The sequence below is a fragment of the Janthinobacterium sp. genome (assembly GCF_009923995.1).
Lineage (GTDB): Bacteria > Pseudomonadota > Gammaproteobacteria > Burkholderiales > Burkholderiaceae_D > Janthinobacterium.
In genome coordinates, this window is sequence record NZ_RFSK01000036.1 from 1 (window position 1) to 55882 (window position 55882).

Consider the following 55882-nt stretch of genomic DNA (forward strand, 5'->3'; position numbering starts at 1 on the left):
AGTGCCGGGGCTGCTGGCGCGCGGGACCATGCTGGTGCCGACTTTGGCGCCGGGCTGCGGGCCGTTTCCGGATCGGCAAGCGCGGTGGATCGGCGAGCCGGGTGATGGCCGCGCCGCCGCCTGCCTTTACGCCGCACTGATGGCCGATGCGGCGCTGGGGCTGATCGGGGCGCAGGCTGTGCTGCTGGTCGAGGGGCGGTTTGCGGGCGCCGAAGTGTTCGTGCGCGCTCTGGCGGCGCTGCGGCCAGACTGCCGCGTGATGGTGGCGGATGGTCCGTGCGATGCGGCGTTCGGCGCGCTGCGGCTGATTGATCCGGGGCTGGTGCCCGCCGCGCGGTTGCGGCAGGTGGAGCCTCTGGCCGGCGACCTTCACGCCTATCGCGCGCGCTGGCTTGGGGAGATCGCCTTGTGATCATTGCCAATATCGCTGATTTTCGCGAAGCCGCGCGGCGGCGGTTGCCGCATTTCCTGTTCGAGTACGTCGACGGCGGGTCTTATGCCGAGGAGACGCTGCGGCGGAATATCTCCGATCTGGCGGGCATCGCGCTGCGCCAGCGGGTGCTGGCCGATGTGGCGGACATTGATCTTTCGGCGGAGCTGTTAGGGCAGAAGCTGGCGATGCCGGTGGCGCTGGCGCCGATCGGCCTTGCCGGGATGAACGCGCGGCGGGGCGAGGTTCAGGCCTTGCGCGCGGCGGAGACGGCGGGCGTGCCCGCGTCGGAGACGAGGGCGATGCGCTCGCCGGCGTGCAGGCGGGCGATCAGGGTTTCCGCCACTTCCCGCTCATTATGTTGATGCGCCGCAATCAATGGCTTGTTCAGGCCAAAGCGCGTCAGCAGGTGCGCCGTGTTGCGCGTATCTTCACAGGCGACGGCGTCGGCAAGGCTCAGCAGATGCAGCGCGCGCAGGCTGATATCGGTCACATTCCCGATCGGCGTGGCCACTATATACAATGTTGCGATAGGATAGACCTGGTGCGCCGCCTCTGTCATGATGGGCAGGCTGGCGATGGAACGGATTTCTTGTACGGTCATTTTGGAGGTTAAATGCTTGCTAATAGTGTGAAGTTACTGCTTGTTTGTGCCGCGACCGGCATGCTGAGCGCTTGCAGCACGCCTTGCGACGCGCCCGGGCAATTGTGCGCGCCTATTGAATCTAACACAAGGCCGCTACCGCCTCCGAAGCCACTGCCGCCCCCCGTGCCGCCGAAACCGCCCGCACCGGAACCCGTCACCTTTGCCGTGGCCGTGCCCGATATTACCGCGTATGACGAAAATGGCGCGCCGCTGGCGCCCGTCAAGGGCAAGCCGGCCACCGGCACGGCACAGGACATGCCGGCCGCCACGGCACCGGCGCCCGCCGATGGCAATGTGCACCACATCGGCCTGCTGCTGCCGCTGCGTTCGACGACCCTGGGTCCCGCCGCCGAACTGCTGCGCGCCGGCTTCATGGCCGCGTACGAACGCGACCGCAGCGGCTTTGAAGTGACGGTGATCGACACGGGTGACGGCAGCAGCGACGTGCTGAACAAGTTTGCGCAAGCGCAAGAGGAACAGGACATCATCGTGGGACCGTTGTCGCGCTCGGCCGTCACGGCCGTGGCGAACAGCGATCTGGTGCGTAAACCAACGATCGCCCTGAACCACCCGGACAACCGCGGCGAAGCGCGCCTGCCGGAAAAAATGCTCGTCATGGGCCTGTCGATCGAGGCGGAAGCGCGCCAGGTCGCCGCCTGGGCCGCCAGCGAACAGCCGGGCGCCAGCGCCCTGATCCTGTCGGCGGGCGCACCGTCGCAGCGCCGCACCAGCGCCGCCTTCAAGCAGGAATGGCTGCGCCAGGGCGGCAAGGTCGAGACGATGGACTTGACGGCCACGAATGGCTACCTGAGCGATGCCGAGCTGGTGCAGCTGCGCGCGCGCCTGGCCGCCACCCCGCCCGGCCTGCTGTTTGCCGCGCTCGACGCCGACCAGGCGCGCCAGCTGCGCGTGGCCATCGGCAGCGATCTGCCCCTGTACGGCACTTCGTCCCTGAATCCCGGCGCCGGACGCGGTGCCAGCGGCCCCGAACTGGACGGCGCGCGCCTGCTGGACTTGCCATGGCAGGTGCAGCGCGACCATCCGCAGGTGATGGTGTATCCGCAGCCGCCGCAGCCGGCCGACGCCCGCCTGACGGCCGACATGGAACGCCTGTACGCGCTGGGCATCGATGCCTTCCGCGTGGCGCGTGAAGTGGCGCTGCGGCCGAACGCGCCCTTCACCCTCGATGGCGTGACGGGCCGCCTGGCCGTGCGCTTCGAGGATGGCCAAAGCATCTTCGAACGCACGGAACAGGCCGCTACCTACCAGCAGGGCGCGCTGGGCACCTGGCCGCCGGCCGCGCCCACGCCCGCCGTCCTGCCGCAGGTGCAATAAGGACCGCCATGCCCTCCCCGCCTGCGCAGACGAAACAGCAACGGGGACGGCAGGGGGAGGACGATGCGCTCGCGTATCTGCTGCGGCAAGGCCTGGTACTGCTGGCGCGCAACTATCTGTGCAAGGGCGGCGAACTGGACCTGATCATGCGCGACGGTGCCAGCATCGTCTTCGTGGAAGTGCGGCTGCGCTCGGGCACGGCCTACGGCGGCGCCCTGGCCAGCATCACGCCGGCCAAGCAGCGGCGCATGGTGGTGGCCGCGCAAACCTGGCTGCTGGGCCAGAAGCGCCTGCCGGCCTGCCGCTTCGATGCCCTGTGCATCGACGGCGGCCACATCAGCTGGCTGAAAAACATTCTGGATATGTAAGCATTTTTAACAGTGCTTGTTCGCCATGCCGCGCGCCTGCACTATAATCGGCAGACTATGAATAATCAACGCATCCTCTCGCACTTCCACGAAAGTGCCGAACTCAAGATCCAGGCCGCTACCGTACTGGCGCAACCCATTGCGCAGGCGATCGACCTGATGTTTTATGCATTGTCCAACGGCAACAAGATCCTCGCCTGCGGCAACGGCGGTTCCGCCGCCGACTGCCAGCATTTCGCGGCCGAGCTGGTCGGGCGCTTCGAACGCGAGCGCTTTCCGCTGCCGGCCCTGGCGCTGACGACGGATACGTCCATCCTGACGGCCGTGGCGAACGACTACAGCTACCGCGAGATCTTCTCGAAGCAGGTGCAGGCCTTCGGCCAGGCGGGCGACATCCTGCTGGCCATTTCCACGTCGGGCAATTCGGCCAACGTGATGGCCGCCGTGGAAGCGGCGCTGGAGCGCGAAATGCGCGTCGTGGCGCTGACGGGCAAGGATGGCGGCGCCATCGGCAAGATGCTGACGGACGCCGACGTGCACATCTGCGTGCCGGCCGAGCGCACGGCGCGCATCCAGGAAGTCCACCTGACCACCATACATTGCATCTGCGACGGCATCGACGTCGCCCTATTCGGAGGAGACGTGAATGACTAAATTCGGTACTGGCCCAGGCTGGAAACGCGTACAACGCCCGCTGGCCACCGCACTGCTGTGCGGCGCCATGCTCACCTCGCTCACCGGCTGCATCGAACTGATGGTCGGCGGCGCGGTGATGGGCGGCGTCGCCGCGGCAGACCGCCGCACCCTGGGCGCCCAGACCGAAGACAAGTCAATCGCCCTGAAAGGCGAATCACGCATCCCCTCCATCGTGGGCGACATCGGCCACGTGAACGTCACCAGCTTCAACCGCCGCGTCCTGCTGACGGGCGAAGTGCGCGACGAGGCCATGAAAAATGCCGTCGAGCGCGAAGTGCGCAATATCGAAGGCGTGGAATCGGTGGCGAATGAACTGATCATCGCCGGCCCCGCCAGCTACACCTCGCGCTCGAACGACGCGCTGATCACGGCCAAGGTCAAGGCCAGCCTGGTGGACATGAAAACCATCTCGGCCGCCTCGTTCAAGGTGGTCACGGAAAACGGCACCGTCTTCCTGATGGGCCGCGTCACCCAGCGCGAAGGCACGGTCGCCTCCGACGTGGCGCGCGGCGTGAGCGGCGTGCAGAAAGTGGTCAAGCTGTTCGACTACATCTCGGAAGCGGAACTGAAGCAGCTGCAGCCGGACCCGCCGCAGCAGCGCACGACAAGCACCGTCAGCGACACGGTCCAGCAGTAAGCACCGCCGCCATCGGGCCTACGGCAGGCCGACGATGCGGCGGCTATAATAGTCACATCGTGGCCGCATCGCCCCGCTTTTCAAGTGAAAACCATGTCAACTTCGCCATCCGCCAGCAAATCCTGGGTCAAGCCCGCCCTCATCGCCGTCTTCGTGGCGGGCGTGGCAGCGGCCGGTTACCTGTCGCTGAATGACAAGCAGAGCGCACCGGATGTGACCTTCCACGGCATCCATGGCGAGAAAATCAGCTCGGCGAGCCTGCGCGGCAAGGTGGTGATGGTCAATTTCTGGGCCACCTCGTGCACCACCTGTGTGGCGGAAATGCCGGAAATGGTCGATACCTACAACAAGTACAAGGGACAGGGCCTGGAATTCGTCGCCGTGGCCATGAAGTACGACCCGGCCAACTACGTGCTGAACTTTGCCGAAACGCGCCAGCTGCCCTTCAAGGTAGCGCTCGACGTGACGGGCGAAGCGGCCAAGGCCTACGGCGACGTGGCCCTCACGCCCACCACCTTCGTGCTCGACAAGCAGGGCAAGATCCTCAAGCGCTACGTGGGCAAGCCGGAGTTCGCCGAACTGCACAAATTGCTGGAAACGGCCATCGCCGGCTGATCCAGCGCAAGCCCGCCTGGCGGCACGGCACAAAACCCTGTTGCCAAGTGTTGCCAAACCGTTATAACCTTCCCTTGCGTGATCCCATTCACCTTGTGAAGGCCAGCCGTGTCCCTAGCCGCCCAACCGCCCGACCCGCAACAACTCAAGACCTGGCTGCTTGCCGCCGCCAACAAGGACGCCAAGGCGTTCCGCCAGCTATATAACTGCACTTCATCGAAACTGTTTGGCTTCGCGCTGCGTATATTGCATAAGCAAGAGCTCGCTGAAGAAGCCTTGCAGGAGGGTTTCGTCGCCATCTGGAACAACGCCGCCGCTTACCAGAGCCATCTGGCAGCGCCGATGACCTGGATGGCCACCATCGTGCGCAACAAGGCGTTCGATGTGCTGCGGCGCAGCGACGATACCGTGGAAATCGATGCCGACCAGTTTGATAGCGAAGTCATGAATGCACTCAGAGACCCCCAGGCCACGCCCATCGAATCGCTGCAGCTGAGCGGCGATGCCAAGGCGCTGGCGTTTTGCATGTCGGCCCTGGAAGGGCTGCACCGGCAGGTGGTCGCCCTGGCGTTTTATCATGACCTGTCGCACAGTGAAGTGGCAGAGCAGATGTCGCTGCCGATCGGCACCGTGAAGACCTGGATACGCCGCAGCCTGGAACGGCTGCGCACGTGCCTGGCAAAACGGGAGGCATCATGAATATCCGCGGCAATGAGGTGCTGCGCCAGAAACTGGCGTCCGAATACGTGCTCGGCACCCTGAAAGGGGGCGCGCGGCGGCGTTTCGAAGGCTGGCTGCACAACGACGCCGATTTGCGCAATATCACGGCCGAATGGCGCCAGCGCCTGGAACCGATGGCCGAATTCGCCACGCCCGTGGCACCGCCCAAGCGCGTGTGGCAGCAGATCGAGCAGCGCCTGCACCTGACGCCGCACGGCGGCTGGTCGCTGTTCCGCGATTCGCTGTCGTTCTGGCGTGGTCTGGGCATGGCCTCGAGCGCCATCGCCGCGCTGCTGGTGATCGTCGTGGCCACGCGCGTGCTCGACGCTCCGCAGATCAGCTATGTGGCCAGCCTGACGGACGAGAAAGCGCAAACGGCCCTGCTGCTGACGGCCGACAGCCGCCACGGCGCCCTCGACGTGCGCATGGTGGGCAACGCGCCCGTGCCGAGCGATAAGGACCTGGAACTGTGGGCCGTGCCGAAGAGCGGCAATCCCCGCTCCCTGGGCTTGCTGGCCGACAAGGGCAGCGTGAAACTGGCCCTGTCGCAGCGCGCCATCGGCAGCGACGTGGCCCTCTTGGCCGTCACCCTAGAGCCGAAAGGCGGTTCGCCGAATCCGAACGGACCGACGGGACCGATTCTCTACAAGGGTAACTGGGTGAAAATATAGTCTTACTTAGGATACAAAATCATCTGCGTGCAGCGGAACAGGGCGATCGTCTTGCCCGTTTCCTTGCTTTTCACCACGGCATCCCACACTTGCGTGTTGCGGCCCTTGTGCTCGACCTTGGCCGTGCAGGTGATGGTGCCGTCGCGGGCCGTGCCCAGGTGGTTCGACTTCAGTTCGATGGTGGTGAAGTTCTCCGCGCCCTCGGGCAGGTTGGCGATGCAGCCGTAGCCGGAAGCCGTGTCGGCCAGGGTCACGACGCTGCCCGCGTGCAGATAGCCGTTCGGCGCCAGCAGGTGCGGCAGCACGGGCAGTTCCGCCGTCAGCTGGCCGTCGCCCACTTGCGTGATGACGATGCCCAGGTGGCCGGGCAGGCGGCCGACGCCACGTTCATTCAACAGTGCTACGGTGATTTCGGGATGGCTCATGCGGCTCCTTGTGCGGGTGACTCCGGACAGCGGATCTGCCGGAAAATACTATGATGATAGCAACTTTCCCCGCCTCGGTTTGGCGCCCGCCTATTTTCGGCCACGCCGGCGTTTCCACCACACGAGGGTCCCCGTCAGCAGGAACAGCAAGGGCATCAGGCCGAAGGCGGTCATGAAGCTGCGTCCGGCCACGCCGAAGGCCTGGCCCGAGTGCAGGGGAAATTGCCAGCCCAGGAAGCGCTCGCCATACGGCGCCGTCAGCGGGTCGCGGATGCGCAGGGCCTGGCCGCTGCGCGCGTCCAGGGTGAGGCGCGTGGCGCCGTCGCCGTGGGCGATTTCGTCCGGCTGGCGCACGCGGATGTCATACGGCTGCTCCGGTTTCGCCGGCAGCACGATGCGCGACACGCGCGCCTGCGGATACAGCCGCTGCGCGGCGGCCATGGCCTGGCCCGCATCGAGCACGGCGCCATCCTGCTGCACATTTTTCAATTTCGCCGTGTCCGGCACCGTCGACACGAGGTCCACCAGCGGCACGATCAATTGCGGCAGATTGAAATAGATGCCGGAAAAGGCGATCACGGCCAGCACGGGCGCGGCAAAGAAGCCGGCCGCCTTGTGCAAGGTGTAATGGAAACGGGGCCAGGAGCCGCCATGCGACACCGTCAGGGCGCGCCGGATGGCCGCCCACTGCAGGCGCGGCCACCACAGGTAGATGCCGGTGAGCGCCATCAGGAGCAGGGCCACGCCGGAAATGCCCGTGACCGTCTTGCCCACGTCGCCCGACAGCAGATAGCGGTGCAAATGAAACATGCCCGACATCAACAGCGGGCGCGTGAGGCCGAAGCGGCCCCAGTCGCGCTCGCCCTTCACCTGCAGGGTGTAGGGGTCGACCATCACCTGGCGCACGATGGCCTGGCGCCATGGGGAAGGCTTGCCCGCCTGGCGGTACGAAGCCACGTAGACGTCGCGCGCATCGGCGGGCGGATTGAGCTGTGCCGGCTTGCCGTAGGCGGGGTCGGCAGTCAGCTGGTCCACCACGGCCTGCAGCGTGCGCGGCGTCACCTGGAACACCTGGCCAGGCGCGGGCGCGCTGGCCTGCAACAAATCCGGATTGAGCCAGGCGTCGAGTTCCGGCATCCAGGCGATGGCCGAGCCCGTCAAGCCCAGCAGGACGAACAGGGCGCCGAACCACAGCCCCGCATACAGATGCAGCTTGGCTAACAACCATTTGATCGGGCGCTTGGACATGAAGGGGGACTCTGGGAATTTTGGGCTGCGGAACGATAGCATGAAAGAGAGGGAGTGAAAATCATTATCAACTGGCCTCCTGCCTGGCCTGGATAGCGCAAATGAATTGCAACAAGCGCTGACACCATGGCGATTTTCTTGCTACTATTCGCCCATGTCTTCCCGCCAGCCCACCCGCAAGCCTTACGGCAAGCCTGCCCACCACCCGGTGTCCGCCCTCGCGCGCACGCCGTGGCAGCTGTGCGTGGCGCTGTTCAGTGCGCTGGCCCTCGTGTTCCTGCTGTCGACGGCCGCTTCGCACCTGCACAAGACGACCCTCGACGCGGAAGAGTGCGCACTGTGCGCCACCGTCATCGACAAGGTGGCCGACATCGCCGTGCCGCCGGCCATCGCCGAGCCACCGGCCCAGTTACTGCCATACCGCCTGCTGACCGCCGCGCCGGCGGCCCTGGCACCCGTCGCCATTCTCGTCTTGCCGCCCGTGCGCGGCCCGCCTGCCGCCTCGCTGTAGTTCCCACGCTGTTTTTCCTTTTTCGGGCTGTCCCTGGTCGCGCCGTCATGCGCGCCGGGCCGCCTGGCGTTGACTATTCTTGAGGTTTACCATGCAACACACTCCCCGTCTGAGCGCGCTGTCGCTCGCCCTTGCCAGCCTGTTTACCGTGTCCGCCCATGCCGCCGACCCTGCCGATGCCAGCCCCGCTGCCGCCGGCACCGACGCCGCGCCGCAGGAAATGCAAAGGGTGGAAGTCACTTCCGCCCACCTGCGAAGCGCGCGCATCGAGCTGTCGCCGAAAGTCGGCACCACCATCTACAGCATCGACAGCCACATGGTCGACATGCTGGGGCAGGGCGACAACACGCCATTCAATGAAGTGCTGCTGCGCCTGCCGGGCGTGTCGCAGGATTCGAAGGGCTCCGGCGCCCTGCACGTGCGCGACGATCATGCCAACGTGCAATACCGCATCAATGGCGTGCAGTTGCCGGAGAGCATCAGCGGCTTTGGCCAGTCCATCGACACGCGCTTGATCGACAAGACGGATTTCATGACGGGCGCCTTGCCGGCCCAGTTCGGCCTGCGCACGGCCGGCATCGTCGACATCGAAACAAAAGAGGGCGGCATGACGCCGGGCGGACGCATCGGCATCCTTGTCGGCAGCCACGACCACGTGGAGCCGAGTGCCGAATTTTTCGGCAGCGTCGGCAAGTTCAATTACTACCTGTCCGGCAGCTACCTGGGCAATGCGCTGGGCGTGGAAAACCCGCAGGACACGCGCAGCGCCCTGCACGACAAGACGCGCCAGAACAAATCGTTCGGCAGCCTGTCGTATTTCCTCGATGACAATACGCGCCTGGGCGCCATGTTCGGCACGTACAACGGCCGCTTCCAGATCCCGAACAACCCGGACCAGGCGCCCGCCTTCTCGCTGGCCGGCCACAGCGATGCGCAGGCGGGCACGTCCAGCCTGCCTTCGTCGCAGCTCGATGAAAACCAGCGCGAAGTGAACCGCTTCCTCGTGCTGTCGCTGCAGAAGAGCCTGGGCGACGTCAATTACCAGGTGTCCGCCTTCCACCAGTATTCGGAACTGCACTTCACGCCCGATCCCATCGGCGACCTGATCTACAACGGCGTCGCTTCCGACTCGCGCCGCTCGAACAGCGCGTCCGGCGCCCAGTTCGACATCAGCTACAAGCTGCACCAGGACCACACGGTGCGCGCCGGCCTGGCCTACACGCGCCAGAAGACAACGAGCGACAACACGGTGGCCGTCTTCCCCGCGCTGGACGGCACGCAAACCGCCACCACGCCGGTCAGCATCCTGGACAACAGCGGCAAGACGGGCACCCTGGCCAGTTTCTACCTGCAGGATGAATGGCACATCAGCAAGCCCCTGACCCTGAACTATGGCGCCCGCTTCGACAAGGTCTCCGCCTATACGAACGAGCAGCAATGGAGCCCGCGCGTCAACCTGGCATACCAAATCGCACCGGGCACGGCCCTGCACGCGGGCTATTCGCGCTACTTCACACCGCCGCCGCAGGAACTGGCCGCGCAAGGCAGCATCGACCTGTACGCGAACACGACGAATGCGCCGGAAATCGGCCAGTCCGACAACGTCAAGTCCGAGCGCACGCACTACTATGACGTGGGCATCAGCCACCAGGTCACACCGAAGCTGACCGTGACGGCGGATGCATATTACAAAAAAATCAACAACCTGCTGGACGAAGGCCAGTTCGGTCAGGCGTTGATCCTCACGCCGTTCAACTACGCGGACGGCTACGCCAAGGGCCTGGAACTGTCCGCCATCTACAGCGAGAAGAACTGGGGCCTGTTCCTCAACGCCAGCACGCAGAAGGCGCAGGGGCGCAACATCAATTCGGGCCAGGCCCTGTTTGGCGCCGATGAGTTGAACTACATCAGCAAGAACTATGTCTACCTCGATCATGACCAGAAATACACGCTGTCCGGTGGCGGCCACTACCACTTTGGCGATTCGCAAGTGAGCACTGACTTCCTGTACGGCAGCGGCCTGCGCATGACCCCTGAGGGCGGCGCACCGAATTCCGGCCATCTGCCCGGCTATTTCACCGTCAACGCGGCGCTCACGCACACATGGAAGAACACGCCGGTGGGCAAGGTGGAGGGTCGCCTGGCCTTGATCAACCTGTTCGACAAGTCTTACCTGCTGCGCGACGGTTCCGGCGTGGGCGTGGGCGCGCCGCAATACGGCGCCCGCCGCAGCATCTATGCCGGCCTGTCCACCAGTTTTTAACACCTGACAGTACCTACTGCGCGGCGTGGGGCGCGGCCTCCGATGCTCACTGTGCTAAAGCACAGCTGCGCTTCTCGGCCACGCCGCACATCCGCTCGCTACGGTTCTGTCCAGGTGTTGTAAGTCGCGCGAGGACAGCGGCAGGGAGCAACGCCTGCCGCTGTCGGTTGCCGTCATGTATCAGGTATCGCCCCAGGCGATGGGCGCCTGGCCATGCGCCTGCAGGTAGGCATTCGCCTGGCTGAACGGCTTGCTGCCAAAGAAACCTTTGCTGGCAGACAAGGGAGAAGGGTGGGGCGCCGCCAGCACCAGATGCTTGCCGGGGTCGATCAGGGGGCGCTTGGCTTGCGCGTAGCCGCCCCACAGGATGAACACCAGATGCTCGCGCTCGGCCGACAGGTGGCGGATCGCGCTGTCCGTCAGCTTTTCCCAGCCCTTGGCCGCGTGCGAACCGGCCGCCCCGGCGCGCACCGTCAGCACGCTGTTGAGCAAGAATACCCCTTGCCGTGCCCAGTCGGACAAATCCGTGCGTGCACGCTCGATGCCCGCATCCGTGGCGAGCTCCTTGAAGATGTTCTGCAGGCTGGGCTGCGGCGGATGACCGTCCGGCACGGAAAAGCACAAGCCCATGGCCGCGCCGGGCGTGTGATACGGGTCCTGCCCCAGGATCACCACCTTGACCTGCCCGAACGGCGTCAGGTCGAAGGCGCGGAAAATGTACTTTCCGGGAGGACAGCACGGCCCCGCCGCATATTCCCCCTTCACGAAGGCGGCCAGGCGTTCCCAGTAGGGCTGGGCGAATTCCCCCTCCAGCCGCGCCTTCCACGATGCGTCGATGCGTACGTCCATGCGCCACCTCATAGCGTATTTATCAATCATGCCTTTTCAGCATGCCAGTATAGGATGCTCAGGCGATGAGGCGCATACGATACGCACAGGCAAAAAAAAACCGCCCGGCTAGAGCGGACGGTTTTTGATATGGCGCAAGGTGCTTAGAAATTCAGCGCCGATTCCACGCCGGCGCTGTGCGCCTGTTCATCCGCGTGGTACGAGCTGCGCACCATGGCGCCCACGGCGGCGTGGGTGAAGCCCATTTTATACGCTTCCTCTTCGAACATTTTGAAGACGTCCGGGTGCACGTAGCGGCGCACGGGCAAGTGGCTGTTCGACGGCGCCAGGTACTGGCCGATGGTCAGCATGTCGATGTCGTGCTCGCGCATGTCGCGCATGACTTGCAGGATTTCCTCGTCCGTCTCGCCCAGGCCCACCATGATGCCGGACTTGGTCTTCACGTCCGGGTACATGGCCTTGAAGTCCTTCAGCAGTTTCAGCGAGTGCATGTAGTCGGAGCCGGGACGGGCTTCCTTGTACAGGCGCGGCGCCGTTTCCAGGTTGTGGTTCATGACGTCAGGCAAGCCATCCTTGAACAGGTTCAGGGCTTTTTCCAGGCGGCCGCGGAAGTCGGGCACCAGCACTTCGATGCGTGTGTTCGGCGACAGGGCGCGCGTTTGCTGGATGCACTCGACGAAATGGCCGGCGCCGCCGTCGCGCAAGTCATCGCGGTCGACGGAGGTGATGACGACGTAGTTCAGGCGCAGCTTGGCGATGGTTTTCGACAGGTTGGACGGCTCGTCCTTGTCCAGCGGGTCGGGACGGCCATGGCCCACGTCGCAGAACGGGCAGCGGCGCGTGCACTTGTCACCCATGATCATGAAGGTGGCCGTGCCCTTGCCGAAGCATTCGCCGATGTTCGGGCAGCTGGCTTCCTCGCACACGGTGACGAGCTTGTTTTCGCGCAGGATATCCTTGATTTCATAGAAACGCGTGGATGCCGAGGCGGCCTTGACGCGGATCCAGTCCGGCTTTTTCAGGCGCTCGATCTGTTCGATCGGGACGATCTTGATCGGGATGCGCGACGTCTTGCTGGCGCCTTTTTGCTTTTCGCTCGGGTTGTACGCGGGAGCGGCGGTCGCGGCGGGGGCGGTGCTGGAAATGGTCTCAGAAGTCATGGCTGCAAGCCCTTGACGGGCGTAGTTTGGTTTGTTTGCTCAGGCATCCGCTGCCTGAGGCGCGCCTGCGGCGCTGTTTACCTCGGTTACATCGAGTAATACGGTCAATTCATGGGCCAGGGCCCGCTGCACCTCGGCCAGCGGCGCCGAAACGCCCATGCTGCGCATGTCCACCGTCTTCAGGCCGGAATAACCGCAGGGATTAATCCAGGAAAACGGCGCCAGGTCCATCGCCACGTTGAGCGATACGCCATGGTAGGTGCAGCCATTGCCGCGCACTTTCAGTCCCAGCGCGGCGATCTTCGCACCCTTGTCTGGCCCGCCGGCAATATAAATGCCGGGCGCGCCATCGATGCGCTCGCCTGCGAGATTATACGCCGCCAGCACGTTGATGATGGCTTGCTCGATTTTATGCACGAACTGGCGCGCATACAGCTTGCCGCCCGGCTTGTTGCGGCGCAAGTCCATCAGCAGGTAAATCACCACCTGGCCGGGGCCGTGGAAGGTGACTTCGCCGCCGCGGTCCGTCTGCACCACGGGGATCGCGTCGGCGCCGGCCAGCAGATGGCCGCGGTCGGCCGCCAGGCCCAGGGTAAACACGGGCGGATGCTCGACGATCCACAGTTCGTCGCGCGTGTCCGTCGTGCGCGCGTCGGTAAACGCCCGCATGGCGGCAAAGGTCGGCTCGTAATCGACGCGGCCCAGCTCGCGGATCAGCGCCGCTTCGGTTCGGGTGGTGGTCATGACAGATTCTGTAATCAGCTGCCGGCGCCCTGCGGACGCTGCGGCGAAGCCGTGATTATAAGCCAGGCCGCCAATTCATTCAGCCGCGAGTGCCGCGTCGTTGCCGGGAGGCAGCAGCAAGCTGCCCAATTTTTGTGCAGCGTGGCGCACCTGGGCCAGGCTCAGGGCCGTATAGCCCAGCAGCACGGCCGGCGCCAACTTTGCGCTGTTGCAAAAGTCGCCCAGCGGCTGCAGCGCCAGCCCGTCCTGCGCCGCGCGCGCGCAAAACGCCCGCTCGTCGCTGTCCGGCGCCAGCCACAGTACGCAATGGAAGCCCGCCTGCTGGCCGGAAATCGTGTAACGCCCGGGCGCCGTCTGTTCCAGGCAGGCCAGCAGCAGGTCGCGCCGCTCCTTGTAGGCCAGGCGCGCCTGGCGCAAATGGCGCACGAAGGCGCCTTCCTCCATCCAGGCGGCCAGCGCCAACTGCTCCGTCACGCCCACGGAACGCCCCGTCAGCTGCAAGGTGCGCAGCAGCAATGGCCGCAAGCCGGGCGGCAAGACCATGAAGCCCACGCGCAGGCCGGCGAACAGGGTCTTGTTGAAGCTGCCGCAGTAAATCACGCGCTGGTACTGGTCCAGCGCCTTCAGGGCCGCCAGCGGCGCGCTCTGGTAATTGAATTCGCTGTCGTAATCGTCTTCCACCACCCAGGCGCCGTTGTCATTCGCCCATTCCAGCAGGGCCAGGCGGCGCGTGACGGACATGGTCACGCCCAGCGGCGACTGGTGCGCCGGCGTCACGTAGGCCAGGCTGGCGTCGGGGTGCAGGCGCAGGACGGCGCTGTCGATGCCCTCGGCGTCGACGGGGATGTCCACGGGCACGGCGCCGGCCAGGGCGAACAGGGCGCGCGCGGCCGGGTAGCCGGGGTCTTCCAGGCACACCTTGTCGCCATCGCGCACGATGCTGCGCGCCAGCAAGTCGAGCGCATGGCGGATGCCGGTGGTGACGACGATGTCCTGCGGGTCGCAGCGGATGCCCCGGTACTTGCCCAGGTAATCGGCGATCTGCTGGCGCAGCGGGGGCTGGCCGGCCGGGTCGGCGCTGCACAGCTGCTCAGGCGTGGCGGCGGCCAGCGCCCGCGCGGCGCATTTCGACCAGGCGGCCAGGGAAAACAGGCTCGCGTCGGCGCGCCGGGCAACGAACGGCAGGCCATCGCGCACGCCCGTGTCGGGGACCAGGGCAGAGGCGGGCGCCGGCATGGCGGACAGGGCGGCAGGGCCATCCTCGCCAAAGCCGGCCATCAGGAAGCGTTCCGGCACGACGGCGCACACGCGCGTGCCGGAGCCGGGCACGCGCGTCACGTACGCTTCCGCATGCAGGCGGTCGAAGACGGTTTCGATGGTGCCGCGCGACAACTCCCACCGTTCCGCCAGGGTGCGGCTGGACGGCAGGCGGCTGCCCGCCGGCAGCACCTTCGTCAGGATGGCCGAGCGCAGCGCCTCATAGGCGCCGTCCTGCTTGCTGACGCCGGCCTTGTCGAGCCAGCTGGTCGGGCGGGGCAAGTCCAGCGCTAGCGGTGATTTTCCTCGCGGCATGATGATGATCGTCCAAGTGGTCCAATGAAATTTCTGATGACTGGCACTTCGCATTACACCACAACCATTTTACTCTCACCGTTCTGGTGCGCCAATCGGGCGCCCCCTTGCCGTTGGCGTGAAAAACATGATTAAAAATACATCCCTCCCCCTGTGGGCCTGGAGCGGCATCGTGCTGCTGCTGGTCTGCCTGTCGCGCATCAGCATCGACATCTATCTGCCTTCGCTGCCGGCCATGGCCGATGCCCTGCAGGCCAGCGACGCGCAACTGCAACTGACCCTGAGCCTGTTCATGGCCGGCTCGGCCGCCTCGATGCTGGCCTGCGGCCCCCTGGCCGACCGCTGGGGGCGCCGCCCCGTGCTGCTGGCCGGCACGGGCATTTTTGTGCTCGCCAGCATCGCCTGCACGGTGGCCACGGACGTGCACGTGCTGATCGCCGCGCGCCTGCTGCAGGCTTTCGGCGGCTGCAGCGGCACCATCATCGGCCGGGTCATGGTGCGCGACCGCTTCGATCCCGCCACGCAGGCGCGCATGCTGGGGCGCATCTCGATGATGATGGGCCTGTCGCCCATCCTCGCGCCGATGGCCGGCAGCGTGCTCGATGCAGCCTTCGGCTGGCGCGCCGTGTTCGGGGTGCTGTGCCTGCTCGGCACGCTGTCGCTGTGGCTGATCGCCGCCTACGTGCCGGAAACCCGTCCCGCCAGCACCGTGCCGCAAAGCAACACCCTGGCGCTGTACCGCCGCCTGCTGGGCGATGCCTATTTTTTGCGCTATGCGCTGGCCATCGGCTGCGTGTACTGCACGTATTTCCCCTTCATCGCGGAATCGTCCGTGCTGTTGCAAAGGGGCATGCATCTGTCGCCGGGCGCGTATGCGCTGGTGTTCGCGCTGACGGTCAGCGGCTATATCGGGGGATCGAGCCTGTTCCGCGCGCTGGGACCGCGCCTGGGCGCCGACCGCATGCTGGGCGTGGCCGTGGGCCTGAACGTGGCGGGGGCGGCCAGCCTGTTGCTGGCAGGCAGCTTGGCGCCGCAGCACGTGGCGTCGCTGGTGGCGCCCATGCTGCTGGTGATGGTGTCGGTGGGCATGGCCATTCCGGCCTGCCAGCTGGCCGTGCTGCAGCCGTATGGCGCCCGGGCGGGCAGCGCATCGGGCCTGTTCTTCTTCGTGCAGATGGCCATCACGGCCGCCTGCGGCGCGCTGCTTGCCGCCATCACGGACGGCACGGAAAGACCCTTGCTGTGGGTGACGGCGGCGGCCAGCGCCGCCTTCGCCGCCGTCTGGCTGCTCACGAGGAAGCGGGCCAGCGCGACGGCGGCAATGCTTACATGACGATCTTCACCATCGGGTGGCCCGACAGCGCCGTGTACAGGGCGTCGAGCTGTTCCCGGCTGATGGCGCGCACGGTCACGGTCAGGCCCGTGTAGTTGCCCTTGCCCGATGGACGCTCTTCCATGCGGCCCGCGTGGAAGGTGGGATCGTGGCTGATGACCAGTTCCAGCATGGTCGGGGCGAAATCCACGTGCGTCGGGCCCATGATCTTGATGGGAAAGTCGCTCGGATATTCGATCAGCGATTCGCTGGGAGGAATGATGTGTTCGCTGGGAGGGGTGGTTTGCATGGGAAATCCAATCAGTGCCGGTCAGGACAGGCGGCGCAGCATACATCGCGCGGCGGCTGCATAAAAGCGTATTGTAGCCAACTTTGCGGGCGCATGCGCCCCGTGCCACGGCGCCGGCGGCGGGGCAAAAAAAAAGCCAGCTTTGCAAGCTGGCGAAAACTATTTCGTTTGAACAAAATAGCCGGAAAAATCGGTGCTGTCGCGCCGCAAGGGATTGCGCTCTTCCGCACTGCCTACTGTAGACAGAACGACGCCCCTTTTCCTCCGGCATGCGATGAGCTGCCGTTTTCGCGGCCTGAACGCCATCCTGGCGCGACCAGGCGCGGCGGCGGCCGTCAGCGCTCCGCTTCCTGCGGCCGGCCGCTGCGGCCGGGATTGCCCCGCTCCGTATTGCGTTCGTTGTTGCGCTCGCGCGGCGGGTTGGCGCGCTCGGCACTGCGCGCCTCCTGGGCGGGGCGGGCCGCCGGCGGTGGCGGGGCCGGCCTCGGCCCCGCTGCCGGCGCCGGGGCCGGTGCTGCCGGCGGCGGCATCTCGCGGCGCGGGCCATGCTCGCGCTCCTGGCGCGGCGCCTCGGCCGCGCGCTCGCGCTCCATGAACGGGCGCTGCGCTGGCCGCTCCTGTGGCGCCCGCTCCTGGAATGGCCTTTCCTGCGACGGCCTTTCCTGCGGCGGCCGTTCGGCGCGGGGACGCTCGTCGCGCGCCCGCTCCTCGCCCCGCCACCCGGGCTGGCGCCCCACGTGGTCCTGCACGGGCGGCAGGGCGGGCATGGCCGGCATCACGGGCTGGGCCGGCACGGACGGCTGCGGCGGCGAGGCCGGCATGGACGGCCGCTGCGGCATGGGCGGGCGCGACGTCTGGCCATCGTCCGTCTGCAGGCGACCGGGGTGGTTGACCCAGTCGCGGCGGGGCGCATTATCCACGCGCGGCACGGCGGCGGGACGCTGCCAGCTGGCCGCCGGCGGCGGCGCCGTGCTCAAGGGCAAACTTTGCATGACGGGCGGCGGCATGGTGGTGCGGTTGCGGCGCGGCACGTCGACCGTGCGCTGGCCGCCAAAACGCTCGCCGGGCAACATGCTCATGCCATTGCGGCGTTCCGCTTCGCCCACCACCGGCCGGCGCCCGTCCGCGTAACGGTTGATGCGGCGCTCGTAATCGCTGCTGGCGCGGTAGCCGGGCACGTAGCGGTCATGCGGCGAGAGGGGAAACCAGCCCACGCCCGGGCGCGGTCCCGGGTGCGGACCATGCTGCGGCCCGTTGCCGCCGACCCAGCCCACCAGGGCCGGCGCCCACGCTGCGCGCACGCGTTCGCGTCCCGGCGCCCAGCCCCAGCGCTGACCGCGCAGCACCCAGCGGCCGTAATGCGACGGCGCATAGCCCCAGGGCGCATTGTCGACCCAGGTCCAGCCCCACGGCGCGATCCAGGTCCAGCGCCCGTCGCTGTACGGCGCCCAGCCCAGCGGCACGGCGCTGGGCAGCCACACGGGGCCATATTCCGCATCCTCCTGCCAGGCGCCGTAGCGGTCCAGCTCTTCATAGCCGGTCGTATCGTCCGTGACATAGCGCAAGGCCGGCGTGGCGACGGGCAGGGCTTCGGGCCAGTCGTCGAACGCAATCCTCTGCAGGCTGCCCGTGCGCACTTCCTCGTCCGTCAGTTCGGCGCGCTTGCCTGCGCGCAAGGTGACGCTGGCCGTCGCGCCATCCACGTCGGCCACGCCTTCGAGCACGCTGACGACGCTGGTATCAGGCTGGCGCCCCGCATCGATGCGCACCCAGCCCGGCTGCGTCAGGGTCACGCGGGCCTGGGCGGTGGTCAGTTCCAGTCCGCGCAGCGCGTCCGGGCTGCGCACGCGCACGCTGACGCTGCCATAGCCGAGGTGCAGGCGCAAACGGTCGTCATCGAGCTCGCTCACTTCCAGCTCGGAATCGCCGTCGAGGCGCACGGCGGCGCCGCCCACGCGAAACTCGGCCAGCGCGCCGCGCAGGGTGGTCAGGCGGTTATCCGTCGTGACGGGCCAGTTCAGCAAGGCGTTTTGCGCCTCGCCATCGCCGGCGCGCACCAGCACCTGTCCTTCGACGGTGGAGATGCGGCCCACGCGGGAAGGCGGGTCCTGCGCCAGGGCGAAGGAGCATGCCGACGCCAGCAGCACGGCGCAGACGGTATTCAACAGGGGGAAGGACAGGGTCGGACGCATGGCAGCGCTCCAGGCAGGACAAGGGGAGGACGGTAGCCCATTACAGCGCGATCACGGCCGCGCCACAAGCAGGCTTACAAATGTTTGCAAATCGAACAAGATGCAACAGTTCCCGCCCGAAGGCAGGCTCAACTGGCAGCGTGGCTGCCGCGCTTGACGAAGAACAGGGCCGTGCCGACGGCCATCAGCAGGCCGCCAAAGAAGCGGTTCTGCTTTTTCACGGCGCGGGCGTCGCGGAAAAAACGCTGCATGGACGAAGCCAGGAAGGCATAGCCATGCATGACGAGCAAGTCGATGGTGCACATGGTCACGGCCAGGATCAGCAGCTGCGGCAGCAGGGGCGCCGTGGGACTGATGAACTGCGGCAATACCGCCACCATGAAAATGATGCCCTTCGGATTCGTCACATTCGTCAGGAATCCCGTCAGCACGCGCCGGCGCAGGGATGGCAGCACGGCCGCCGCATGCAGGTCGCCCGCCACGGCCACCTTGGCGCGCCACTGCGACAGGCCCAGGTAGATCAGGTACAGGGCGCCCACCGTCTTGACGATGTTGAACGCCACTTCGGACGCGAGCAGCAGGGAACCCACGCCGGCACCGGCGATGCCCAGCACGACCAGCAGCCCCAGCTGCAGGCCGAGGATGGTGCCGCTGGCCTTTCTGACGCCGTAGGACAGGCCGTGCGACATCGACAGCACGGCGCCAGAACCGGGCGAGACGGCGAAGACAAAGGCGATCCAGGTGGCGAAATGCATGCGGTTTCCGAAAATGGTGACGAGAAGCAATTTTAACCCGGCCAGTGCGGCCCTGCCGGCCATCCCTGGGGTAAGATCACATGCATGCCCTGGCAGCGCTTTTCCTTGCCGTACAACCAAGAATAACATCATGAAAAACAACACTTTACTCGCTTCGCCATTCCCTGCCACCACTGCGGGAGCGCGCTGAGATGGCCGGCTCCAGCCTGCTGGCCCTGCTCGACGACATCGCCAGCATCCTCGATGACGTTTCCCTGATGACCAAGGTGGCCGCCAAGAAGACGGCCGGCGTGCTGGGCGACGACCTGGCCCTGAATGCGCAGCAGGTGGCCGGCGTGCGCGCCGAGCGCGAACTGCCCGTCGTCTGGGCCGTCGCCGTCGGTTCGCTGAAGAACAAGGCCATCCTCGTGCCCGCCGCGCTGGCCATCAGCGCGTTCGCGCCGTGGGCCATCACGCCGCTGCTGATGGTGGGCGGCGCCTACCTGTGCTTCGAGGGCTTCGAAAAGCTTGCACACAAATACCTGCACCCGGACGACAGCCACAAGGCCGAGCTGGCGCAGGCCCTGCGCGACCCGCAGGTGGACCTCGTCGCGCTGGAAAAGGACAAGATCAAGGGCGCCATCCGCACCGACTTCATCCTGTCGGCGGAAATCATCGTCATCGCCCTGGGCACGGTGGCCACGGCCACTTTCGTCGAGCAGGTGGCCGTCGTCGTCGGCATCGCCATCATCATGACGGTGGGCGTGTACGGCCTGGTGGCGGGCATCGTCAAGCTCGACGACGCGGGCTTTTACCTGTCCGCGCGCAAGGGCGCCGGCGCGCTGATGAATGGCGTGCGGGCGTTTGGCCGCATGCTCGTGTCGGCGGCGCCGAAGCTGATGAAATTCCTGTCCGTGGTGGGCACCCTGGCCATGTTCATGGTGGGTGGCGGCATCCTCACGCACGGCTGGCCGTGGGCCAGCGCCATGCTGCACCACGTCGAGCAGGCCGTGGGCGGCGTGGCCCTCGCCGGCCCCGTGCTGGCCGCCGTCACGCCCAGCCTGATCAACGCCGTGGCGGGCGTCATCGCGGGCGGCCTGGTGCTGGCCGGCGTCACGGCCGTATCGGCTTTATTGCGCATGATCAAGTCACGCAAATAGGCTTTCTGGTCTGATGGGGCGGCAGGCGCATCCGTGCCTGCCGCCCCGGCCCCGCCGGCCGCGCCTGCCCATCCAGGGAGACCCCATGCGGACTGCCCCCTTCCCACGTCCCGGCAGCGCCTTCATCGGCGCCTCCCGGGCGGCATTGCTGATCGGCATCATCACCTGCCTGCCCGACCTGTGGAACACCCCCTGCAGAACCGCGAAAAGGGCTACTTTGCCATGGCTTACTTACTCAGCCTGTCTGCCGCCGTGGCCGTGCAAAAGAACGGGCGCGACGTGGCGCGCGCCACCCCGGCCGACGTGCCGGGAACCTAGCGGCCGCCCGCCTGTCTATGTGGTATCCGGACGGGGGAAGGGCAATGAGCGACCAGCAGAAACGTTTACAAATGGCATTGGAAGCGGCGCACATGGCGATCTGGGATTCGCGCATCGTCGATGGCCAGGTCATCGACGGCACGGTCAGCTGGTCGGCCAAGGGCGCCGCGCTGCTGGGCCTGGAGGAACGCGCGCTGACGCAACCCTTCCACGCCTTCCTCGGCTGCGTGCATGCCGAGGACCGCGACAAGGTGGTGGGCGTGCTGCAGGAGGGCGTGCGCCAGCGCGACGGCTACGCCTTGCAGTACCGCGTCGTCTGGCCCGACGGCAGCGAGCACTGGCTGGCGGCCAAGGCGCAGGTATTCATGGACGCGGCCGGCCATCCCGAGCGCACCCTGGGCATCATCTGGGACATCACCGAGCACATGGCGCGCGAGCTGATGATTGCCGAGCGCAAGGAGCTGGCCGAAGTGACGCTCAGTTCCATCGGCGACGGCGTCATCACCACGGACCCGCAGGGCAAGACGCGCTACCTGAACCGCGTGGCCGAACAGTTGACGGGCTGGAGCAACGACATGGCGCAGGGCCTGGACATTTTCCAGACCCTGCCGCTGGTCGATGAGCACACGGGCCAGCCGCCCGAGCACGTGGCCCTCAAGTGCCTGCGCCTGCGCCAGGCCATCGGCATGTCCACGCACACGCAGCTGGTCGCGCGCGAAGGCCGGCGCATCGCCATCGAGGAATCCGCCGCGCCCATCTGGTCGCGCGATGGCGATATCCTCGGCGCCGTCGTCGTCTTCCGCGACGTCAGCCACGAGCGCACGTTAAGCCAGCAGCTGTCGTGGCAAGCCACGCACGATGCGCTGACGGGCCTGATCAACCGGCGCGAATTCGAGCATCTGGTGGCCGGCGCCCTGCACACGGCCAAGCAGGACGGCCACGTGCATGCCCTGCTGTACCTGGACCTGGACCAGTTCAAGGTCATCAACGACACTTGCGGCCACGCCGCCGGCGACGTGCTGCTGCAGCTGCTGGCGAAGATGCTGCAGGGACAGATGCGCGACAGCGACATCCTGGCGCGCCTGGGCGGCGACGAGCTGGGCGTGCTGCTGCCGCACTGCCCGCTCGAGCACGCGCGCCTGATCGGCGAGCAGCTGCGCCTGGCCGTGCGCGAATTCCGCTTCGCCTGGGACGAACGCAGCTTCGAGCTGGGCGTGAGCATCGGCATCGTGGAAATCAGCCAGGACAGCAAGTCCATGAGCGAACTGCTGAGCGCGGCCGACCAGGCTTGCTACCTGGCCAAGGAGCAGGGCCGCAACCGCCTGCACGTGTACCGGGAATCGGACGTCATGCTGGCGCAGCGGCACGGCGAAATGCTGTGGATTTCACGCCTGAACGAAGCCTTCACGCACGACTATTTCCGCCTGTACGCCATGCCCATCGTGCACCTGCGCGACAGTCCCGAATACCACGACGAAGTGCTGATCCGCATCCGCAACAGCAAGGGCGACCTGATCCTGCCCGGCGCCTTCATCCCCGCCGCCGAACGCTACGACATGATGCTGTCCATCGACCGCTGGGTGATCCGCGCCGTCTGCCACCACATCCAGAGCGTGCGCGACAGCCTGCCGCCGCTCGAAGCGCTGGCCGAAAGCCGGCGCCGCGCACCGGCCCTGTATTCGATCAACCTGTCGGGCATGTCGCTGGCCGACACGGGCTTGCAGGACTACATTACCGAGCAGTTCGTGCACTACGCCATCGCGCCCGAGCAGATCTGCTTTGAAATCACGGAAACGGCCGTCATCGCCAACCTGCCCAAGGCGCAGGTGTTCATGCACAAGCTCAAGGCGCTGGGCTGCCGCTTCTCGCTCGACGACTTCGGCAGCGGCTTTTCCTCGTTCGGCTACCTGCGGGCCCTGCCCGTCGACTACCTGAAGATCGACGGCGTCTTCGTGCGCGACATCGCCACGAATGCCATCAACCGCGCCATGGTCAAGGCCATCAATGAAGTGGGCCACGTGATGGGCTTGAAAACCGTGGCCGAATACGTGGAAGACGCGGCCACCCTGGCCGTCATCCGCGACCTGGGTGTTGATTACGCGCAAGGCTATGCCGTGGGCAGCCTGCGCCCGCTGACGGCGGGGTCCGATTAGGCGCTGGCCGCGTCAGCTGTCCCACACGGGCGCGGCGGCAAGCGACTGGGGCGATGGAAAACCTTGCACGCGGTAGCGCACGGGATAGCATTCGATTTCCTGCATCAGCTCGCCGCCGATGGCCAGCGCATCGTCCCACGCCAGCATCTTGGTGACGCCGGCGCCGCCATCGTCGGCCGGCACCACCATGGCGACGATATCGGTGCGCGGCAGCAAGGTCTCGATACCACGGGTCCACGTCGCCAGCGACACGACGCCCTCGCTGCCCTTCGACTGGAACAGCATGCACGTGGCAACGAACACATCCTCGCCCGTGCTCTCGTTGAGCGCATCCCACTCCTGCTTCTGCTCGCCGTAATGATGGGCACGTATCATCGCCTGCAGGCGCGCCAGCGCCGCGGCCACGGCCGCATCCGCAGGCTGGCAGGCGACGATCTTGCCTTGCCGCACGCCATACATGGCGGGCGACACGTGCCGCCCCTCGTCCTGCATCAGCTTGTCTGCCAGGGCCACCATGCGCAGCTGCCCCGCCACGTTGTGCGAAGACGCCAGCAGGAAGCGCCCGCGCGTGGGGATCATCACCAGCGGCTCGCCGCCGGCGCAGGCGCGGTACAGCAGGTCCGGCAGCAGCAGGCGCGAGGAATCATAGGCATCGTCCCATTCGCCCATCAGCAAGCCATCGCCCAGCGCCAGGAAGCGGTGCGGCGTGCGTGCGCGCAGGTTTTCCATGGCCACGTCCAGCGCCTGCTCGAACGTCACGCCCCATTGCGCCAGGGTGGCCTGGCCGATGGTCACCATCGACGCGGCCGTGTCGTGCGCCAGCAGGATCAGCGCATCGTCATCGAGCGCCAGCCAGGCATCGGCCAGCGCCGGACGCGGCGGCTGGCGCAGCGCCAGCAGGCGCAGGTAGTCGCCCTGGCTGCGGCTGCGGATCACGGGCATCAGCTGTTCCCTGGCCTCGGCAAAGGTGGCCGGCAGGGCGGGCACGTCGATGCCGGCCAGGTAATTCTGCAGGACCTGCGCGCGCAGCTTGCGCGGCGCGGCGCAGTAATCGCGGTAGGCGTTGTCCAGGTTGAAGATCTGTTGCTCGCCGCCGCCCAGCACGATGCGGAAGGCCGCCGCTTCGTAGCGGCTGGCGCGCCCCGGATGCCGCTGGCGCACCTGGCGCAGCACGAGGTCCGCAAAGCCGTCAGGCGTCGGGCGGGCGCGGAAGAAATCGAAAAAACCCATGCTGCTCCAGTGATATGCGTACTAAAAAGATGATGCTTGGCAAAAGAAATAGGCAAATTGACACTGTAAACGAAAAGCCGTCCAGGCGAAACCGGCGCACGCGGGATCGCCACGGCAAATTAGACCAAGCAATCTGGAGGATTTTGATCTACATCAATAAATTTGCCTAGTCGACTCCTTACACTGATCTCCGTTCTTGCAATCGTGCAAGTCTTACTCATTTAATAGATCAGGAAGCCGCGACCATGCGCCAAAATTTGCCAGTGACTAACCGTGAAGTCCTCGTCTTGGACGATCAGGCCATCGTGTCGAAAACGGATATGAACGGCAATATCGTGTACGTGAACCCGTACTTCAGCCAGGTCAGCGGCTTCAGCGAGGCTGAGCTGCTCGGCTCGCCCCAGAACATCGTGCGCCACCCGGACATGCCGGCCGAGGCATTTGCCGACCTGTGGGCATCCATCCAGGCGGGCACGCCGTGGACGGGCCTGGTCAAGAACCGCTGCAAGAACGGCGACTTTTACTGGGTGCGCGCCAACGTCACGCCCATCCGCGAAGCGGGCAAGACCATCGGCTACATGTCCGTGCGCGTGAAGGCGGACAAGGACCAGGTGAAAGCGGCCGAGGAAGCGTATGCGGCCATCCGCAGCAAGGAAGGCGGCAAGATCGTCATCAAGAACGGGCAGATCGTGCGCCCGGGCCTGGCGCACCTGCTGCACAGCCTGACGCATATGTCGCTCAACCTGCGCATCTGGGCGGCGACGTCCATCGTCAACTGCCTGCAATTGCTGGTGTGCATCATCAGCCTGTTCGCCAGCGGCGGCGAGATCACCAATTACGCCATCTTCGGCGCCACCCTGTTCGGTTTCCTGATCAACGTCTTCCTCTGGTACACCTTGCGCATGTCCGTGCTCAATCCGCTGGGCAAGGCCCTCAACGGCGCGCGGGCCATCGCCGCCGGCGACCTGTCGGGCAGTTTCGAGACGGACAGCACGGATGAAATGGGCCAGCTGCTGCGCGCCCTGCAACAGATGAACAGCAACCTGATCGCCACCATCCGCGACGTGCGCATCAACGTGGAAACCATGGCCGTGGCCACCAAGCAGATCGCCGTCGGCAATATGGACCTGTCGGGCCGCACGGAATCGCAGGCCGCCAGCCTGGAAGAGACGGCCTCGAGCATCGAGGAATTCTCGTCCACCGTGAAACAGAACGCGGATAATTCCGTGCAGGCGAATGAACTGGCCGTGGCCGCCTCGAAAGTGGCCGTGCAGGGCGGCGAAATCGTCGCCGACGTCATCACCACCATGGACGAGATCAACACCTCGTCGAAGAAGATCGTCGACATCATCGGCCTCATCGAAGGCATCGCCTTCCAGACCAACATCCTGGCCCTGAACGCGGCCGTGGAAGCGGCCCGCGCGGGCGAGCAGGGCAAGGGCTTCGCCGTGGTGGCGGGCGAAGTGCGCAACCTGGCGCAGCGCTCCTCCGTGGCGGCCAAGGACATCAAGCAGCTGATCGAAATTTCCGTCGGCAAGGTGGGCGCCGGCATGCTGCAGGTGAACCGCGCCGGCGCCACCATGGAACAGGTGGTCAGCTCCGTCAAGCAGGTGACGGCCATCATGCAGGAAATCTCGATCGCCTCGCGCGAACAGAGCATCGGCGTCGACCAGGTCAACCAGGCCATCGCCCACATGGACCAGGTGACGCAGCAGAACGCGGCCCTGGTGGAAGAAGCGGCCGCGGCCGCCACGCGCCTGGCGGAAGAAGCGGCCAGCCTGTCGCAGGCCGTGAGCCTGTTCAATTTCGGCAAGATGCCGCCGCCGCGCCGCGTCGCCATGCCGGGCGGCAAATCCGGTGCCGCGGGCGCCGCCAATACCGGCAAGAGCGCCGGCCTGAAACGCCTGGCCGCCTGAGCGGGCGGCCCATTCCACTCAAGAATCGAAACACATCATGCCTACACTACTCAGCAGTGCTTCCGCCGACCTGGACGCCGTCGTCGAATTCGACCCGGTCATCATCGGCAAGATGAGCCAGTCCGGCCCCCGCTACACGTCCTACCCCACGGCCGACCGCTTTCACGCCGACTTTGGCTACGGCAATTTCCTCGAAGCGCTGGCCGCCCTGCGCATGCGCGGCGGCCGCCGGCCCCTGTCGCTGTACGTGCACGTGCCCTTCTGCGACACCCTGTGCTACTACTGCGCCTGCAACAAGATCATCACGAAAGACCGCAGCAAGGCGGCCACCTATCTCAGCTATCTGAAACAGGAAATCGCCATGCAGGGCAAGCTGTTTGCCGGCATGAACCAGATCGAGCAGCTGCACTTCGGCGGCGGCACGCCGACTTACCTGAGCGAAAAGCAGATGGACGAGCTGATGGCGCACCTGCGCCAGCATTTCGAGTTCGCCTCCGACGAAGATGGCGAGTATTCCATCGAGATCGACCCGCGCACCGTGTCGCGCGAACGCGTGTTTTCCCTGCGCGCGCAAGGTTTCAACCGCATCAGCCTGGGCGTGCAGGATTTCGACGCCGACGTGCAGAAGGCCGTCAACCGCATCCAGCCCGAGGCGGAAACGGTGGCCATCATGCAGGCGGCGCGCGACGCGGGGTTCCGCTCGATCAGCATAGACCTGATCTACGGCTTGCCCAAGCAAAACCTGGAGACCATGACGGAAACCTTGCGCAAGGTCATCTCCGCCAGCCCGGACCGCATCGCCCTGTACCACTACGCGCACATGCCGCACCTGTTCAAGCCCCAGCGCCGCATCCTCGACGCCGACATGCCCGACAGCGCCAGCAAGCTGGCCATGCTGGGCCTGTGCATCGCGCGCCTGACGGCCGCCGGCTACGTCTACATCGGCATGGACCATTTCGCCAAGCCCACGGACGACCTGGCCGTGGCGCAGCGCCAGGGCCGTTTGCACCGCAACTTCCAGGGCTATTCCACGCGCGCGGAAGCGGACCTGATCGCCTGCGGCGTGTCGGCCATCAGCTCCGTCGGCGCCGTCTACAGCCAGAATGAAAAGACGCTGGACGCCTACTATGAAAAGCTCGACGAAGGCGTGCTGCCCATCGCCCGTGGCATCAAGCTCGATACGGACGATTTATTGCGCCGTATCATCATCCAGATGCTGATGTGCAATTTCGAACTGTCGATCGCCACCATCGAGCAGGCGCACCCCGTGCAGTTCCGCAGCTACTTCGCCAGCGAGCTGGAAAAGCTGCGCGAACTGGCGCGCGACGGCTTGCTTGTCATCGAGGAAGACTGGCTGACGGTGACGCCGAAAGGGCGCTTGCTGATCCGCAATATCTGCATGGTCTTCGACCGCTACCTGACCCTGGCGCGCGCCAACGCCACGCCGGATGCGCCGCAGCCGCTGCGCTACTCGAAAACGGTGTAAGACCGCGCGATGCGATGAATGCCCTGAGTCTCCTGCCGCTGTTCCTCGTCGGCCTGGCCGGCAGCGTGCACTGCATCGGCATGTGCGGCGGCATCGTCGGCGCCCTGTCGCTGGGCGGCGGTGCGGCGGCGCCCGGCCGTCCCGTGATCGCCATCGCCGTGGCGCGCCCCACGCTGACGACCACCTTGCAAGCGAACGTGCTGCGCGTGCTGGCCTACAACGGCGGGCGCATCGCCAGCTACATGCTGGCCGGGGCCATCGCGGGCGGCATCGCCGGCGCCGGCATGCTCAAAATTGCTACGCTGCAAGTGGCCGGCTACTGGCTGGCCAACCTGATGCTCGTCGCCCTGGGCCTGTACCTGATGGATGCGTGGCGCGGCCTGGCCCGCCTGGAAGCGGCCGGCAACGTCCTCTGGCGCCGCGTGCGCCCCTTATTGAAACCCCTGATGCCGATGGATACCGTCGTCAAGGCGCTGGCCGTGGGCGGCCTGTGGGGCTGGGTGCCGTGCGGCATGGTCTACAGCGCCCTGCTGACGGCCATGCTGCAAGGCTCGGCCCTGCACGGCGCGGCCGCCATGGGCGCCTTTGGCCTGGGCACCCTGCCCATGCTGTTCGGCATGGGACTGCTGGGCACGCGCCTGCGCGCGCAGCTGCAGCGCCGTCCCGTGCGCCTCGCCTGCGGCGCGCTGGTGCTGGCCTTTGGCGTGCTGGGCCTGCTGCGCGCCGCCCATGGCGTGTCGCTGGGCTGGCTCGACGCCCTGTGCGTCACGGGCCATCCATGAAAAGAACCGTATGAATGCTGTCCTGAAACCTGCCGCCTGCTTCCATTGCGGCCTGCCCGTGCCCGCCGGTTCCGGCTGGAGCGTCACCATCGACGACGTGCCGCGCGCCATGTGCTGCCCCGGCTGCGAAGCGGTGGCGCAAACCATCGTCGACATCGGCCAGAGCGCCTACTACCGCGAGCGCGACGAGTACGCCGTCAACGCGTTTGATGCCACCCTGATGCCGCCCGAATTGCGCCTGTACAGCAATGACGATGCGCAATTCGCGCGCGACGCCAGCAGCTGCGAAGCGACCCTGTCCGTCGAGGGCATCCGCTGCGCCGCCTGCGTCTGGCTGATCGAGCGCCAGCTGACGCGTTTGCCCGGCGTGCAGGCGGCCAGCCTGAACGTCGCCACGGAGCGCCTGTACGTGCGCTGGAGCCGCGCCGACTGCGAACCGGGCGACATCCTGCAAGCCGTGCGGCAAGTGGGCTACACGGCCTATCCGTACGACGCCGTGCGCCATGGCGAGCGCCTGCAGAAAGCCAGCAAGACCCTGGGCCGCCAGCTGTTCGTCGCCGGCCTGTCGATGATGCAGGTGATGATGTACGTGGCGCCATCCTACCTGGCCGCCGAGGACGGCACCCTGGACGACAGCATGGCCAGCCTGATGCGCTGGGCCAGCCTGCTCCTGACCCTGCCCGCCATCTGCTATTCGGCCATGCCCTTCTTCCAGGGCGCCTGGGCCAGCCTGCGCGCGCGCACCCTGGGCATGGACGTGCCCGTCGCGCTGGGCATCCTCGCGGCCTTCTTCGGCAGCGTGGTGGCGACGTTTACGGGCCGCGGCGAGGTGTATTACGACTCGGCCACGATGTTCATCTTCCTGCTGCTGTGCAGCCGCTATTTCGAGCTGCAGGCGCGCCGCAAGGCCGCCTCGGCCCTCGAGCGCCTGCAGCACGCCTTGCCCGCGTCCGCTTCGCTGCTGGCGGGCTTCCCGGACAGCCGCGCCACCACCCTCGTGCCGGCCGGCAGCCTGGCCGTGGGCGACGTCATCCTCGTGAAACCGGGCGAGGCGATCGCCGCCGACAGCGTCATCATCGAAGGCACGAGCGCGCTCGATTTATCCTTGCTGACGGGCGAGAGTGCGGCCCAGCGCCGCAAGACGGGCGAGCGGGTGCCGGGCGGCGCCATCAACGCCAGCGCGGCGCTCATCTTGCGCGTGCTCAAGCCGGCGCGCGACAGCACCCTGTCCGACCTGTTGAAACTGATCGAGCGGGCCGGCAGCGGCAAGCCGCAGATCGCGCAGTGGGCCGACAAGGTGGCCGCCTGGTTCGTGCTGGGCCTGCTGATGTTTGCCGCCGCCGTGTTCGCCTTCTGGAGCTGGCACGACCCGGCGCAGGCCTGGCCCGTGGCCATCGCCGTGCTGGTCGTCTCCTGCCCCTGCGCCTTGTCGCTGGCCACGCCGACGGCGCTGGCGGCCGCCACCGACAGCCTGCTGCGGCGCGGCGTGCTGATCGTCCAGCCCCACGTGCTGGAAACCCTGCACCGCGCCACCCACATCGTCTTCGACAAGACGGGGACATTGACCCTGGGCCGGCCCGTGCTGAAACAGACGGAGAGCCTGGGCAGCATGACGGAAGACGACAGCCTGCAGGTGGCTGCCGCGCTGGAAGCGGGCAGCGCCCATCCGCTGGCACAGGCGATCCTGGCGGCGGCAGGCGAACGCGACCGCGCGCATGCGCAGCAGTTGCAGGAAGTGCAGGGCCAGGGCCTGGAAGGCATCGTCGATGGCGTGCGCTACCGCCTGGGCAATGCGGCCTTCGTTGCCGCCATCGCCGGGCCGCCGCTGGGCGACACGGCCGTCGGCATGCAGGGCATGACCCCGCTGTACCTGGGCACGCAGGGACGCTGGCTGACGCGTTTCCTGCTCAGCGATGCGCTGCGCCCGGAAGCGGCTGACGTGGTCGCGTATTTCCACGGACGGGGCAAGCAGGTGGTGCTGCTCAGCGGCGACCAGGAAGCGCTGACGCAAGGCGTGGCGGCCGAACTGGGCATCGCCACGGCCTGCGGCGAGTGCCTGCCCGATGAAAAGCTCGATTTCGTGCAGCAGCTGCAGGCGACGGGCGCCGTGGTGGCGATGGTGGGCGACGGCATCAACGACGCCGCCGTGCTGAGCGCGGCCGACGTCTCCTTCGCCATGGGTTCCGGCGCCGCGCTGGCGCAGGCCCATGCGGATACGGTGCTGCTGTCGTCGCAGCTGCGCTCCGTGCTCGACACGGCGAAAACAGCGGCGCGCAGCATGCGCATCATCCGCGAAAACCTGGGCTGGGCCACGCTGTACAATCTGACGGCCATCCCGGCCGCCGCGCTGGGATTCCTCAACCCGTGGCTGTCCGGCATCGGCATGGCTGCCAGCTCGGCCGTCGTCATCGCCAACGCCCTGCGCCTGCGGAAAGTCTAATGGAAGCTCTCTACCTCCTCATCCCCTTGAGCGTCATCGTCGTCTTCATCGCCCTGTGGGTGTATTTCACGGCCTCGGACAGCGGCCAGTTCGACGACCTCGTCGGACCGGGCCTGCGCGTGCTGCAGGACGACGATACGACGGCCAAGCCGGCGCCCGGCGACGTGCCGCCCCCCTGATATTTTCCTGCGCGGCGGGCGCCTTGCGCGCCAGCGCCCGAGCCTCTGTTTTGCCCCAGATCAAGCCCTGCTTGCAGGGATCTTGCATGGCTTTTTTTACCCAGATCGCGTTTTAAATCCGTGCCACTTCACTACGCTTATTTCATCTGGGGAATTTTGATCCACATCAAAGTTTTTTAGCGGTCAAACACTTACTCTCTGGCCACCATCATAAATAGTAATTCCAGGGAGAGTCTTTGTGGATCAATCGCTGAACTATAACTACAAGATCGTGAAGCAATTCGCGGTCGCTACTGTGGTATGGGGCATCATCGGCATGCTGGTTGGCGTCATCATCGCCGCTCAGCTCGCCTGGCCTGCCCTGAACCTCGACATACCTTGGCTGACATACGGACGTTTGCGTCCGCTGCACACGAATGCGGTGATTTTCGCCTTCGGCATCTGCGGCCTGTTCGCCACCTCGTACTACGTGGTGCAACGCACCTGCCAGGTGCGCCTGTTTTCCGACAAGCTGGCCGCCTTCACGTTCTGGGGCTGGCAAGCCGTGATCCTGTGCGCCGTCGTCAGCCTGCCCATGGGCCTGACCCGCGGCAAGGAATACGCGGAGCTGGAGTGGCCCATTTCCATCCTCATCGCCGTCGTCTGGATCGCCTACGCCATCGTGTTCTTCGGTACCTTGATCAAGCGCAAGGTCAAGCACATCTACGTGGCCAACTGGTTCTTCGGCGCCTATATCCTGGCCGTGACGATTCTGCACGTGGTCAATGGCGCCGTCATGCCGGCCTCGTTCACCAAGTCGTATTCCGCCTATGCGGGCGTGCAGGACGCGATGATCCAGTGGTGGTACGGCCATAACGCGGTGGGCTTCATCCTCACCGCCGGCTACCTGGGCATGGTCTACTACTTCATCCCGAAACAGGCCGAGCGCCCCGTGTACTCGTACCGTTTGTCCATCGTCCACTTCTGGGCGCTGATCTTCACCTACATGTGGGCGGGCCCGCATCACCTGCACTACACGGCCTTGCCTGACTGGACGCAATCGATCGGCATGGTCTTCTCGCTGGTGCTGCTGGCACCGAGCTGGGGCGGCATGATCAACGGCATCATGACGTTGTCGGGCGCCTGGCACAAGCTGCGCACCGACCCGATCCTGAAATTCATGATCGTCTCGCTGTCGTTCTACGGCATCGCCACCTTCGAAGGTCCGATGATGTCGATCAAGACCATCAATTCGCTGTCGCACTACACGGACTGGACCGTTGCCCACGTGCATGCGGGCGCCCTGGGCTGGGTGGGCTTCATCACCATGGGTTCCATCTACTACCTGCTGCCGCGCCTGGCGGGCCGCACGCAGATGCACAGCACGCGCCTGGTCGACGTGCACTTCTGGGTGGCCACCATCGGCATCGTGCTGTACATCGCCGCCATGTGGATCGCCGGCGTGATGCAGGGCCTGATGTGGCGCGCGGTCAACCCGGACGGCACCCTGACCTACACCTTCGTGGAAAGCGTGAAAGCGACGTATCCGTACTACGTGGTGCGCGTGGCCGGCGGCCTGCTGTACCTGTCGGGTATGTGCATCATGGGCTACAACACCTGGATGACCTTGCGCGGCAGCAAACTCCCCGTCGCCCGCATTCCGGAACTGAACGCGGCGCACGCCTGATAGGAGCAAAAGCAAATGAAATTTTCACATGCATGGATTGAGAAAAACCCCTGGCTGCTGATCGCCCTGGTCACGGTGGTGATCAGCATCGGCGGCGCCGTCGAGATCGTCCCCCTGTTCTTCCAGAAGAGCACGACGGAGCCCGTCGCCGGCCTGAAGCCGTATTCGCCGCTGCGCCTGGCGGGCCGCGATATCTACGTGCGCGAAGGCTGCTACAACTGCCACTCGCAGATGGTGCGTCCGCTGCGCGCGGAAACGGAACGCTATGGCCACTATTCGGTCGCCGGCGAGTTCGTCTACGACCGTCCGTTCCAGTGGGGTTCCAAGCGCACGGGGCCGGACCTGGCCCGCGTGGGCGCCCGCTACAGCGACGAATGGCACCGCACGCACCTGAACAACCCGCGCGACGTCGTGCCCGAGTCGAACATGCCGGCCTACCCCTGGCTGGCGAAGACCAAGCTGGTACCCGACGACATCATGCCGAAGATGCGTGCCCTGAAGCGCCTGGGCCAGCCGTACAGCGATGCGGAGATCGCCGCCGGCCCCGCGCAGCTGCAGGACAAGACGGAAGAAGACGCCCTGGTCGCCTATCTGCAGGGCCTCGGTACATTAATCAAAACAAGGAATTAGCATGGCTATCGAAAACCTGTTTGACAGCGCCAGCAGCGTCATGACGGTGGTTTCCTTTACCACCTTCGTCGGCATCCTGTGGTGGACATTCAGCCGCAGCAACAGCGACTTCGACGCGGCGGCGCGCCTGCCGTTCGCCGACGAGGCGCTCGACTACGCGGCCGATGTTGCGCCAGCACAAGAGGAGCGCAACCATGGCTGACTTTACCAATGGCTTCTGGAATATCTACATCGTCGTGCTGTCCCTGCTGGGCATCATCGGCTGCGGCGTGCTGCTGTACTCGCAGTCGAAGGTGAAAGTGGCCGCCGGCGCCCCCGCCGACGGCACCACGGGCCACGTCTGGGACGAGGACTTGAAGGAACTCAACACGCCGATGCCGCGCTGGTGGATGTGGCTGTTCTACATCACCATCGTCTTCGCGCTGGCCTACCTGTTCCTGTATCCGGGCCTGGGCACGTACGCAGGCAGCCTGGGCTGGAAATCCACGGGCCAGTACGAGGAAGAGCTGAAAAAGGCGGAAGCCGAATACGGCCCCCTGTTCAACAAGTACCTGGGCCAGGACTTGAAGACGGTGGCCGCCGATCCGCAGGCGCAAGCCATCGGCCAGCGCCTGTTCCTCACCTACTGCGCGCAATGCCACGGTTCGGATGCGCGCGGCAACAAGGGCTTCCCCAACCTGACGGACAGGGACTGGCTGTATGGCGGCGAACCCGACGTCATCAAGACCACCATCATGCACGGGCGCAATGGGCAAATGCCGCCGATGGGCGCTGCGCTCGGCTCCGAGCAGGATGTCGAGAACGTGGCCCACTACGTGCTGAGCCTGTCCGGCTCCACCTCGGACCCCGTCAAGTCCGTGCTGGGCAAGGCCAAGTTCGGCGCCTGCATGGCTTGTCACGGTGCCGATGCGAAGGGCAACCAGATGCTGGGCGCGCCCAACCTGACGGACAAGATCTGGCTGTACGGCGGCAGCGCCGATACCATCATGGAAACCATCCGCAAGGGGCGCAACAACACCATGCCGGCCTTCAGCGATTTCCTCGGGGAATCGAAAGTGCACGTGCTGTCAGCCTATGTCTGGAGCCTGTCGAATCCCCAGACGCCCGTGAAATGACGTAATGGAACCTCAAGTCATCAAGATGTATGCGGCCCGCGAGCAAATCTACCCTCGCGAGGCCAAAGGACGCTACGCTACCTGGCGATGGGTATGCGTCTGGCTTACCCAGCTGGCGTTCTACGGCTTGCCGTGGCTGACCTGGAATGGCAGGCAAGCCCTGCTGTTCGATTTGACCACGCGCAAGTTCTACATTTTTGGCGTCGTGCTGTGGCCCCAGGATTTCATCTACCTGGCGGCCCTGCTGATCATCTGTGCCTATCTGCTGTTCCTCGTCACGGCCATTGCGGGACGGGTGTGGTGCGGGTTTTCCTGCCCGCAAACGGTGTACACGGAAATCTTCCTGTGGGTCGAACGCAAGATCGAGGGCACGCGCAGCGCGCGCATGGCCCTCGACAAGCAGGGCCCTTCGCTGCGCAAGACGGCCAAGAAGACGGCCAAGCACCTGGCATGGGGCGCCATCGCCCTGTGGACGGGCTTTACCTTCGTCGGCTACTTCACGCCCATCAAGGAACTGGCGCACGAAGTGACCACCCTGAACTTCGGTCCGTGGGAATGGTTCTGGGTGCTGTTCTACAGCCTGGCCACCTACGGCAACGCGGGCTGGCTGCGCGAGCAGGTGTGCAAGTACATGTGCCCCTACGCGCGCTTCCAGAGCGCCATGTTCGACCAGGACACCCTGATCATCACCTACGATGCCAAGCGGGGCGAACCGCGCGGCGCGCTGAACAAGAAGGCGCCCGATGCCAAGCTGGGCGACTGCATCGACTGCACCCTGTGCGTGCAGGTGTGTCCGACCGGCATCGATATCCGCAACGGCCTGCAGTATGAATGCATCGGCTGCGCCGCCTGCGTGGATGCCTGCAACAGCGTGATGGACAAGGTCGACCGGCCCCGTGGCCTGGTACGCTACAGTACCGACCACGCGATGGAAAACAACTTCAACTCGCAGCAGATCCGCCGGCGCGCCATGCGCCCGCGCGTGCTGATCTACACGTCCATCCTGGCCCTGATCATCATCGCCGTGTGTACCTCGCTGGCCCTGCGCACGCCGTTGAAGATGGACGTGATCCGCGACCGCGGTTCCATGGGACGCGAAGTGGAGGACGGCATGATCGAAAACGTCTACCGCCTGCAGATCATGAACACCTCGGAGCAAAGCCAGCATTTCAGGATCAGCGTCTCCGGCTTGCCGGGCCTGACCCTGCTGACGCGCGACGAAGTGACCCTGCAGCCGACGGAAACCCTGGGCTGGCCCATCCGCCTGCGCGTGCCGCACGGCGTGGGCGAGAAGGGTTCGAACAAGATTGCCATCGAACTGCAATCGCTGGACGACCCGTCGCTGCATGTGCGGGAAAACGCGGTCTTCATCGTGCCACGTTAGAAGGAAAGGCGGACGGGGAGCGGGTGCCCTCGCCGCCGCCACCAAGTTGCAGGAAGGTCAGTCCCCGCATGGGGACCGGCCGTTTACACAGGAGAAATACCATGTCCGACAGTCTCAAGCTGCAAGCTCCCGTTGCCCCGTGGTACAAGCATCGCTGGCCATGGCTGCTGATGATCGGCCCCGGCCTGTCCGTCGTCGTCGGCAGCTGCATGGCGTATATCGCGTTTACGCAGCCCGACGCGCTGGTGGTGGGCGATTACTACAAGCAGGGCAAGGCCATCAACCAGGACTTGCGGCGCGATACGGTCGCCAGCAACCTGGCGATGGATACGCGCCTGTCCTACGACGTGGCGCAGGCGCGCCTGAGCGGCTCCGTGCACAGCTTCGGCAAGGCTTACCAGGCGCCCTTGCAGCTGCACCTGGCGCATGCGACGTTGCCGGAGAAGGATATCAGGCTGCTGGTGCAGCCCGATGCGGCCGGCAATTTCTCGGTGGCCCTGCCGATGCTCGAGCGCAGCCGCTGGCAGGTGCTGGTGGAAAACGACAAGCGCGAATGGCGCCTGTCCGGCATCTGGACCTGGCCCCTGCAGCGCAGCATCGCGCTGCACGCGGACGAGGAACTGTAGACCTATTTGCAGGTATCCGTGCCGGCCGTGATGGCTTTCAATTTCGCGGGCTGCAGGATTTCAATTTCGCGGTTGGAGACGCGCAGCCAGCCTTCCTTCTTGAATTTCGACAAGAGCCGGCTGACGCTCTCGATGGTCAGTCCCAAGTAATTGCCGATTTCCTCGCGCGACATGCGCAGCTGGAAATTGCTGCCCGAATAGCCCCGCGCCTCGTAGCGCGACGCCAGGTTGACAATGAAGGCGGCAAAGCGCTGCGTCGCCTGCATATTGCCCAGCAACAGCATGACGCTTTGCTCGCGCGTGATTTCCTGGCTCATCATGCGGTGAAAATGCCGCAGCAGGGTGGGCATATTGCCCAGCAATTGTTCCAGGCTGGAAAACGGGATTTCACACACTTCGCTGTCTTCCAGCGCCACGGCATTGCAGTGGTGGCGGTCGGCGCTGATGGCGTCCATGCCCAGCAGTTCGCCGGCCATCTGGAAACCCGTCACCTGTTCTTCGCCGCCCGGATTGATCTGGTACGTCTTGAAGTGGCCCAGGCGGATGGCGTACAGGTTCTGGAACGAGTCGCCGATGCGGAACAGCGAGGCGCCGCGCGCGACCTTGCGGCGGCGGCCGATGATCTGGTCGAGCCGGTCCATGTCGCCCACGTCGAGTCCCATCGGCAGGCACAATTGATGCATGCTGCACGTCGAGCAGCGCGCACGCAACGCTTCCACGTTCACGGCGGGCACGGCTGGAGAGAGTAGCGCTTCTGTCATGTCAGACCCTTTTAGAAAATGCAATAACAAGTTTACTGCATAGTGCGTTGCCATGTGCCAATTTCACCGCAATTCACCGTAATTTCGCTGAATAAACGACGTCCGGCATTTAATTTTATGGCAACATCGTCAAAAGCCCGTTCCAGCGCGGAAAATTACGCGGCCTGCGCTTGCCAAGTTGAAGTATTGATAGGAAAATTCCTGACAGCATTATCTGCCGCCTGTGCCTCCGGGTACTCAAAGGAAATCATGAAGCCTCTCGGCATTAAAGCAAAAGTCGCGCTGGCCACCAGCCTGACCTCGATCGCCATGATCGCCGTGGTCACCGTGGTGCAGGTCAAGCACATGCGCGACGATTTCACGCAAGTGCTGCTGAGCCAGCAAACGGCGCTGATCGAGCGCACGGCCGAGGAGCTCGACGACAAGCTGGCCATGCTGCTCGACATCATCACCCAGACGGCGCGCCACCAGCCGCCCGCCCTGATGGCCGACGCCGGCGCATTGCGCGACTACTACACGCAGCGCGCCATGCTGGCCCTGTTCGACGACGTGCTCGTGCTCGATACGCAGGGCAAGGTGGTGGCCAACGTGCCCGAGGTGCAGGGGCGCAACGGCACCGACGTGGCCGACCGCGGCTATTTCCAGACCGTCATGCGCACCAGGCAGGCCATGATCACGGAGCCGATGCTGGGCAAGACCAGCCATTTGCCCATCGTGCAGATGGTCGCCCCTGTGCTGGACAACAACGGCGAGGTGGCCGGCATCGTCATCGGCGTGCTGCGCCTGTACAAGGACAACATGCTGGGGCGTTTGCGCACGGCCAAGGTGGGCAAGAGCGGCTATTTTTTCATCCTCACGCGCGAAGCCGTGCCCCGCTACGTGCTGCATCCCGACGCCAGCCGCCTGCTGCAGCCGCGCGCGGCGGGCGCCAACGTCGTCACCACGCAGCTGCTCAAGGAAGACGGCGAAGGCAGCATGGTCAGCACCAACAGCCGCGGCATCACGGGCGTCAACAGCTTCAAGCGCTTGAAGTCGGTGAACTGGCTGCTGGCCGCCTCGCTGCCCGTGGCCGATGCCTTCGAACCGTTCGACGGCGTGCTGTCGCGACTGGTGCTGTGGAGCATCTGCGCCTCGCTGCTGGCCGCGGCCGTGCTGGGCTGGGTCACCGTGCGCCTGCTGTCGCCCCTGGTGCGCCTGCGCGACACGCTGCTGTCGCTGCGCGCCTCGGGCAAGCGCTTTACCCCCGTGCCGGTGCAGCAGCGCGACGAGATCGGCGAGCTGACGGACGCGTTCAACGGCCTGATGAGCGAGCGCGACCGGCTGCAGCAGGAAGTCGAGGCGCGCGCCCTGGAGCTGGAGCAGGAACGCGACCGCGCCGAGGCGGCCAACCGCGCCAAGAGCGACTTCGTGGCCAACATGAGCCATGAAATCCGCACGCCCCTGAACGCCGTGCTGGGCATGGTGTATCTGCTGGGAAATACCAAGCTCAACATCGAACAGCGCAAGTACCTGACCATGGTACGCGTGGCGGGGCAGTCCCTGTTGGGCATCCTCAACGATGTGCTCGATTTTTCCAAGATCGAGGCGCGCCGCATGGACTTGTCGCCCGTCGAATTCGACCTCGACGAGGTCATGAATACGCTGGCCACGACGATGACCATGAACGCGGGCGAGAAAGAGCTGGAACTGGCCATCGCCGTCGAGCCCGACGTGCCGCGCCGCCTCGTCGGCGACGCCCAGCGCCTGCAGCAAATCCTCGTCAACCTGGCCGGCAATGCCATCAAGTTTACCGAGAGCGGCGAAGTGGTGGTGGCCGTCAGCCTGGCCGACGGCAGCCAGGAACGGGCCTGGCTGCGCTTCGAGGTGCGCGACACGGGCATCGGCATGACGACCCAGCAGCAGGCCCAGCTGTTCACGGCCTTTTCCCAGGGCGACCAGAGCATCACGCGGCGCTTCGGCGGCACGGGCCTGGGCCTGGCCATCAGCAAGCACCTGATCCACATGATGGGCGGCGAAATCGCCGTCGCCAGCAGCGAAGGCAAGGGCAGCCGCTTCTGGTTCAGCGTGCCGTTCGAGGTGCTGGCGCAGCCGGCCGAAGCGCGCCGCACGCCCACCCTGGGACCGCTGCGCCTGCTGGTGGCCGACGACAACCGCACCACGCGCGAACTGATCGTCAAGCTCATCCATGCCTGGGGCTGGAATGCGGACGAGGTGGACTCGGGCTTTGCCGCCATCGAGCTGTACCGCGAACGCCTGGCGCAGCAGCAGCCCTACGACGTGGTGCTGGCCGACTGGCACATGCCCGTCATGGATGGCCTGGCCACGGCCAAGGCCATCCGGCAAGCCGCGTCCGGCCAGCGCCAGCCCATCGTGGTGATGGTCAACGCCTTCGCGCGCAACCACCTGGAAGAAATCTCCAGCGCGGCCGAGGCCGATGTCGTGCTGATGAAGCCCATCACGGGATCGAGCCTGTTCGATGCCCTGCACCAGGCGCTGATCGCGCAGAACGACGGCGGCGAACAGCGCATGCTGCACCAGCCGCTGGGCACGGAACTGGCCGGCGTGCACTTCCTGCTGGTGGAAGACAATCATTTGAACCAGGCCGTGGCACGCGGCATCCTCGAGCACATGGGCGCCACCCTGGACGTGGTGGGCGACGGCTTGCAGGCCGTGGAACGGCTGCGCATGGAAGCGCTGCGCTACGACATCGTGCTGATGGACATGCAGATGCCCGTCATGGACGGTTTCAGCGCCACCCAGCTGATCCGCACGGAGCTGCGCCTGCAGCTGCCCGTGATCGCCATGACGGCCGGCGTGCTGGCGTCCGAACGCGAACGCTGCATGTCGGCCGGCATTACCGACTTCATCGCCAAGCCCGTCGTGGTGGAGGAAATGATGGAAGTGATCAACCGGCACCTGCCCAAGCGGCCGCCCGCGCAGCCGGCCAGCGCCGCACCGCCCGTCGATGACGAGGTGTTTACCATGGCGCCGCTGATGCGCGTGATGGGCCGCGACGCGAAAGGCCGCGGGGTGCTGCGGCGCATGGTGGAAGATGCGCTGAACAAGGGCATGACGCCCGTGCGCGATGCCGAAACGGCGCTGCAGGCGGGCCGCCACAGCGAGGTGGCGCGCATCCTGCACGGCTTGCGCGGCTCCGTGGGCACGCTGGGCACGAAACGCCTGATCCGCGCCGCCTTCGCCACCGAGGAAGCCATCGATGCGGGCCGCCACGACGAGGTGCCGGCGCTGCTGTCGGGGGCGGGGGAGGAGCTGGAACTGGCGCTGGCCGCGGCGCGCGAATGGCTGTCCAGGCTGGAGGATTAGGCCTGCAACGTAAGGCCGGGGTCAGACCCATCGGGTCTGACCCCGGAACTTTGCTCAGCGTCGCCGTTTACGCGGGCACGCCCAGGATCACGCTGGACGCCTTGAAGATGGCCGTCACGCTGCTGCCGATGGCGATGCCCAGGTCGGCGCTGCTCTGGTTCGTGATGATGGCGGCAATCGTGCCGCCGCGGGGCAGGTCCAGCACCACTTCCGTGTTGACGGCGCCCGTCTGCACGCGCGTGACGGTGCCGGCCAATTGGTTGCGCGCCGAAAAGCGCGCGCCTGCGCTGTCGGCCACGAGGATGATGGACGAGGCCTTGATCAGCGCAAACGCTTCCGCGCCCGGCGCCAGGCCCAGGCTGGCGCTGCTGCCCTGCGTGACGACGGCAACGATCTGCTGGCCGCCCGGCAATTCCAGGGTGACTTCATCGTTGACGGCACCCTGTTTCAGTTCAGTAACCTTGCCCAGGAATTGATTGCGTGCGGTGGTTTTCATGGCCATTCTCCGTATGAGTAAAAGATCGTCGGCGATGCCTTCCGCCTGGCTGCCCAGCTGGCGCAGGTAGCGGGCATGCTCACGCTCGATGATACGGAAATTGTCGACCAGCTGGCGTCCCCGTTGCGTCAGCCGCGTGCCGCCGCCGCCCTTGCCGCCCGTCAGGCGCTCGACCAGCGGTTCGCCGGCCAGGTTGTTCATGGCGTCGATGGCGTCCCAGGCCGCCTTGTAGCTCATCTTGACGAGCTTGGCCGCCTGCGTGATGGAGCCGCACTCGGCGATGGCGCCCAGCAATTCCACGCGCCCGGCCCCTCCCAGGTGCTCGCCGCCCACCGTCATCCATACCGAGCCCTGCAGGCCGATTTCCGCTGTCGCCGATTTATCCAATGCGTTCACCCAATGCCGTATTTTCTTCCATGCTGTCAATTTGTCCGTCGCGCAAGTAAAGCACATGTTCGCCCAGGATGCGCGCATCTTCCGGATCATGTGTGATCAGGATCATGGGCACGTCCAGGCGCTGCTGCCACTGGCTCAGTTCCAGGCGCATTTTGACACGCAGGGCGGGATCGAGGGCGGCAAACGGCTCGTCGAGCAGCAGCGCGGCCGGCTCGGCCACGAGTGCCCTTGCCAGCGCCACCCTTTGGCGCTGGCCGCCGGACAACTCGTCGGGGAACTGGTGCGCCAGCTCCTGCAGGTGAAACGCATCGAGCCAGTGGTCGACCTTCTGCAGTTTTTCGCGCGCGCGGGGGTTGAACCAGCCCCGCGCCAGGCCGAAGCCCACGTTCTGGCGCACCGTCAGGTGCGGGAACAGGGCGTAGTCCTGGAACAGGTAGGCCACGTTGCGCTGCTGCGGCGGCAAATTGATGCCGGCGGCCGAATCGAACAGGGTGCGCCCATTGAGGCGGATATGGCCGGCGTCCGGGGTAAAGAGTCCGGCAATGGCTTTCAGGGTCATGCTCTTGCCGGCCCCGGACGGGCCATACACGGCGATGCGCTGGCTGTGCGACGTGCATTGCACGTGCATGTCGAAACGGCGTTTGCCGGAGCGCAAGGTGGCGCGAAGGTCGAGGTCGAGTTGCATGGGCGTCATTTGTGAACGATGCGCCCGGGCGCCAGGCGGCCAGCCGACAGCAGCACCACGATACACACGATGGAGGTGATCAGCACGAGGGTGTTGGCGACGTCGTCCTGGCCCGCCTGCACGGCTTCATACACGGCCACGGACAGGGTCTGCGTCTTGCCGGGAATGCTGCCGGCCACCATCAGGGTGGCGCCGAACTCGCCCAGCGCGCGCACGAAGCCCAGCAGCACGCCGGCGAGGATGCCGCGCCAGGCCAGCGGCAGGGTCACGCGGAAGAAAATCGCCATTTCCGAGATGCCCAGCACGCGGGCGGCCTGTTCCAGCTGGCCGTCGACGGCCTCGAAGGCGGCGCGCGCGGGCTTGAAGACGAGGGGAAAGGCGACCACCGTGGAAGCGATGACGGCGCCCTGCCACGTAAAGATCAGGTTGATGCCGAAGTTGTCCTGCAGCCAGATGCCGAGGGTGCCGCGGCGGCCCAGCAGCACCAGCAGGTAATAGCCGAGCACGGTGGGCGGCATCACCATGGGCAGGGTCAGGAGGGCGTCGAGCAGCTCGCGCCCGGGAAAGCGAGTGCGCGCCAGGAGATAGCCCGTACCGATGCCGAGCAGCAAATTGAGCGCCGTGGCCCACGCCGCCACCTTCAGCGACAGGGCCAGCGCGGTCCAGGCAATATCCATGCGGGCGCGGTGGCGTTAGGGTTTCTTGAAGCCGTACTTGGCCAGGATGGCTTGCGCCGGCGCCGTCTGCAGGTAGCTGACGAAACGCTTCGCTTCGGCCTGGTTGGCGCTGTCCTTGATGGTGGCGATCGGGTACAGCACGGGCGCCTCCAGCGGCACTTCCAGCACCACGTTGACTTTATCCTTCATGATGGCCGCGTCGGTGCCATACACGAAGCCCGCATCGACTTCGCCGCGCGCCACGTAATCGAGCGACTGGCGCACGTTCTGCGTGCTGATGGCTTTCGACTGCACGGCGTCCCACAGTTTCGCCTTCTTCAGCGCGCCTTCCGAATAGCGGCCGACGGGCACGCTGGCCGGATTGGCGATGGCCACGCGGGTCACGCCCTTCTGCGTCAGGTCGGCCAGCGCCTTGATGCCCAGCTTGCTGTCATGCGGCACGATCAGCACCAGGCTGTTGCTGACGAAGTCGTGACGGTCGGCCGGCAGCACCAGGCCCTGCTTTTGCGCCGCATCCATGGTTTCCTGGTCGGCCGAGGCAAACACGTCGACGGGCGCGCCCTTGACGATCTGCTGCAGCAGCACGCCCGAGGCGGCGAAGTTCAGGGACACCTTGCTGCCCGGATACTGCGCCTCATAGCCCTGCGCCGCATCCTTGAACGCATTCGTCAGGCTGGCCGCGGCCGACACCACCACTTCGCCGGCAAGGGCGGACGAGGCGGCGATGGCGAGGAGGGCGGTGCCGAGGAGCTTGGCGAGGGAAGTGAGGCGCATGGTCGTATCCTTAAAGAGAAGAGAACAAGGACCGTAATATACACTGAGATATAGCGTTCTGCCATGGCGCAAGTCAAACAATCGGGATTTGAGAAATATGAAATTATCGGGGAAAAACCATCGATGAGCTTGCCGTCAGTACCATCGAGGAAAAGTGGTGGTGTCGTTCATGACCACATGGTTTCTATATTATCTGAAGATATTTCCAAATCTCAAAGGCATCCAGCAAGTGGCGAGCAAGGACAAGTAGTGATCATTGCCATTGACACCAAGGAACGTGTCGTGTTTACGCAAGTTCAACTATGCGCTCAGCATTTCCACATTGAGAATGAACTTCAACTCGGGGAAGCAACGCGCAGAAGCGTATAAGGTGAGTGGCATTCAGCCACATTTGTTCATCCCCGGCAGCGATGCCCACATCCAGAGCATCTCTAGGGGAGTGCGGTGAATAATCGCTCAACCTCATTATGGAAAACGTCAATGTAGCCATTAATATGGCAGTGGAGGGCTAAAATAATTAACCGTTTGGAATTACTGCAAGAGATTACTAAAGCATGGACTTATATCTAGAAAGTCTTGCGCTCACTTTCTTCGACGGTGCGTGAGCAAAAATTGGTAAATAAATACATTACGATGAAAAAAGATTTTCTATTTTTTTATGAAACCTGCTGCAGCCCAATCTGCAGCTATACCTTTAAATCCCTTTCAATAATATTATTTAAAAAATTACCCAGAGGCTGCAAATATAATGGATTATTATTCAACAACCAAATTACAATTTTTGGTGTATGGCTAGTTTTTCTGAAAATATGTCTGGCAGATGAAATTTTTGTAAAAACTTCTGCTAATTTATCGGCAGCATTTTTTTCCTTATTGGCTTCATCCATAATAATATTTTTTACCATTTCCTCATTACATTTTTCGCCCAAATCTAATAGGACAGAAGCAATTGCAGTAGGATCTAAAACATAATCTTCAAGCATTGTTTTTTCCAGAAATCGAAGAATTCCAGAAGATTCATTTTCTATTTTTTCACATTCCGCCGAAGTTTTGTTTTCGCGATCTAACAAAATTCCCACCATTGGAGGAACCAATGCCGATGAAGAACTTAAACGTTTATATATTTTTGCCACCTCCGCAGCTGATATGCCCTTTTTCTTATCAAAAGTACCAGTATGTTCTACCCTAAGTACCGCAGTCCCTGCTGCTAGCTGGGGACAAAAGAACTGCAATAGTTCGGGAATCACTAACTCTTCAGTCTGTCCTTCTACCCATAATACACGGTCTCGACCATGTAAATCCGTCATGCGAATACCCAAATCTGATAGCTCAACTCGAAGATCTGCAACACCGATACCTGGGACTTGTCGAACAGTAGTTTGTCCGGTGAAAGATGAAAACATAGTTACCCACGTAGGTTTAATAGCTGTTAGTACCTCGGCGGAATGAGCTGTAAGAATATATTGATGATTCTTTCCTTCTGCCGCTAATATCTGCAATAGTTCTCGCAGAGCTCTAGGGTGTAGAAACGAATTTGGTTCGTCAATTGCAATAACTTGTGGCCGTCTCGCTGTTTTTACGACGTAAAGTATAGCAAGCACATTGCCAATACCTGTTCCCATTTGATGAAGCGGTATTGCTAGGTCATCACGACGATCTTGAGGTTTGCATGGAAGACACTCAATTCCCCATTGATTATTATCAACGATGGGAGCTTGCACCCAATTTATAGATGGAAAAATACGGTTCACCCAAGCACACAATTCGCTATGTCCGTGCGCATCGCTAGCTTGTAGCTGACTTAAGCAGAATGCTAAATTGTTCGCATCCGGTGCAAGAGCAACGGGTAAGTTAGTAAAACCAGATTTACCTGTTGAATTTCTTTGTGCCGAAAATCGATAAAAAAATCTTTTAAATATTTCATTGAATTTCAGAGGAACAGGGTGCCCTGTAAAATTTACTACTCGACAAATTGGAAAGTCATTTTTCCCAGAAGAGTAAGTTAATTGCAAAACATGTGTACTTGCTTGTTGATTGTAAGCAACATTAGACGACAAACCAAATGTCGTTTTAACTGAAATTTGCAAATAATCACGGAAATCTAAGTTAATAACAATTTCAGGACTACCGGATATTAATCGAAAGGCTCCTTCGGCATGATCCATTCCGAGAATCCTATCTTTAAAGTCAATAGGGATTGGTATCATTACTTCATCGCCACAAAGCTCCCTCAATTCAGAAATCGAAGTTTCTATAGAAACTTGTAGGCTACTATGCACACGGGACTCTAGAACTGCTCCGTACGTAGGCAAACTTAAAGACGAACGATGTGGCACTGATCGTCCTTGCACTAAGTCCAACGCTTCAAGCAATGTTGTTTTTCCAGAATTGTTCGCACCAAGAAATAAGTTAAAGCCTTCCCCTATTTCAACTTTTCTTCTCTCATAAAAAGATTTATAATTTTCGATAAAAATTGATTTAAGTTGCATATGTTTAAATTTTTAGAAAAATAGCATCATTGATTATAAATTTTTTTGGAATAAAAATTCATACCTCAAAATTTAATAATCTCAATTAATAAAATTGAAAAATCTTAGATGAATTCATTAACAGCAAAATATTTCATAAAACAGTATTGGAAAGCAATTTTATTGCATTTATCCGGCTAAAAATCTAAAATAATTTAAGACATTGATGTCGGCATGTCCTGTCCCTCATCCCTGCGCGCATAGCGCTGCGCGATCACGGCGCAGATCATCAACTGAATCTGATGGAACAGCATCAGCGGCAGGATCACCATGCCCAGCGAGTGGGTGGCGAACAGCACCTTGGCCATGGGCACGCCGCTGGCCAGGCTTTTCTTCGAGCCGCAGAAGACGATGGCGATCTCGTCTTCCTTGGAAAAGCCCAGGCGGCGGCTGATGAATGTCATCAGGCCCAGCACCAGCGCCAGCAGCACGATGCTGAACACGCCCAGGGCCACCAGGGTTTCCACCGAAATCGTGTGCCACAGACCTTCGCTGACGGCTTCGCTGAAGGCCGTGTAGACCACCAGCAGGATCGAGCCCTGGTCGACGAATTTCAGCATGGCCTTATGGCGGTCCACCCAGCGGCCGATCCAGCGGCGCAGGAACTGGCCGGCGAGGAAAGGCAGCAGCAGCTGCATGACGATGGACAGCACGGCATCGACCGAGGACTTGCTTTCCGCGCCTTTCGCCACCAGCAAGCCGACGAGAATCGGCGCGAGGAAGATGCCGATGAAATTCGAGGCCGAGGCGCTGCAGATGGCGGCCGGCACGTTGCCGCGCGCCATGGCCGTCAAGGCGATCGACGATTGCACGGTCGAGGGCAGGGCGCACAGGAACAGGATGCCCACGTACAGGTCGGGCGTGAGGAAGGTCAGCGCCAGCGGGCGCAGGGCCAGGCCCAGCAGGGGGAACAGGACAAAGGTGCTGACCAGTACCAGCAAGTGCAAGCGCCAGTGCATGATGCCGGCCACCACGGCTTCGCGCGACAGCTTGGCGCCATGCAGGAAGAACAGGGCGCCGATGGCAACGGTGGTGATATTGCCGAAGACCACGGCCGTCTGGCCCGTGCAGGGCAGGAAACTGGCCAGTGCCACGGTGACGAGCAGGGCGATGGTGAAATTATCGGGTTTCAGATTGCGCAGCAGGGCAGCGGGAGAGAAAGAAGACATGCAGTAGCCTGGTAGCGGCGCAGCCGTGCAACGCTGTGCCAGGGATGATGGAGCGCCGGAAACGACGCCTTTGCTGGCTATTCTACCGTTGAACTCGATTCCTCATCGGTAAACATCATGCGCGGGGAATGCCGGGAGAGCACTACGAAACCCATGCAGATTCCCCGGGATTCATCTAAAAAGAAACAAAATTTGCATAATCGAAATATTTTCATAGATAAATAAATAATGCTAATTTACACTGGTTCGTTTTAAAAATTATAACGAGATCTAGGGCTAATATGTATAAGTTATCTATTCTTTTGGCAGCACTGGTATTGACTGGCTGCGCATCCGTCGCAGGCGAAAAATTTCAACCTGTTTCCATCCAAACCATCCATGACAGCAAGGAAGTGTCCGGCATAGGCTGCAATCTCAGCAACGACGCCGGCAACTGGTTCGTTGTCAGCCCGGGCAGCGTCATGGTGCACAAGAGCACGGGCGACATGATCATTGACTGCAAGAAGGGCAATCTGTCGGGAAATTCGACCCTGGTATCGAAATCGAACGGCGCCGTGTGGGGCAATATTCTGTTGGGCGGCGGCATCGGCTACATCGTCGACCGGAATACGGGAGCGGGATTTGATTATCCCCCGACGACAACCATCCAGATGCGCGATATTGCCATCGTGCCGGAGACAGCGCTGCCCCCGCAAGCGGCTGCCGAAACCGTCAAGACCAACTGAAGCAGGCAAAAAAAATGCCCTGTCCGCAGACAGGGCAACCCGGAGTAAAGTACAGCGCGAGAGCGATTAGCCGGCGGCTTTGACTTTCAGTTCGTTCTTGATTTCTTTCACGCCGCTCACGGAAGCAACGATCTGCACGACGCGGTCACCCGCTTCGGCGCTCGGCACGTCGCCCGACAGGACCACGACGCCTTGCTGGGTTGCTACCTTGACTGGCAGGGTGGCGGCTTGCGCATCGGCGCTCAGGGCGGCCTTGGCCGAGGAGGTGATGGTTTCATCAGGGACGGCTGCGGCAGCGTTGGCGGCCACGACGGTGTCAGCAGGAGCTTGTGCTTTTGGTGCGGAGTCAGCTGCATGCGAAGCGGTGATCGAGGCGCCCGACAGAACGATAGCGGCAACCAGGGTATTGAACAGTTTCGATGTTTGCATGGTAGTTCCTCTCAATGAAGTTAAAAGCTTCTTACTTGGTTAAAGCAACACTTTGGAGCGTCACATCTACCCATACAGCAAGCACCGTGCCAGCTTTTAATTTTCATTGAAAATCAACGACTTACATTCATTCCGGATTTTTTCCGCGCTTTTCCCGCCGATCCGGCCCGGAAAACCGGGCTTTTTGTCGCCTGACAGCGACAAGGTATAGCAACAATATCAATGTTTTACAATAAGTACTTGATTCGTAAGACTTTATTTTTGTCGCTATTCAGCGACAGGGTCGCCGTCGGCCCGGAACAGGGCCGGCGTCAGCTCGTATTTCTGCAGTAAACGGTAGAACTCCGTGCGGTTGCGGTCGGCCAGGCGGGCCGCGTCGGCCACGTTGCCGTCCGTCAGGCGCAGCAGCTGGATCAGGTAGTCGCGCTCGAAGCGCTGCTTCGCTTCGTTATAGCTGAGCGCTTCCAGCGACGGCACGCGCAAGGCACGCTGCACCAGGCTCAAGGGCACCAGCGGCGCCGTGGCCAGCGCGCACACTTGCTCGACGACATTGACCAGCTGGCGCACATTGCCGGGCCATGGCGCGGCCACCAGGGCCGTGAGGGCATCGGGGGCGAAGCCGTTCAGGGGCTTCTGGTACTTAGCCGCCAGTTTCTGCAGGAAATGGTTGGCCAGCAGGGCGATGTCTTCGCGGCGCTCGGCCAGCGGCGGCAGGGTCAAGGTGACGACGTTGAGGCGGTAATACAGGTCTTCTCGAAATTGCCCTTCCGTCATCGCCACGTCCAGGTCGCGGTGCGTGGCGGACAGCAGGCGCACGTCCACGGGGCGCGTCTGGTCGGCGCCCACGGGGCGCACGGCCCGCTCCTGCAGGACGCGCAGCAGTTTCACCTGCAGCGGCAGGGGCATGTCGCCGATCTCATCCAAGAACAGGGTGCCGCCATCGGCCGCCTGGAACAAGCCTTCGCGGTTGCCGACGGCCCCCGTGAACGAGCCCTTCACGTGGCCGAACAGTTCCGATTCCAGCAGCTGCTCGGGGATGGCGCCGCAGTTGACGGCGATAAACGGCGCCTTGGCGCGGCGGCTGGCGTTGTGCAGGGCGCGCGCCAGCAATTCCTTGCCCGTGCCGCTGGGGCCGCGGATCAAAATGCTGGCATCCGACCCCGCCACCAGCTTCGCTTCGGCCAGCAGCTCGGCCATCTGCGCGCTGCGGCTGATCAGCTCGGCGCGCCAGCTCTCGTCGCTGGAGGCGGCGGCCGGCATGACGGTGGACAGGTTGACGGCGTACGCCACCTTTTCCATGAGCAACTTGCCATCGAACGGCTTCGTCAGGTAGGCGAACGCGCCGCGCGCCGTGGCCTCGACGGCATCGGGAATGGTGCCGTGCGCCGTCAGCAGGATGACGGGCAGGGCCGAGTGCTGGCGGCGGATTTCGTCGAACAGGGCCAGGCCGTCGCGGCCCGGCAATTGCACGTCGGTAATGACCAGGGATGGCAATTCCACGGCCAGGCGCGCCAGCGCCGCTTCCGCGCTGCCCACGGCCGTGACGCGGTAATTGCCCGCCTTCAGGCGGATGGTCAGCAGGCGCAGCAGGTCGGGGTCGTCGTCGACCAGCAGGATGTGGGCGTGCTCGCTCATTTCGGCGCTCCCGCAGCGGGACGCACGGACAGGCTGCGCTCGATATTCTTCAGCGCCTCGAGCTTTTCATTGAGCTGGTCGATGCGCCGCTGGGCGTCGCGCAGCTGCGTGTTGAGCTTGTCGATGCTGTCTTCCTGGCGGCGCAGTTCCGCGTACTGGCTGCTGAGCAATTGCGCCAGCGGCGCCAACAGCTGCGCATCCTTGCCCGTCGCCGTCAGCAGCGGCTCCAGCAGCGCCTGGGCGCGGGCCAGGTCGCCCGTGCCGCGCACGGCCGCCTGCAGCATGGCGCGGCGGATGGTGTTCTGCGGCGCGCTGTCCGCCTTGGCCAGGTCCAGCTGCGCCTTCACCAGTTCCGCCGGCGTCATCAGGCGCAGGCTGGCCTGGTAGGCCAGCAGCTCGGTCAGCTGGGGATCGGCCACGACCACGACGCGCGGCGGCGTCTGCACCAGCACGGGCGTCTGGGTAGCGGGCTTGCTGGCGCAGCCGCCCAGGAGCAGCGCGCAGGCGGCCATGGCGGCCACGGGAATTCTCGTCATCATAAGGGCAGTTCTATCCGAAAATGTGCGCCGGCCTGGCGCGGTAAAAGAGTGACGCTGCCATCGTGGGCGGCAATGTATTCGCGCACGATGGACAGGCCGATGCCATTGCCGTTACGCGCGCCGGTGGCCTGGCGCACGCCCTGATAAAACGGCTCGAAGATGCGCTCGGTATCCTCGGGCGCCACGCCGGCACCTTCGTCGCTGCAGTCGATGCGCGCCCGGCCCGCCTCGCAGGCCAGGCTGAAGCGCACAGTGCCGCCCTCCGGGCTGAAGCGCACGGCGTTCGACAGGATGTTCGCCAGGGCCGTGGCCAGCTTGTCGCGGTCCGCCTGCACGATCAGCGATTCGCCCTGTACCTCCACCGTCAGGCGGCGCGCCTGCCACTGCAAACGCTGGCCCGCCACCACATCGTGCAGCAGGACCAGCAAGTCCACCTTGCTGTGCGCCAGATGCTGGGCATCGAAGGCGGCGGTATTGTAGCGCAGCAAGTCTTCGATCTGGGTTTGCAGGGACGCCGTATTCTGCTGCAGGATGCCGGCGATTTCGCGCTGGCCATCGCTGAGCTTGCCCGCCACCTCGTCTTCCAGCAGGGCCACGCCTTCGCGCAGGGCCGCCAGCGGCGTCTTCAGTTCGTGCGAGATATGGCGCAGGAAACGTTCCTTGTCCGCGTCCAGGTCCGCCAGGCGCTGGCGCAGCCAGTCCAGCTGCTGTCCCAGGCGGCGCGTGTCGGCCGGGCCGCCGACGACGATGGGCTGGTCGTAGCGCTTGTCGCCGAGGCGCCCGATGGCCGTCTCGATGCGGCGTAGCGGACGCGACAATAGAAAACCGAAGCAGGTAGCCAGCACGGCCGCCAGCAGCACGGCGCCGGCCACCAGCGCCCCCAGCATGCCGCGCTGGCGTTCCAGCTCCACCAGCAGGGCATCGTTGCGGCTGCCGATTTCCGTCTTGCTCTCGCGCGCCAGGGTGTCATTGATCTGCGTCATGCGGGCAAAGGCCCGGTACACGACGGCGTGGCCATCGCGCTTGCGGCGCTTGCCGGCCTGCAAGACTTCCCACGCCGCCTGCGCCTGCGCCGTCCACTCGTCGGCCAGCTGGGTGGCGAACTCGGGCGTGGCGCGGTTCAGCACCTGCAGGGCGGCCTGCGCTTCCGCGCGGGCGGCCGCGTAGCGTTCGCGGAAGACGGGGTCGTCCAGCACGAGGAACTGGCGCGCGCTGCGCTCCATGGCCAGGGTGCGTTCGGACAGGCGCTGCGACTGTTCCGTCAGGGTAATCGCCTGCGCCGCCGTCTCGCGTCCCAGCCGCGCCAGGTGTTCCAGGGTGAGCAGGGCTTGCACGGACGTGGCCGTCAAGATGCCGGCCGTCAGGATGAAGGCGGCGAATAACAGTTGGCGAAAGGAAAGTCTGGACAAGGTACGGCCTTCGGTGCAGTCGGCAAGGGGAAAAGGCGCATGGTACGCTAAGCCTGCAGACGGGGTCGCCGCCTGCCGCAAAGTGGCCGATCTTACAATATTTCCGCCAGTTGTTGCTTTTCCAGCCCCCAGGCCGCAGCCAATCAGCCCCCGGCGGCGGAGCGACAACACTCCTAGTACAATAGGGAAAATGTTACACAGGCATCAAAGTGGCACTGCCTGGACCAGCCGCCTGGCAGCCAGCTCTGGCAATACGCCGCTTTGTCCCCAGATGTGATGCACGTCCACCCGCATTTTGCATTTCCGAATCACCTACCGCAGAGATCCCATACCGCATGAGCACATTTGAAAAAGTCAGCAGCAACTTCATTCCAGTCTTGCAGGCGACCATCGAGCAATACGTCGACCCGGCAACAGGCATGCGCCATATCCACATGCATACCGAACAGGCTGAAATGGTGTTCCTGGTGGCTTTTCCCACTGTGCCCGAAGTGAGCGACGGCCGCGCGCACATCCTCGAGCACCTGGCCCTGTGCGGCTCGGCCCGCTATCCGGTGCGCGACCCCTTCTTCTCGATGCTGCGCCGCTCGACGGCCACCTTCATGAATGCGATGACCTACCCGGACCGCACCGTATACCCGTTCGCCAGCACGGACCGCAAGGATTTCTTCAACCTGCTCGACGTGTACCTGGACGCGGCCTTCTTCCCGAATCTCGATTACCTGAATTTCCGCCAGGAAGGCTGGCGCCACGCCTTCGAAGGCGACAAGCTGGTGTACCAGGGCATCGTCTTCAATGAGATGAAGGGCGCCTTCAACAGCCCCATGCGCGCACTCGACAGCGGCATCGCCAGCACCTTGCTCAAAGGCACGACGTACGAAGTGGAGTCGGGCGGCGATCCCCTCGTGATCCCGGAACTGACGCATGACATGCTGAAGGAATTCCACGCCAGCCACTACCATCCTTCGCAAGCCGTCATCATGACTTCCGGCAACATCGAAGCGTCGGCCGTGCAGGAGCAGGTGGCCGAGCGCGTGCTGTCCAAGCTCAGCGGCTTTAGCCCGCGCCGGCTGCCGCAGCTGGCGCCCACGTGGACGGCGCCGCAGGAAAACACCGTCAACATTCCGTCGCAGGAAGCGCGCGACGATGAATTCGGCCTGCAATTCGCCTGGCTGATGGGCGAGTCGAGCGACCCCATCGCCTACTACCACGCACACCTGCTGTCGCACGGCTTGCTGGGCGAATCGTCGGCGCCCGTCATGCGCGCCATGGAATCGGCCGGCTATGGCCGCCCGTCGGACATGAATGGCCGCGACGCGGGCATCCGCCAGATGGTGTTCCACATCGGCATGGAAGGCTTGACGCAGGAACAGATCGCCGATGCGCACCAGCGCATCTGGACGGCGCTGGAAGAGACGGCGCAAGAGGGCATCCCCGCCGCCGTGCTGCACGCCGCCTTGCGCGACATCAAGTACAGCCAGCGCGAAATCAGCAGCGGCCGCATGCCGTATGGCCTGGGCCGTCTGCTGCACGCCTTGCCGCTGGCCATGTATGACGGCAACGTCATGGATGCCTTCGACAATGCGGCCATCCTGGAAACCCTGGAACAGCAGATCGAGGACCCGGAATTCTTCAAGCAGCTGGTGCGCGAGCTGATCGCCAACCCGACCCGTTTGACGACGCGCGTGGTGCCCGATGCCGCCTTCTTCACGGACCGCGCCGCGCAGGAAGACGCCAAGCTGGCGGCCCTGCAGGCGCGCCTGACGGATGCCGAACGCGAGCACATCATTGCCGAATCCGCCGCGCTGGAAGCGCACCAGCAACTGCCGTCGAATTCGGAGGTCTTGCCGCGCATCCGCCCCGGCGACGTCAGCGCGCTGCCGCGCCCGGCCCTGCCGATTCCGCCCGCCGTCGATGGCGCCGTGGCGTTCAGTATCGCCTCGAACGGCATCAGCTACGCCAACGTGCTGTACGACGTGTCGGACCTGCCGGAAGCGGCGTGGCCATGGCTGCGCCTGTACACGGACCTGGCGCCGGAACTGGGCGTGGGCAACATGTCCTTCGACGATGCCAGCGCCTGGCGCCAGAGCATGGTGCCCTCGTTCCACATCGGCCTGGAAGCCATCCCCCGCCCGCAACAGGCGATGCGCGTGGAATTGTCGTTCTCGGCCAGCGGCCTGCGCGAAGAACACGCGGCCATCGCCGCCGTGCTGTCGGCCTGGATCGCCAAGCCCCGCTTCGATGAAGAAGAGCGCCTGGCCTTCCTGATCGAAAGCCTGGTGCAGGACAAACTGTCCAGCCTGGCCGAATCGGGCAACCGCTACGCCATGCTGGCCTCGACGGCACCGCTGTCGCCCACGCGCCGCTTCGACGACATCGTCGGCGGCCCGGCAGCCCTGCCGTTCTACCGCCGCCTGCAGCAGCTGAGCAAGACGTCCGAGGGCTTGCAGGAAATCGCCCGCGAACTCGACACCCTGCACGCGCACATCATCGCCCAGCCCCCAACCGTGCTGTGCGCGGGCCTGGAGCAGGATGGCATCACCCTGGCCCGCCTGCTGGACTTGCCGGCGGCCGGCACGCAGGCCGCCGCAGCGCTTGAGTCTGTAGCGCCGCCGGCCTTGCCGCTGGCCAATACGGCCCTGCATGCGACGAGCCAGATCAACCATTGCTTCGTCTCCTGGGCCGTGCCCGGCGTGCACAATCCGGACGCCTCGGCCCTGGCCGTGGCCGCCGAACTGATGACCAACCAGGTGCTGCATACGGCCCTGCGCGAAAAGGGCGGCGCGTATGGCGGCAGCGCCAGCTATGCGGCCGGCGCCGGCACGTTTACCTTGAGTTCCTACCGCGATCCGCGCCTGGCCGGCACCTTTGCCGACTTCGGCACGACGCTGGACCAGATCCTCGACGGCGACTTCTCGCAGGAGCAGGTGGAGGAAGCCATCATCTGCGTCATCAAGGGCCTCGACAAGCCCCATTCGCCGTACGCGGAAGCGCTGACGGCGTGGAACATGCAGCAGCGGGGCACGACAGAAGCCGTGCGCCAGCAGTTCCGCACGGGCGTGCTGACTTGCACCTTGAGCCAGATCAAGGACGTCACGCGGACCTGGCTGAAAAACGGCCAGCCGAGCCGCGCCGCGTTTGCGGGCAACACGACGCAGGACCTGGCCGGGCTGGACGTCGTCGATCTGCTGGCGCTGGCCAGCTAAGCAGGCCGGGTAGGCCGGATGAGCGTGGCAAGGCCGCGCGTCATCCGACACCGCCGCCGGCCGGCAATCTTGTCGGATCACGGGGCGGGCCGCACCCCGGCGGCCCCGCTAATCCGACCGGGGATGCTTAGTGCGGTACAGAATTAGCTTCCATGAACATCAGCTCCCACTGATGTCCATCCGGGTCCTGGAAACTGTGGCCATACATGAAGCCGTAATCCATCGGCTCCTTGTAGATGCTGCCGCCCGCCTTGACGGCCTTGGCCACCAGCGCATCGACTTCGCCGCGGCTCTCCGCCGACAGGCACACGAGCACCTCCGTCGCCACCTTGGTATCGCACAATTGCTTGGGCGTGAATTGCTGGAATTTGTCGTGCGTCAACAGCATGACGAAGATGTCGTCGGCGACGATCATGCAGGTCGCCGTTTCATCCGTGAAATGGGCATTGAAACTGAAACCCAGCGCCGTGAAAAACGCCACGGAACGCTCGAGCGACTGGACGGGCAGACTGACGAAGATTTTGCGGGCCATCATGTCTCCTTGTAGGTAGGGGCGGGGATGCTGCCCGCCGATTCTACACCGGCTTTTCAGGCTCCCGCACGCGC

The 55882-nt window shown here is 64.1% G+C and carries 51 protein-coding genes and 3 pseudogenes (1 of these 54 cut by a window edge); 30 read left to right on the forward strand and 24 right to left on the reverse strand.

Annotation, left to right across the window (positions count from 1 at the left end):
- A pseudogene (locus EBS11_RS17600) lies at positions 1 to 412 on the forward strand (hypothetical protein); the annotation flags it as partial.
- Positions 409 to 714 (forward strand): annotated as a pseudogene (locus EBS11_RS17605) (alpha-hydroxy-acid oxidizing protein); the annotation flags it as partial. The pseudogenes EBS11_RS17600 and EBS11_RS17605, both read left to right, overlap by 4 nt.
- Here the strand turns inward: EBS11_RS17605 and EBS11_RS17610 are convergent.
- Positions 696 to 1034: pseudogene (locus EBS11_RS17610) on the reverse strand (SAM-dependent methyltransferase); the annotation flags it as partial. The pseudogenes EBS11_RS17605 and EBS11_RS17610 sit on opposite strands and share 19 nt — an antisense overlap.
- Before the next feature lie 165 nt (positions 1035 to 1199).
- Between EBS11_RS17610 and EBS11_RS17615 the strand changes: the two are divergent.
- From EBS11_RS17615 to EBS11_RS17645, 7 genes are all read left to right on the forward strand, one after another.
- Positions 1200 to 2411 (forward strand): penicillin-binding protein activator, encoded by a 1212-nt coding sequence (locus tag EBS11_RS17615; protein ID WP_290604805.1) that lies wholly within the window; start codon positions 1200 to 1202, stop codon positions 2409 to 2411.
- An 8-nt stretch (positions 2412 to 2419) separates the two neighbouring features.
- A complete protein-coding gene (locus EBS11_RS17620) occupies positions 2420 to 2779 on the forward strand; it encodes a YraN family protein (protein ID WP_290604806.1) in 360 nt (119 codons plus the stop codon).
- Between the two features lie 57 nt (positions 2780 to 2836).
- Positions 2837 to 3433, forward strand: a complete 597-nt coding sequence (locus EBS11_RS17625; RefSeq protein WP_034752465.1) for a phosphoheptose isomerase — start codon at positions 2837 to 2839, stop codon at positions 3431 to 3433.
- Positions 3426 to 4112 carry a BON domain-containing protein gene (locus tag EBS11_RS17630; protein ID WP_131375001.1) on the forward strand — a complete coding sequence of 229 codons (687 nt, stop codon included), beginning with the start codon at positions 3426 to 3428 and terminating at the stop codon, positions 4110 to 4112. The genes EBS11_RS17625 and EBS11_RS17630 overlap by 8 nt, the downstream gene beginning before the upstream one ends.
- 93 nt (positions 4113 to 4205) lie before the next feature.
- Positions 4206 to 4727 (forward strand): TlpA disulfide reductase family protein, encoded by a 522-nt coding sequence (locus EBS11_RS17635; protein WP_290604809.1) that lies wholly within the window; start codon positions 4206 to 4208, stop codon positions 4725 to 4727.
- 108 nt (positions 4728 to 4835) lie between these two features.
- Complete coding sequence (locus EBS11_RS17640; RefSeq protein ID WP_290604811.1) at positions 4836 to 5426, forward strand: sigma-70 family RNA polymerase sigma factor; 591 nt, start codon at positions 4836 to 4838, stop codon at positions 5424 to 5426.
- The gene (locus tag EBS11_RS17645) at positions 5423 to 6118 is read left to right on the forward strand and encodes an anti-sigma factor (RefSeq protein WP_290604814.1); all 696 of its coding nucleotides are present in this window, start codon (positions 5423 to 5425) and stop codon (positions 6116 to 6118) included. Before EBS11_RS17640 ends, EBS11_RS17645 begins: the two co-directional genes overlap by 4 nt.
- A gap of 2 nt (positions 6119 to 6120) precedes the next feature.
- On the opposite strand, the gene EBS11_RS17650 is transcribed toward EBS11_RS17645, so the two are convergent.
- Entirely contained in the window at positions 6121 to 6543 is a 423-nt protein-coding gene (locus tag EBS11_RS17650; RefSeq protein WP_290604816.1) for a PaaI family thioesterase, read from the reverse strand.
- 90 nt (positions 6544 to 6633) lie between these two features.
- Positions 6634 to 7791 (reverse strand): PepSY-associated TM helix domain-containing protein, encoded by a 1158-nt coding sequence (locus EBS11_RS17655; protein WP_290604818.1) that lies wholly within the window; start codon positions 7789 to 7791, stop codon positions 6634 to 6636.
- A 154-nt stretch (positions 7792 to 7945) separates the two neighbouring features.
- Between EBS11_RS17655 and EBS11_RS17660 the strand changes: the two genes are divergently transcribed.
- Positions 7946 to 8302 (forward strand): hypothetical protein, encoded by a 357-nt coding sequence (locus EBS11_RS17660; protein ID WP_290604820.1) that lies wholly within the window; start codon positions 7946 to 7948, stop codon positions 8300 to 8302.
- Positions 8303 to 8393: 91 nt separating this feature from the next.
- Positions 8394 to 10565, forward strand: a complete 2172-nt coding sequence (locus EBS11_RS17665; protein ID WP_290604822.1) for a TonB-dependent receptor — start codon at positions 8394 to 8396, stop codon at positions 10563 to 10565.
- Positions 10566 to 10745: 180 nt separating this feature from the next.
- Here EBS11_RS17665 and EBS11_RS17670 read toward each other — a convergent pair whose 3' ends face one another.
- The 4 genes from EBS11_RS17670 to EBS11_RS17685 form a co-directional block, all read right to left on the reverse strand.
- Positions 10746 to 11414, reverse strand: coding sequence for a uracil-DNA glycosylase (locus EBS11_RS17670; protein ID WP_290604824.1), 669 nt, complete (start codon positions 11412 to 11414; stop codon positions 10746 to 10748).
- 143 nt (positions 11415 to 11557) lie between these two features.
- A complete protein-coding gene (gene lipA / locus EBS11_RS17675) occupies positions 11558 to 12574 on the reverse strand; it encodes a lipoyl synthase (protein ID WP_290604826.1) in 1017 nt (338 codons plus the stop codon).
- A 39-nt stretch (positions 12575 to 12613) separates the two neighbouring features.
- Positions 12614 to 13318: a lipoyl(octanoyl) transferase LipB gene (gene lipB / locus EBS11_RS17680; protein WP_290604828.1), complete on the reverse strand. Its 705-nt coding sequence runs from the start codon at positions 13316 to 13318 to the stop codon at positions 12614 to 12616.
- 75 nt (positions 13319 to 13393) lie between these two features.
- On the reverse strand, positions 13394 to 14890 hold the full coding sequence (locus tag EBS11_RS17685; RefSeq protein WP_290604830.1) for a PLP-dependent aminotransferase family protein: 1497 nt from the start codon (positions 14888 to 14890) through the stop codon (positions 13394 to 13396).
- Positions 14891 to 15017: 127 nt separating this feature from the next.
- Between EBS11_RS17685 and EBS11_RS17690 the strand changes: the two genes are divergently transcribed.
- The gene (locus EBS11_RS17690) at positions 15018 to 16223 is read left to right on the forward strand and encodes a multidrug effflux MFS transporter (RefSeq protein WP_290604832.1); all 1206 of its coding nucleotides are present in this window, start codon (positions 15018 to 15020) and stop codon (positions 16221 to 16223) included.
- On the opposite strand, the gene EBS11_RS17695 is transcribed toward EBS11_RS17690, so the two are convergent.
- The 3 genes from EBS11_RS17695 to EBS11_RS17705 all read right to left on the reverse strand — a co-directional run bounded on the left by EBS11_RS17695 (position 16216) and on the right by EBS11_RS17705 (position 19459).
- Positions 16216 to 16512 (reverse strand): DUF493 family protein, encoded by a 297-nt coding sequence (locus EBS11_RS17695; protein WP_152258927.1) that lies wholly within the window; start codon positions 16510 to 16512, stop codon positions 16216 to 16218. The genes EBS11_RS17690 and EBS11_RS17695 overlap by 8 nt on opposite strands.
- Positions 16513 to 16847: 335 nt before the next feature.
- Complete coding sequence (locus tag EBS11_RS17700) at positions 16848 to 18704, reverse strand: DUF6600 domain-containing protein (RefSeq protein ID WP_290604836.1); 1857 nt, start codon at positions 18702 to 18704, stop codon at positions 16848 to 16850.
- Positions 18705 to 18832: 128 nt separating this feature from the next.
- Entirely contained in the window at positions 18833 to 19459 is a 627-nt protein-coding gene (locus tag EBS11_RS17705; protein ID WP_290604839.1) for a LysE family transporter, read from the reverse strand.
- Positions 19460 to 19650: 191 nt separating this feature from the next.
- Between EBS11_RS17705 and EBS11_RS17710 the strand changes: the two genes are divergently transcribed.
- From EBS11_RS17710 to EBS11_RS17720, 3 genes are all read left to right on the forward strand, one after another.
- Positions 19651 to 20598: a DUF808 domain-containing protein gene (locus tag EBS11_RS17710; protein ID WP_290604840.1), complete on the forward strand. Its 948-nt coding sequence runs from the start codon at positions 19651 to 19653 to the stop codon at positions 20596 to 20598.
- 222 nt (positions 20599 to 20820) lie between these two features.
- Positions 20821 to 20916, forward strand: coding sequence for a hypothetical protein (locus EBS11_RS17715; protein ID WP_290604842.1), 96 nt, complete (start codon positions 20821 to 20823; stop codon positions 20914 to 20916).
- 92 nt (positions 20917 to 21008) lie between these two features.
- Positions 21009 to 23069 carry an EAL domain-containing protein gene (locus EBS11_RS17720; protein WP_290604844.1) on the forward strand — a complete coding sequence of 687 codons (2061 nt, stop codon included), beginning with the start codon at positions 21009 to 21011 and terminating at the stop codon, positions 23067 to 23069.
- A gap of 12 nt (positions 23070 to 23081) precedes the next feature.
- On the opposite strand, the gene EBS11_RS17725 is transcribed toward EBS11_RS17720, so the two are convergent.
- Positions 23082 to 24299 (reverse strand): hypothetical protein, encoded by a 1218-nt coding sequence (locus EBS11_RS17725; protein WP_290604846.1) that lies wholly within the window; start codon positions 24297 to 24299, stop codon positions 23082 to 23084.
- Between the two features lie 245 nt (positions 24300 to 24544).
- On the opposite strand from EBS11_RS17725, the gene EBS11_RS17730 reads away from it, so the two are divergent.
- The 11 genes from EBS11_RS17730 (at position 24545) to EBS11_RS17780 (ending at position 36523) form a co-directional block, all read left to right on the forward strand.
- Entirely contained in the window at positions 24545 to 26215 is a 1671-nt protein-coding gene (locus EBS11_RS17730) for a PAS domain-containing methyl-accepting chemotaxis protein (protein ID WP_290604849.1), read from the forward strand.
- A 37-nt stretch (positions 26216 to 26252) separates the two neighbouring features.
- Positions 26253 to 27701: an oxygen-independent coproporphyrinogen III oxidase gene (gene hemN, locus EBS11_RS17735; protein WP_290604851.1), complete on the forward strand. Its 1449-nt coding sequence runs from the start codon at positions 26253 to 26255 to the stop codon at positions 27699 to 27701.
- Positions 27702 to 27715: 14 nt separating this feature from the next.
- On the forward strand, positions 27716 to 28483 hold the full coding sequence (locus EBS11_RS17740) for a sulfite exporter TauE/SafE family protein (RefSeq protein ID WP_290604853.1): 768 nt from the start codon (positions 27716 to 27718) through the stop codon (positions 28481 to 28483).
- A gap of 10 nt (positions 28484 to 28493) precedes the next feature.
- Positions 28494 to 30923 (forward strand): heavy metal translocating P-type ATPase, encoded by a 2430-nt coding sequence (locus EBS11_RS17745; RefSeq protein WP_290604855.1) that lies wholly within the window; start codon positions 28494 to 28496, stop codon positions 30921 to 30923.
- Entirely contained in the window at positions 30923 to 31102 is a 180-nt protein-coding gene (gene ccoS, locus EBS11_RS17750) for a cbb3-type cytochrome oxidase assembly protein CcoS (RefSeq protein WP_290604857.1), read from the forward strand. Before EBS11_RS17745 ends, ccoS begins: the two co-directional genes overlap by 1 nt.
- Before the next feature lie 238 nt (positions 31103 to 31340).
- Positions 31341 to 32768 carry a cytochrome-c oxidase, cbb3-type subunit I gene (gene ccoN / locus EBS11_RS17755; RefSeq protein WP_092799053.1) on the forward strand — a complete coding sequence of 476 codons (1428 nt, stop codon included), beginning with the start codon at positions 31341 to 31343 and terminating at the stop codon, positions 32766 to 32768.
- 15 nt (positions 32769 to 32783) lie between these two features.
- Positions 32784 to 33398 (forward strand): cytochrome-c oxidase, cbb3-type subunit II, encoded by a 615-nt coding sequence (ccoO, locus tag EBS11_RS17760; RefSeq protein WP_290604861.1) that lies wholly within the window; start codon positions 32784 to 32786, stop codon positions 33396 to 33398.
- Between the two features lies 1 nt (position 33399).
- The gene (locus EBS11_RS17765) at positions 33400 to 33600 is read left to right on the forward strand and encodes a cbb3-type cytochrome c oxidase subunit 3 (RefSeq protein WP_290604863.1); all 201 of its coding nucleotides are present in this window, start codon (positions 33400 to 33402) and stop codon (positions 33598 to 33600) included.
- Entirely contained in the window at positions 33593 to 34513 is a 921-nt protein-coding gene (ccoP, locus tag EBS11_RS17770; RefSeq protein WP_290604865.1) for a cytochrome-c oxidase, cbb3-type subunit III, read from the forward strand. The genes EBS11_RS17765 and ccoP overlap by 8 nt, the downstream gene beginning before the upstream one ends.
- Positions 34514 to 34517: 4 nt before the next feature.
- Complete coding sequence (gene ccoG, locus EBS11_RS17775) at positions 34518 to 35897, forward strand: cytochrome c oxidase accessory protein CcoG (RefSeq protein WP_290604867.1); 1380 nt, start codon at positions 34518 to 34520, stop codon at positions 35895 to 35897.
- A 101-nt stretch (positions 35898 to 35998) separates the two neighbouring features.
- The gene (locus EBS11_RS17780; protein ID WP_290604869.1) at positions 35999 to 36523 is read left to right on the forward strand and encodes a FixH family protein; all 525 of its coding nucleotides are present in this window, start codon (positions 35999 to 36001) and stop codon (positions 36521 to 36523) included.
- 2 nt (positions 36524 to 36525) lie between these two features.
- On the opposite strand, the gene fnr is transcribed toward EBS11_RS17780, so the two are convergent.
- The gene (fnr, locus tag EBS11_RS17785) at positions 36526 to 37284 is read right to left on the reverse strand and encodes a fumarate/nitrate reduction transcriptional regulator Fnr (protein ID WP_290604871.1); all 759 of its coding nucleotides are present in this window, start codon (positions 37282 to 37284) and stop codon (positions 36526 to 36528) included.
- A 249-nt stretch (positions 37285 to 37533) separates the two neighbouring features.
- On the opposite strand from fnr, the gene EBS11_RS17790 reads away from it, so the two are divergent.
- Entirely contained in the window at positions 37534 to 40608 is a 3075-nt protein-coding gene (locus tag EBS11_RS17790; RefSeq protein WP_290604873.1) for a response regulator, read from the forward strand.
- A 67-nt stretch (positions 40609 to 40675) separates the two neighbouring features.
- Here the strand turns inward: EBS11_RS17790 and EBS11_RS17795 are convergent, their stop codons facing one another.
- The 4 genes from EBS11_RS17795 to modA are packed head-to-tail and all read right to left on the reverse strand — an operon-like array spanning position 40676 to position 43636.
- The gene (locus EBS11_RS17795; protein WP_290604910.1) at positions 40676 to 41443 is read right to left on the reverse strand and encodes a TOBE domain-containing protein; all 768 of its coding nucleotides are present in this window, start codon (positions 41441 to 41443) and stop codon (positions 40676 to 40678) included.
- A 40-nt stretch (positions 41444 to 41483) separates the two neighbouring features.
- Positions 41484 to 42185, reverse strand: coding sequence for an ATP-binding cassette domain-containing protein (locus EBS11_RS17800; RefSeq protein WP_290604874.1), 702 nt, complete (start codon positions 42183 to 42185; stop codon positions 41484 to 41486).
- Between the two features lie 5 nt (positions 42186 to 42190).
- Positions 42191 to 42862 (reverse strand): molybdate ABC transporter permease subunit, encoded by a 672-nt coding sequence (gene modB / locus EBS11_RS17805; RefSeq protein WP_290604876.1) that lies wholly within the window; start codon positions 42860 to 42862, stop codon positions 42191 to 42193.
- 15 nt (positions 42863 to 42877) lie between these two features.
- A complete protein-coding gene (gene modA, locus EBS11_RS17810) occupies positions 42878 to 43636 on the reverse strand; it encodes a molybdate ABC transporter substrate-binding protein (protein WP_290604878.1) in 759 nt (252 codons plus the stop codon).
- Between the two features lie 63 nt (positions 43637 to 43699).
- On the opposite strand from modA, the gene EBS11_RS17815 reads away from it, so the two are divergent.
- Entirely contained in the window at positions 43700 to 44005 is a 306-nt protein-coding gene (locus tag EBS11_RS17815) for a hypothetical protein (RefSeq protein ID WP_290604880.1), read from the forward strand.
- 317 nt (positions 44006 to 44322) lie between these two features.
- On the opposite strand, the gene EBS11_RS17820 is transcribed toward EBS11_RS17815, so the two are convergent.
- Together EBS11_RS17820 and EBS11_RS17825 are read right to left on the reverse strand one after the other, a co-directional pair.
- On the reverse strand, positions 44323 to 46125 hold the full coding sequence (locus EBS11_RS17820) for an AAA family ATPase (protein WP_290604882.1): 1803 nt from the start codon (positions 46123 to 46125) through the stop codon (positions 44323 to 44325).
- A 194-nt stretch (positions 46126 to 46319) separates the two neighbouring features.
- Positions 46320 to 47333, reverse strand: a complete 1014-nt coding sequence (locus EBS11_RS17825) for a bile acid:sodium symporter family protein (RefSeq protein ID WP_290604884.1) — start codon at positions 47331 to 47333, stop codon at positions 46320 to 46322.
- A gap of 317 nt (positions 47334 to 47650) precedes the next feature.
- Between EBS11_RS17825 and EBS11_RS17830 the strand changes: the two genes are divergently transcribed.
- Positions 47651 to 48058, forward strand: coding sequence for a hypothetical protein (locus tag EBS11_RS17830; protein WP_290604886.1), 408 nt, complete (start codon positions 47651 to 47653; stop codon positions 48056 to 48058).
- A gap of 66 nt (positions 48059 to 48124) precedes the next feature.
- Here the strand turns inward: EBS11_RS17830 and EBS11_RS17835 are convergent, their stop codons facing one another.
- From EBS11_RS17835 to EBS11_RS17850, 4 genes are all read right to left on the reverse strand, one after another.
- Entirely contained in the window at positions 48125 to 48487 is a 363-nt protein-coding gene (locus tag EBS11_RS17835) for a BON domain-containing protein (RefSeq protein ID WP_290604888.1), read from the reverse strand.
- A 267-nt stretch (positions 48488 to 48754) separates the two neighbouring features.
- Entirely contained in the window at positions 48755 to 50122 is a 1368-nt protein-coding gene (locus EBS11_RS17840) for a sigma 54-interacting transcriptional regulator (RefSeq protein WP_290604890.1), read from the reverse strand.
- Positions 50119 to 50661 carry a hypothetical protein gene (locus tag EBS11_RS17845; RefSeq protein WP_290604892.1) on the reverse strand — a complete coding sequence of 181 codons (543 nt, stop codon included), beginning with the start codon at positions 50659 to 50661 and terminating at the stop codon, positions 50119 to 50121. The genes EBS11_RS17840 and EBS11_RS17845 overlap by 4 nt, the downstream gene beginning before the upstream one ends.
- Positions 50658 to 52070, reverse strand: coding sequence for an ATP-binding protein (locus EBS11_RS17850; protein ID WP_290604894.1), 1413 nt, complete (start codon positions 52068 to 52070; stop codon positions 50658 to 50660). Before EBS11_RS17850 ends, EBS11_RS17845 begins: the two co-directional genes overlap by 4 nt.
- A gap of 335 nt (positions 52071 to 52405) precedes the next feature.
- On the opposite strand from EBS11_RS17850, the gene EBS11_RS17855 reads away from it, so the two are divergent.
- Positions 52406 to 55276, forward strand: coding sequence for an insulinase family protein (locus tag EBS11_RS17855; RefSeq protein ID WP_290604896.1), 2871 nt, complete (start codon positions 52406 to 52408; stop codon positions 55274 to 55276).
- A gap of 127 nt (positions 55277 to 55403) precedes the next feature.
- Here the strand turns inward: EBS11_RS17855 and EBS11_RS17860 are convergent, their stop codons facing one another.
- Together EBS11_RS17860 and EBS11_RS17865 are read right to left on the reverse strand one after the other, a co-directional pair.
- Positions 55404 to 55808 carry a VOC family protein gene (locus EBS11_RS17860; RefSeq protein ID WP_290604913.1) on the reverse strand — a complete coding sequence of 135 codons (405 nt, stop codon included), beginning with the start codon at positions 55806 to 55808 and terminating at the stop codon, positions 55404 to 55406.
- Between the two features lie 56 nt (positions 55809 to 55864).
- Positions 55865 to 55882, reverse strand: the end of a protein-coding gene (locus EBS11_RS17865; protein WP_290604898.1) for a helix-turn-helix transcriptional regulator. It continues 297 nt past the right edge of the window; 18 of the gene's 315 nt are visible here — the last part of the coding sequence; its start codon lies beyond the right edge, outside the window; the stop codon is at positions 55865 to 55867.

What these genes read in the sequence shown, in the direction of transcription:
- EBS11_RS17620 (WP_290604806.1), top strand. Translation starts at nt 2,420, where the DNA reads ATGCCCTCCCCGCCTGCGCAGACGAAACAGCAACGGGGACGGCAGGGG.
- EBS11_RS17625 (WP_034752465.1), top strand. Translation starts at nt 2,837, where the DNA reads ATGAATAATCAACGCATCCTCTCGCACTTCCACGAAAGTGCCGAACTC.
- EBS11_RS17630 (WP_131375001.1), top strand. Translation starts at nt 3,426, where the DNA reads ATGACTAAATTCGGTACTGGCCCAGGCTGGAAACGCGTACAACGCCCG.
- EBS11_RS17635 (WP_290604809.1), top strand. Translation starts at nt 4,206, where the DNA reads ATGTCAACTTCGCCATCCGCCAGCAAATCCTGGGTCAAGCCCGCCCTC.
- EBS11_RS17645 (WP_290604814.1), top strand. Translation starts at nt 5,423, where the DNA reads ATGAATATCCGCGGCAATGAGGTGCTGCGCCAGAAACTGGCGTCCGAA.
- EBS11_RS17650 (WP_290604816.1), bottom strand. Translation starts at nt 6,543, where the DNA reads ATGAGCCATCCCGAAATCACCGTAGCACTGTTGAATGAACGTGGCGTC.
- EBS11_RS17655 (WP_290604818.1), bottom strand. Translation starts at nt 7,791, where the DNA reads ATGTCCAAGCGCCCGATCAAATGGTTGTTAGCCAAGCTGCATCTGTAT.
- EBS11_RS17660 (WP_290604820.1), top strand. Translation starts at nt 7,946, where the DNA reads ATGTCTTCCCGCCAGCCCACCCGCAAGCCTTACGGCAAGCCTGCCCAC.
- EBS11_RS17665 (WP_290604822.1), top strand. Translation starts at nt 8,394, where the DNA reads ATGCAACACACTCCCCGTCTGAGCGCGCTGTCGCTCGCCCTTGCCAGC.
- EBS11_RS17670 (WP_290604824.1), bottom strand. Translation starts at nt 11,414, where the DNA reads ATGGACGTACGCATCGACGCATCGTGGAAGGCGCGGCTGGAGGGGGAA.
- lipA (WP_290604826.1), bottom strand. Translation starts at nt 12,574, where the DNA reads ATGACTTCTGAGACCATTTCCAGCACCGCCCCCGCCGCGACCGCCGCT.
- lipB (WP_290604828.1), bottom strand. Translation starts at nt 13,318, where the DNA reads ATGACCACCACCCGAACCGAAGCGGCGCTGATCCGCGAGCTGGGCCGC.
- EBS11_RS17685 (WP_290604830.1), bottom strand. Translation starts at nt 14,890, where the DNA reads ATGCCGCGAGGAAAATCACCGCTAGCGCTGGACTTGCCCCGCCCGACC.
- EBS11_RS17690 (WP_290604832.1), top strand. Translation starts at nt 15,018, where the DNA reads ATGATTAAAAATACATCCCTCCCCCTGTGGGCCTGGAGCGGCATCGTG.
- EBS11_RS17695 (WP_152258927.1), bottom strand. Translation starts at nt 16,512, where the DNA reads ATGCAAACCACCCCTCCCAGCGAACACATCATTCCTCCCAGCGAATCG.
- EBS11_RS17700 (WP_290604836.1), bottom strand. Translation starts at nt 18,704, where the DNA reads ATGCGTCCGACCCTGTCCTTCCCCCTGTTGAATACCGTCTGCGCCGTG.
- EBS11_RS17705 (WP_290604839.1), bottom strand. Translation starts at nt 19,459, where the DNA reads ATGCATTTCGCCACCTGGATCGCCTTTGTCTTCGCCGTCTCGCCCGGT.
- EBS11_RS17710 (WP_290604840.1), top strand. Translation starts at nt 19,651, where the DNA reads ATGGCCGGCTCCAGCCTGCTGGCCCTGCTCGACGACATCGCCAGCATC.
- EBS11_RS17715 (WP_290604842.1), top strand. Translation starts at nt 20,821, where the DNA reads ATGGCTTACTTACTCAGCCTGTCTGCCGCCGTGGCCGTGCAAAAGAAC.
- EBS11_RS17720 (WP_290604844.1), top strand. Translation starts at nt 21,009, where the DNA reads ATGGCGATCTGGGATTCGCGCATCGTCGATGGCCAGGTCATCGACGGC.
- EBS11_RS17725 (WP_290604846.1), bottom strand. Translation starts at nt 24,299, where the DNA reads ATGGGTTTTTTCGATTTCTTCCGCGCCCGCCCGACGCCTGACGGCTTT.
- EBS11_RS17730 (WP_290604849.1), top strand. Translation starts at nt 24,545, where the DNA reads ATGCGCCAAAATTTGCCAGTGACTAACCGTGAAGTCCTCGTCTTGGAC.
- hemN (WP_290604851.1), top strand. Translation starts at nt 26,253, where the DNA reads ATGCCTACACTACTCAGCAGTGCTTCCGCCGACCTGGACGCCGTCGTC.
- EBS11_RS17740 (WP_290604853.1), top strand. Translation starts at nt 27,716, where the DNA reads ATGAATGCCCTGAGTCTCCTGCCGCTGTTCCTCGTCGGCCTGGCCGGC.
- EBS11_RS17745 (WP_290604855.1), top strand. Translation starts at nt 28,494, where the DNA reads ATGAATGCTGTCCTGAAACCTGCCGCCTGCTTCCATTGCGGCCTGCCC.
- ccoS (WP_290604857.1), top strand. Translation starts at nt 30,923, where the DNA reads ATGGAAGCTCTCTACCTCCTCATCCCCTTGAGCGTCATCGTCGTCTTC.
- ccoO (WP_290604861.1), top strand. Translation starts at nt 32,784, where the DNA reads ATGAAATTTTCACATGCATGGATTGAGAAAAACCCCTGGCTGCTGATC.
- EBS11_RS17765 (WP_290604863.1), top strand. Translation starts at nt 33,400, where the DNA reads ATGGCTATCGAAAACCTGTTTGACAGCGCCAGCAGCGTCATGACGGTG.
- ccoP (WP_290604865.1), top strand. Translation starts at nt 33,593, where the DNA reads ATGGCTGACTTTACCAATGGCTTCTGGAATATCTACATCGTCGTGCTG.
- ccoG (WP_290604867.1), top strand. Translation starts at nt 34,518, where the DNA reads ATGGAACCTCAAGTCATCAAGATGTATGCGGCCCGCGAGCAAATCTAC.
- EBS11_RS17780 (WP_290604869.1), top strand. Translation starts at nt 35,999, where the DNA reads ATGTCCGACAGTCTCAAGCTGCAAGCTCCCGTTGCCCCGTGGTACAAG.
- fnr (WP_290604871.1), bottom strand. Translation starts at nt 37,284, where the DNA reads ATGACAGAAGCGCTACTCTCTCCAGCCGTGCCCGCCGTGAACGTGGAA.
- EBS11_RS17790 (WP_290604873.1), top strand. Translation starts at nt 37,534, where the DNA reads ATGAAGCCTCTCGGCATTAAAGCAAAAGTCGCGCTGGCCACCAGCCTG.
- EBS11_RS17795 (WP_290604910.1), bottom strand. Translation starts at nt 41,443, where the DNA reads ATGACGGTGGGCGGCGAGCACCTGGGAGGGGCCGGGCGCGTGGAATTG.
- EBS11_RS17800 (WP_290604874.1), bottom strand. Translation starts at nt 42,185, where the DNA reads ATGCAACTCGACCTCGACCTTCGCGCCACCTTGCGCTCCGGCAAACGC.
- modB (WP_290604876.1), bottom strand. Translation starts at nt 42,862, where the DNA reads ATGGATATTGCCTGGACCGCGCTGGCCCTGTCGCTGAAGGTGGCGGCG.
- modA (WP_290604878.1), bottom strand. Translation starts at nt 43,636, where the DNA reads ATGCGCCTCACTTCCCTCGCCAAGCTCCTCGGCACCGCCCTCCTCGCC.
- EBS11_RS17815 (WP_290604880.1), top strand. Translation starts at nt 43,700, where the DNA reads ATGGCGCAAGTCAAACAATCGGGATTTGAGAAATATGAAATTATCGGG.
- EBS11_RS17820 (WP_290604882.1), bottom strand. Translation starts at nt 46,125, where the DNA reads ATGCAACTTAAATCAATTTTTATCGAAAATTATAAATCTTTTTATGAG.
- EBS11_RS17825 (WP_290604884.1), bottom strand. Translation starts at nt 47,333, where the DNA reads ATGTCTTCTTTCTCTCCCGCTGCCCTGCTGCGCAATCTGAAACCCGAT.
- EBS11_RS17835 (WP_290604888.1), bottom strand. Translation starts at nt 48,487, where the DNA reads ATGCAAACATCGAAACTGTTCAATACCCTGGTTGCCGCTATCGTTCTG.
- EBS11_RS17840 (WP_290604890.1), bottom strand. Translation starts at nt 50,122, where the DNA reads ATGAGCGAGCACGCCCACATCCTGCTGGTCGACGACGACCCCGACCTG.
- EBS11_RS17845 (WP_290604892.1), bottom strand. Translation starts at nt 50,661, where the DNA reads ATGATGACGAGAATTCCCGTGGCCGCCATGGCCGCCTGCGCGCTGCTC.
- EBS11_RS17855 (WP_290604896.1), top strand. Translation starts at nt 52,406, where the DNA reads ATGAGCACATTTGAAAAAGTCAGCAGCAACTTCATTCCAGTCTTGCAG.
- EBS11_RS17860 (WP_290604913.1), bottom strand. Translation starts at nt 55,808, where the DNA reads ATGGCCCGCAAAATCTTCGTCAGTCTGCCCGTCCAGTCGCTCGAGCGT.